Genomic DNA, 54,297 nt, shown 5'->3' with positions numbered 1-54,297 from the left:
TCACCGGAGGCCTGTCGGGATTGGGGCGCGCCACGGCGCACATGCTGGCCGCCCGGGCCAAGCACGTGGTGGTGCTCGACCTGCCGCGCGAGGACGGCGATGAAATCGCGGCTGAGATCGGGACGAATGTCCGTTTCGTGCCGGCCGATGTCACCGACGCGCAGCAGGTGGCCGCCGGCATCGAACGTGCCAAGGAACTGGGCACCCTGCGCGTGCTGGTCAATTGCGCCGGTGTTGCCACCCCGGGAAAGGTGCTGGGCCGTGACGGGGTGCTGCCGCTGGAACGCTTCGCCAAGGTGCTGGACATCAATGTCAACGGCACCTTCAACGTGATCCGCCTGGCCGCAGAAGCCATGGCGCATAGCGAAGCGCTGAACGACGAGCAGGGAACCACCGAACGCGGCGTCATCATCAACACCGCGTCGGTGGCCGCGTTTGACGGGCAGATCGGACAGCCCGCCTACGCGGCGTCCAAGGGAGCCGTAGCCGCGATGACCCTTCCCCTGGCTCGCGAGCTGGCAAGCCACCAGATCCGCGTCATGACAATCGCGCCGGGCATTTTCCATACGCCGATGATGGCAGGATTGCCGCAGGCAGCCCAGGACTCGCTCGGTGCCCAGGTGCCGCATCCATCGCGCCTGGGACGTCCGGAAGAATACGCGGCCTTGGTGGAGCATATCGTGGCCAATCCGATGCTCAACGGCGAAACAATTCGCCTTGATGGCGCCATCCGCATGGCACCGCGTTAAGCATTTGTGGCGGGCGTGGCAGAACCTAGAATTCTACGGTTTTGCCGCGCTGTGCACGGTGCTCGGCATGGCTGATTTGGAACCGGCGGTTCTCGGCCATCAGGAACACCAGCAGGGCCATGAAGATCCAGACCGCGCAGACCCACAGCGGCGCTGAATCTTTCAGCCAGCCCTGGATGGCGGCAGCAATCATGCAGATTCCGTAGCCGCTGGCCAGCGCATGGCGGCCGCGCTCTGAATGGGCGAAAGCGCCGGCGGCCACCGAGATTCCGGCCGTTATCAGGGCGGCCTGGATTCCGTGCTCGCCGTCATGCCATCCGGCGGCGGCAAACCACAGCTGCAGGGCGTAAACCATGCTGGCACCTGCAAAGAAGCTGATCGGGGCGTCGGTGGCCCAACGCTCCAAGCGGTTGCGCGCAGTATTCTTGTTCAGCTGCAGTACGCCGTACAGGGAGAGCAGCGAAGCGATGGTCGCCAGGATGGCAGCGCCGACGGGCATGAAGCCGGACGCCAGGGTGATGGCGCACGCCATCAACGCTGTTGCCGGGATCGAGTAGATGGAAATGATCCGCTGGCGCCGGGCCGACAGCTGGTCGCTGCGCAGCGAGAACGCTGCGCTGAGGACCAGCGCGATGGCAAGTGCCGGCCACAGCACCGAGTGCACCAGGCTGGTATCCAGCAAGCTGGCTTGGGCTCGTCCATGCAAACCGGAAGACAACGCCAACGTGGTCAGCAACAGCAGCAGGCCCGAAGCGCCCAGCAGATATCCGCGTATCTTGTCGAAGGGCTCCACCACAGGGTTGGGGCGATGATCCGGCGGTGCATAGGGCAACTCGAAGGAGGTCCGTTCGCTGGCCGATGCCATGGCGGAACGGGCCGAGGCCACGAGGGAATCAAGTTGCGGGGTCGACTCGTGTTCGGCCATCTTGCCTTCATCCTTATGTGTCACGGGATATTGGGCACCAGCTTAGGCCAGTTCCTCCCACATGAGAAGGGGTTATTGAGCTGAAGGGGCTTCCGCCAGCCGTTGCTCACTGCTGAAGCTGCGTTCGGCGCCGGTCAACGGATCGGTGAAGGAAATGGTGTGCGCCAGCAGCTGCAGCGGGCGCCGGTAGTCATCAGGAGCCAGATCCCACAGCCGGGGATAGAACGCATCATTGATGATGCCCAGGCCCAGGGAAGCCAAGTGGATCCGCAGCTGATGGGTCTTGCCCGAATGCGGTTCCAGATCCATCAAGGCAACCTCGGTCCCGGAATGGAAACCATGGCTGGTTCCAATGGTCTCGACCTTGATCAGGGTCTGGGCATTCGGCTCGCCTTCTTCCACAATTGAACGCAGCTGGCCCTTGACCTTGGACATCCGGTTTTCGAAAACGAGCGGCGTGCGCTGCAGCAGATCGCGCAGTTCGGATTCAGTCTTGACCTGGGAATGCCCGCCGTTGGGCTGCAGCACGCGTCCGGTTTCCAGTCCTTCACCGGGCTGCAGGGCGACGACCGCCTTGTAGCGCTTGGCAATCTCCCGGCGCTCGAAAAGCATCTGGTAGGCGCCCCGAGTCTGCGGATTCACCGCGAAAAGAATGACGCCGGCGGTGGCGCGGTCCAGCCGGTGCATCGGCACCAGGTCGTCGATGCCGGTCTGGTTGCGCAAGCGCACCAGCGCGGATTCCTGGATGAAGCGTCCACCGGGTGTGGTGGGGAGGAAGTGCGGCTTGTCCACGACCAGCAGGTGCTCGTCCTGGTGCAGGATTCTGGCCTCGAAGGGGATCGGGGTTTCTTCCGGCAAGGAGCGGTAGTACCAAATGAATTCATGCTCGCCCAGGGGAGTCTGGCGGGTGAGCGGAGTGCCGCCCAGGCCAACGATTTGCTGCTCATCGAAGCGGCGCAGAATGCCCTCGGGATCGACATGGCCAAAGCGTTCGAGCAGATAATCGGCGACAGTTGCCCATGAACCGGTCCGCGGGAGTCGAAGCCGAGTTGCATTGACGCCGTTGCGAACGGGAAGCGGGGATTCCATAGCCATATGGGATATTCTCCCATCTTTGCCGGGAGCACGCTGATCCGCGGCCTCAGCTGCGCGGTGCCGGCTGGCAGGACGGGCAGAGGTAGCAGTCGCGTTCCAGCCCCGAGTCCTCGGCGGCGATCTTCAAGACCTGGATGGTGGTGCCGCAGCGCAAGCAGGGCTTGCCGGCGCGTCCATACACCCAATAGGGCTCGCGGGTGCGCGCCAGGCCGGTGGTGACCCGGCGCGGCCGGTCCTTGTTGACCTCCAGCAGGCGCCGGGACATCTCGATGGCTTTCTCCAGGCCCACCACCTGCCCCACCAGAGTGAGCGGATGCAGCCGGGTGAGGAACAGGACCTCGCTGCGGTAGATGTTGCCGACCCCGGCCATCAGCCGTTGGTCCAGCAGCGCCTCGCCGATGCCGCGCTGCGGCTGCGCGCGGAAGTTCGCGGCCGCCTGCTGCGCATCCCAATCCGTGCCGAGCAGGTCCGGGCCCAGATGGCCAACAAGTTCCTGCTCGTCGGCGGTGGGCACGAGCTTGACCTGGGCGATGTCGAATCCGACCGCGGTGATCCCGGTGAATTGCAGCACCACACGGGCAGTGTGGGCGGGGCGCTTGAAACGGTCGCCGGAGCCGTAGAGGTCCCAGCGGCCCTCCATCAGCAGGTGCGAATGCAGGGTCAGGGGAGGATGGTTGAAGGCAGGGTCTGGGTCCGTGGGCGGATGCAGGCGCACCAGCAGGTGCTTGCCGCGCGGGACGACTTCGGACACCATGTACCCGGCCAGGTCCACGGTGGACAGCGACGGAACCCGGAAGTCCGAGCGAACGATGGTTTTTCCGGCCAGCGCGCGGTGCAGCCGGGCGGTGGCCCGATAGACGGAATCTCCTTCTGGCATGCGTCCTCCCTAGAATCAATCCAGGAACCCATCGTAAGGTGCAGCCGTGACGAAGCGCAGTTCGTCGCGGCCGTGGCCTACGCTGGGCGCATGGGCATTGCAGCAACAGAACAGATCGAGCCGACCGAACCGACCATCTATGCCGAGGACTTGGCAGTCGGGGACATAGTTGGTTTGGGCTCGTACAAGATGACCGACGAGGATCTGCACGCGTTCGCCATGCAGTGGGATCCGCAGCGGTTCCACATCGACGAGGAGTTTGCGCAGCAGGGTCACTTCGGCGGCATTATCGCCAGCGGCATCCACTCGTTGGCGATTTTCCAGCGCCTGGCAGTGCTGGGAGCCTACCGGCACTGGTGGGTGGTGGCCGGAAGGGCGATGGAGAATATCCAGTTCCATGCTCCGGTGCGTCCCGGCATGGAACTGCACGGGCAACTGGAAATCACCGATATCCAGTTCAAGCGCGAGGACCGGGCCCTGGTGACTCTGCATGGCTCGCTCGGCTGCGATGGGCAGGTTCTCTTCGAGGTCACCAATGCTGCCTGGATCTGGGGCAGGGCGCGCAAGTAGCGCCGGTGCTTGCCTGCGCTGCGGCTTAGCGCCGGAAGCGGATCCCCTGCGGGGTGGAATAGAATCCGGCCGCCAGCAGCGCGTGGGCGAGGGGGTGCTCAAGGACCGGCTCGCCGTTGACCGTGGCAATGGCCAGCTTGTCCACTGTCGCGGTGCGCAGCACGGCCACCAGATTTCCTGCCAGCAGCCGCCATGACTCTTCGCTTGGCTCGCCGAAAGCGAGCACGGTGCGCCCGCCGCGCTCCAGGTAGAGCGCCAATTCTCCGTCCAGCAGACCCACGATCGCCCCGGCCTTGCGCCCCGGGCGGTGCCCGGTCTGCGTGGCCGGCCACGGCAGGGCCGCGCCGTAGGGGTTGGCCGGGTCCGTGGAGGCGAGCACCACAGCCTGCGGCTGGCGCTGCGGGTCATCGGGCAGGGTGAAGGTGCGCAGCCGGTCGATGGTGTTGGCGGTGGAGAACTGCGCGGCGCCGAGCTTTTCGATGAAGTAGCCGCGGCGGGCATGGCCCGCCTCTTCCAGCTTGGACAGCACCCGGTAGAGCTGGCCGAAGCCGCCGGGCACGGATTCGGCGGCCACCGAACCGCGGGTGAGCACCCCGTAGCGTTCAAGCATGATTTCCGCGGTTGCATGCGCTGCGATGGTCGGGTCCAGCGCAGGGGCGGGCAGCAGCGACCAGCGGGCCGAGCCGCGGGTGTTGCGTGCCAGCTGTCCGGCCGCCTGTTCCCGGGCTAGCCGGGTAAGCCCGGAGAGCCGATTCAGCCGGGCGGCACGGGCACGCGGCGCCGGCTTGGCGATCTTGTGCGCGGTGGTGCCGCCAGCCAGGTAGCCGCGCACCGGAGCGAGGGTGTCGGGGGAGATGAACCCCGCCCAGAACAGCTGCCAGCAGGCCTCGGTGATCTCCTGCTCGGTGGGCGGCAGCCCCTCTTCCGAGTGCAGCCGGGCGGCGAGTTCCTGCACGAAGTAGGCCCCGGTAGCGTCGAAGGAATCAAGCACCCGGCGGGCCAGCGAATCCAGCTGGGACATGTCAGGGGCTGGCAGGCTCAGGGAGGCGAACTCTGCGGTGTGCAACGAAAGCCAGCCGTCCTTGCCGCCGGCGGCCCCGGCCCCGCAGATCAGCACGTCCCCGCTGCTGGTCAGCTCATCGAGCCACGATGCCTGGTAGCCGTGCAACCTGGCGGGCAGGATGAATGATTCCAGCGCCGAGGCAGGAACTTCAACCCCTGCCAGCTGGGTCAGCACCTCGTAGAGCCCGTCGCTGCCTTCCAGCCGGGAGCCCACCTGCTGCCAGGCGGGCAGGAAACGTCCGAACGTTGGCTGGTCCACCGGCTCCACCTCGGCGCGCAACGCGGCCAGCGAACGGGTGCGGATGGTGCGCAGCACCGAAACATCGCAGTATTCATCCCCGCTGATTCCAGGCGGGATCAGCTCCACCGGACGGAACGCGCCCAGCGACAGGCGGCCGGCCGCCACCAGCTGGTCGAGCACCGGGCGCAGCACCGCGACGCCCAGGCCGAGTGCGGCGGACAGCTCGGAGAGCGTGAACGGGGCGTGGGTGCGGGCGAAGCGGGACACCAGGTCCTCAATTGGCTGGGCCGCCGGTTCGAGGAAGGCGGTGGGGATGCCGGTGGGCAGCGGGGTGCCCAGGGCATCGCGCAGCTTGCCCGCGTCCTCGATGGCCGCATAGGCCAGCTGCCCGGCGACCCGCAGGGTGAAGGCGCGGCGGGTGGCCACGAGGGATTCGGCATGGGCCCGGGCGGTCTCGGCATTCAGGGCTTCCTGCTCATCCTCCGTTGAGCGCAGGCGCTGAGCCAGTTGCTCTGCACTCAGCGGGCCGAGCAGGCGCAGCAGGTCCGCGGCGCCCTCCATCCCGGATAGCCGGCGGTTCGGCGCCAGGTGCTGCAGCTGCTGTTCAAGGGTGGAAATGACCTGCGGGTCGAGGATCTCGCGCACATCGTTGCGGCCCAGCAGTTCGCCGAGCAGGACCGGGTCCAGGCTCAGCGCGGTGGCGCGGCGTTCGGCCAGCGGGGCGTCGGTCTCATAGAGGAACTGGGCCACGTAGCCGAAGAGCAACGATTGGGCGAAGGGCGAGGGAAGCTCGGTGGTGACTTCCACCAGCCGGATGGCGCGGGAGGAGACCTGGCCCAGGATCTCGGTCAGGGCCGGCAGGTCGTAGACGTCGTTCAGGCACTCACGTACGGTCTCCAGGATGATCGGGAAATCCGGGTAGTTGCGGGCCACGTCCAGCAGCTGGCTGGCCCGCTGGCGCTGCTGCCACAGCGGGGTGCGCTTGGTCGGGTTGATCCTCGGCAGCAGCAGGGCGCGGGCCGCGCATTCGCGGAATCGCGCGGCGAACAGCGCCGAGTTGGCCACCTGCGAGGTGACCACGTCCACGATCTCATCGGCCTCGAAGGCGAAGAGGTCGGCACCCGGCGGCTCATCATCCATGGCCGGGATGCGCAGCACGATACCGTCATCCGCGGCCATCGCAGAGGCGTCCAGGCCCCAGCGTTCGCGCACGCGCGCCCCGATGGCCAGCGCCCATGGGGCGTGCACCGCCAGGCCGAAGGGCGAATGCAGGATGACCCGCCAGTCGCCCAGCTCATCGTGGAAGCGTTCCACTACGAAGTTCTGGTGGTTGGGCACCTGCCCGGTGGCCTGGCGCTGCTCGCCCAGGTAGTTCAGCAGGTTCTCGGCCGCGAAGGGATCCAGCCCGTGCTCGCGCAGCGCGGCGGCGGAGGCGCTGCGCTCGCCGGCCAGCAGCCCGGTAGTGAATTCGCCCAACGCCGCTCCGAGTTCCACCGGGCGGCCCAGCCCGTCGCCGTGCCAGAAGGGCAGCTTGCCGGGCTGGCCGAAGGCCGGGGTGACCAGCACCCTGTCGTGGGTGATGTCCTCGATGCGCCAGCTGGTGGCGCCCAGCGCGAACACGTCGCCCACGCGGGACTCGTAGACCATTTCCTCGTCGAGCTCGCCCACCCGCTTGGGGGCCTTGTCATCCTCGGATCCCGCAAGGAAGACGCCGAACAGCCCGCGGTCCGGGATGGTGCCACCGGAAATCACCGCGAGGCGCTGGGCGCCGGGGCGGGCGCTGAGCACTCCGGCATCGCGGTCCCAGATCAGCCGCGGCTTGAGGGTGGCGAACTCGTCCGACGGGTATTTGCCCGCCATCATGTCCAGGGTCGCCAGGTACACGCTGCGCGGCAGCTGCTGGTAGGGCGCGGCCCTGCGCACGGTGTCGTACCAGGCTTCGACCTCAAGGTCCTCCATGGCCACCGCGGCCAGGGTCTGCTGGGCCAGGACATCGAGCGGGTTGGCCGGGATGACCATTTTCTCGATATTGCCTTCACGCATGCGGGTGACCACCAGTGCGGTAGAGAGCAGGTCCGCGCGGTGCTTGGGGAAGAAGATGCCCTGGGAGACCGAGCCGACCTGGTGACCGGCACGGCCCACGCGCTGCAGCCCGGAAGAGACCGAATTGGGTGATTCGACCTGGATCACCAGGTCCACCAGGCCCATGTCGATGCCCAGTTCCAGCGAGCTGGTGGCCACCACGGCGCGCAGCTTGCCCAGCTTCAGGTCTTCTTCAATTTGGGCGCGGGCATCCTTGGAGACAGAGCCGTGGTGGGCCCGGGCCAGCAGCGGCGCCTCTAGGTTAGAAGCGGCGGTGGACCCGGCCTGGGCCATCAGCACTGCCGGGGTGGATGTGGAAGTATCCTCGGCACTGAACCCCTCGCGTTCGGCATAGATATCGTTCAGCCGCCCGGTCAGGCGTTCGGCCAAGCGACGGGAGTTGGCGAAGATGATCGTGGAGCGGTTCTCCAGCACCAGATCCACCAGCTGGTTTTCCACGTGCGGCCAGATGCTGGCCGAGGCCGCCGGGGAGGAACCGGGTCCCAGGTCGTGGGCGCCGGCCGCCGACGGCAAGTCGGTCATGTCCTCGACCGGGACCCGCACCGCGAGCTCCCACTTCTTGGTGGATTTCGGGCGCACGATATTCACCGGTGCCGAGCCTGCAAGGAACCGGGCGACTTCTTCGGGCGGTTCCACCGTGGCCGAGAGCCCGATGCGCTGGGCCGGGGCAGCAAGCATCGCGTCGAGCCGCTCCAGGGACAGGGCCAGGTGGGTGCCGCGCTTGGTATTGGCGATGGCGTGGACCTCGTCGATGATGACGGTATGCACCTGGTCCAAGGTTTTGCGGGCCTGGCTGGTGAGCATCAGGTACAGCGACTCGGGCGTGGTGATCAGGATGTCGGGTGGGTCCTTGAGCAGTTTGCGCCGGTCATTGGCCGGGGTGTCTCCGGAACGTACGCCCACGGTGACCGATGGCTGGGAGAGCCCCATTTCGTGTGCGGTGGAGCGGATGCCGGTCAGCGGGGAGCGCAGGTTGCGCTCCACGTCCACGCCCAGGGCTTTCAGCGGGGAGATATAGAGGACTTTGGTTCCGGTGCCTGCCGGGTGGTCCGCATCGGATTCCATTCCGGGCAGCGCTGGCGCGTCGAGTTCCGCATGATGCAGCCGGTCCAGGGCCCAGAGGAACGCGGCCAGGGTCTTGCCAGAACCGGTGGGAGCGATGACCAGGGTGTGCTTCCCGTCGGAGATGGATTCCCAGGCGCCGCTCTGCGCCACCGTGGGCGCTGAAAAGACGTCGGTGAACCACTTGCGGGTGGCCGCACCAAACCGGGAAAGCACATCACTCATGGAATCGATACTACGTTCTGGACTCGACAGTTCGGGGACTTCACTAGTTCAAACGAATACGGTGCAAATTCGCGTCGTGGTTCCTGCAAGTCTCGGGGAAGCGAAAACTGCCGCTTGATGCCGCCAGTAGCCCTGAAATCGATGAAACTGAACTGCCGGCGTGGATGCTCAATCTCTTCCTCTACCGGCGCCTTTTAGCTCTGGCCACGAATTCGTCTAGTCCCCTCACAACATCCTTGGTTACCCAAATGCGATTGCGTTTCCTGTTCGTGATTTGCACGAGGATCCCGGCATCAACCAGGTGGTTGATAGCAATCTGCACATTGACGGTCGTGATCCCAAGTTCTGCGGCAGCGGATGAGCTGTCGATGACTGGTTGGCGAAGCAGGATGCTCACTCTCCGATTCGCTGCCGAATCCCGTCGTTCTTTGACCTGTTCTCGCCATTGCTTCTGGGCAGTGTCAAGATCGTTTACCAGAAGCCGGCGATTGCTGATCGCCGCGAAAGAAGCGTTGGCTGCTGCTGCTGCTATCGGCGCGATGTCTCCGGAACGGTAAGAATCCAGTGCGTTGAAGTAGCTGGTGGTGTCGTGGAGCAAGCCGGCAGAGACCGGCTCGGTGACACTGCGCGTCAATTGCGTACCGCGCAGTATTGCCTGGATCAGCGCCCGGCCAACCCTGCCGTTGCCGTCAGGAAACGAGTGAATCGTCTCGAACTGGGCATGAGCGATTGCTGTCTGCACGAGGATTGGAAGATCGACACGATTGGCGAACTTAACCAAGTCGTCCATGAGTTCGGCAACTCGCTCATGATGCGGGGGAATGAACTGGGCTGCATGAGGGCTTGGTGTCCCTCCGCCAATCCAGACTTGCTGGTCGCCCTATTGCCCCATGATGCTGAGATTGATTTCTTCCAGCAGAGCACGGTGCGTCGCCAAGATGTCATGTTGAACAATAGCCTTCGACGGTGCAAGTGCCGCTTGCATGGCCCTGACATTTTTCATTGCTATGACCAATGCCATAGGTGTGGAAGCCCGGTCTCTTCGCATAAAGGAGTACCTCATATTTCTATTGCCAAGTGCGGTGGCCACATCTTGCCGCAAGCTATATCTGCTACATCCGGCCTTCCACGAGCTAATCTAGCTCGGGCCGAGATTTGAGGGCGCCGGAAGCGGTGTCGGTGAAAATGCGATAACAACCGGCTTTGGTGAGTGCGCCGAGCTGAAGTTGCGCGTCTTGGTTACCTGTGGAGACTCTGGCGTATCCGAGGAGGTATCCCATGGTTTGAAATGTATCAATACTCGTCTCGCGGTCATAGTTTCGATGCATAGTTTGTGAGACTGAGTTTTGCGACGAAGTGGCACTAGAAATCCGTTGAGTTTTCAACTCTCGAAGATTTTCCGCCCAGATGACAGGATGGTGTGTCACAAACGGACGATTTTGCGACCCCTGTGCCTTTTACACGCTTTGGATTGCAAGTCATAAAAAGATGTATGCGCTGTTCGCTGAAGACTCGGGGCCCAATGACGGAATGGTTTAACACCATGTGTTAGATTTCTGTAATGGCCAAGCTGGCAATCAATCCCCAAATACTATCTTGGGCAATAGACAACGCTGATGTCTCTCTCGAACGAGTCTGCATAGCAACGGGACGCGAACTAGAAATAGTCCAATCCTGGATTTCTGGCGACACTGAACCGACTAAAGGCGATGTCCAGAAAATCGGAAGATTGCTGGGCCGGTCTCTACAGTTTTTTTTCCTGAGTAAACCTCCTGAGGAGTCTCCGGCTGTAGCTCGGTTTAGGTCCGCAATTGACGGATCTAGCCTGGATCCAACTCAAGAGCTTAACGCAATACGCCGAGCATCTCGGCTACAACGCATTGCTCGTGCAGGGTTAGAGACCCACAACGAAGATGCCGTGTCGCTACCGCGGATCACTTCGAACCCCAATAACTATGCCGCCATCATGCGAGAGTTTTTGGGTTGGGATACCCGACGAGATCAAATCGCTACAACTTCTAAAAGTGCTACATTCAAATCGCTTCGGCGTCGAATTGAGTCACTAGATATTGTTGTTGTTTATCTTGATATGGGTGAAGGGAACTGTCGCGGCTTCTCGCTTACTGACAAAGTCGCGCCTCTGATCGCAATTAATTCTGCATACAGCAACGCTGCCCTCAAGTCTTTCACTCTTCTCCACGAGCTCGGGCACCTAGCTAAGGGGTCCGGCTCAGTCTGTCATTTTGAAGACACGGCAGAAGAAAGATGGTGTGATCGGTTTGCATCGGCGTTTCTGCTTCCCGAACAGGAGGTTCTAGAGTATTTCAGTTATAAGCAATGGAATAGAGTCACTACCGATAATTATCGAGATCGCGTCCGCCTTACATCTGGCCGATTCAAAGCTAGTTGGAAATCCGTTGCTTTACGCTTAAAAGAACTAGGCCTGGCAGATCAAAATGTAGTTGATGTCGTCTTCAGTGGCACTGACGATATGCAAGAACGTGCAGGATTCAATCCGAACGGGGGCCGCCGGACGCCTGAAATACGGCTAGATTACTTTGGAAGAACTTTCACACGGTCCGTTCTAAATTTGTACGATCATGATTCACTCAGTGAATTCGATACACGCCGGTATTTGAATGTAAATTCCAGCGAGTTGCAAGCGGTGCGATCTCTATTAGCGGGTGATCAGTAGCTATGCCGCTTTTCATTATTGACGCCTCAGCCATGGTCGTCGTAGAAAATTGCTGTAACGATGAGCAAGAATTCAGACAAGTCTTAGCGTCTATGACTACCCTTGTAGGTTCAGGGGATCTACTGTGCTCAAACCTGAGCGTTAAACAGATTGTGGCATATGAAGACGACGCTATCGTAGTGAGCTGGATCAAGATGGCTGCCGCCAACTTCGTTTTTACTTCTCCTGATTATCACTACCTTGACGAAGTTTTGGAAAAATGTGTGGAAATTTTTGATCCTACGGACACAGAAGAAAATCCACAAGCAGAAACATTGGCACTTGCTCTGCATGCACGTGACAAATTCGGAATGAAAAATGTTGTGGTGGTGACGGATCAATGGGTCGATTCGCCGCTGGTTTCAGCGCAAGGCCCGGCGGCTTCGAATCTACTGTTAGAGGCGATGCGTGTGGAAGATTTTATCAGTGAACTACTGGGAGTCCAGATTCCTTAGGAATGAAGGTTTCCCGAGCAATATCTGTCAAATAAGCACTTAACCAACTGTTTGGATACCCTAGCCGCGTCGCAACGACTGAAGAAAGCGATTCTGCAAAAAGTAATAATGCACGTCCCGGCTCGAACAGGTACTTTTCACCTCGTAATTCGAAACGTGAGACTGGATGAACGTTCCCCGCATGAACGACCGTCTTTTCTCCGCTGTCTGTGCTTACCCAGGCACCTGAGATGCGGGCGCCAGTATCGTCATGCTCATGAAGTGGGACCAAGCCTACAGGGGAGTTGGGCCCCGCGGACGGCGCTATTCCCGGATTGAGAATACATGCAAGCGACGGCCTTCCGCTGTCCCCTAAACCGTTGATTTGACGGACTGATGAAACTGGCGACCCAGTCGCGATGTACCCAAAGAAGGCTGAAGCTGGAACCTCAAATCCGTTAATAGGCTGAAGCGCTTGTAAACTTGAGAATTTCTCATAGGCATCATCGATGTCTCGCTCCGAAACCGAAGATTTTACTTCAACCACCACGTGTACAGTTTCGACCGGAAACAAGAGTTGTGTCGATTGCGCAAGAATTTGAGGCTGAGTAGTTCGATCGTAAACAACCAAGTCCATCTGCTTAGAACGACCACCGTGGCTATCAATGACGATCCCTGTTCCGACTCGAACATGCGATGGAAGGAGGCTTTCCACCAATGCGCCTAATGCTAATTCGTTTGCTCTTCCACTTTCGGCATTGTGAGCGACCAAACGGCTGAAAGTATCTGCTTCGACTTGTAACTGACGAGCGACACCGGACCAGTACTCTTCAACTATAGTTGGACTCATGGTTTAGATCCTTTCACAATTTTTTCTCTAGTTACGAAGCCGGGACAAATACGCAGCGAGTGACCATCACGAGCATAGGATGCGAACGGGTCCCAAGGCGACCAAATTAAATTTTTTAGATCCTGCAGCTTTTTCGTATCATCCGGTGATTATTAAATTTTTTAGGCTGATTTAAGATATTTGTTTTGTATCTTGACTTAGGCTTTGGAATAGAAGTATCAACTATAGTTTCGCAGCCTTTGGAGATTCGCCAAAAGGAGCCTCATGGAAATTGCATTTCTCATTCTCGAGTATATGAAGGTATTGGTTTGGCCAGTTACGGCTATAACCATAGTTTTCTTATTTCGCGTTAATTTGAAAGGAATTCTCAGTCGCCTTAGCAACGGCGAATTAGATGCTCTCGGAGTAAAGGTTCGTGTAGACCTAAATAAAGCGCAAGAGGAAGTGCAAAGAGCTGAGGAGCATGCCTCTGGCCTCCAGTTAGATGCCATACAAGATGCAGAACTACGAGAAGCGCAAGCTCATCTCGTTTCAGATTTTGAAGAGCATTTTAAATCCGTCGAAAAAATACATTCATCTCCGGAATCGGCGACCGAACGTATAATTAGCTGGACCTTCATCGCTTACCTCCAGACAGTCATTGATTGCGCTACGGCATTAGGGCACAACCCCATTAATAGTAGATTTCCCGGTAAAGATCTTTACAGCAAAGCTGTACTTGAATTAGAAGCTCTTGGAGTTTTCAACGAAGATATGGCCAACGCAGCTCAACGGCTAATGCGGATCTACAATTCGCAGTTCCGAAATAGCACTCCTCCCGAACGCGAGTTTGCAGATCTATATTTTTCTACAGCCTACGAATTAGCTGAACTCGTCGTTTCGTCAACCAAGAATGCGATGCATCAAAGGAACTCAACATCTGGGTAACCAGCGCATTCTCTCGCGTAGTGAGTTCGCATGTTCTGACAATACAACAGCCTTAACTTTACATAACGGAGGTTATCGGCGAACGAATTCCGTCCAAAGAAGCGGTTGCAGAGGTAGATAAGATCAGCAAAATAGCAAGGACAGTCTGTTAGCTGTTTTTTCTGGCACGAACGCGACTCTGATATTTCTGCTGATACATTAAAGCATCAGCCGCGGCAATGCACTGATCAATGTTGGTACTGCCTGGCTGAGCTGAATAGAATCCTATGGCTGCAGGAATCCCTGCCTCTTCCAAGGACTCTTTGAATACTGAGAAATAAGCCTCTGTCTGGGATGGAGCTACTCCGTTGGCCAAAATCATGAACTCATCACCCCCATATCGAGCGACGCGGCAGGACTCAGTGCTTTTACCTCTCAGGATCTCACCAGTGCGCTGCAACAATAAATCTCCAGCTGCATGACCTTGGCTGTCATTGACCTGCTTAAGCCCATTGAGGTCTATCACAGCAACCGAGACGGAATCGCCAAAAGCGTCGAGACGTTCTTGCGCATCCCTGGTGATCTTATCCCAGCCGCGTCGATTTAACAGACCAGTCAAAGCATCTGTTTGCGCCAAGGCATCGGATAGCTCACTATTTCTCCGTTCTCTATCAGCTACTCTTGCTAACTTCAATTGGGCAGATAGAAGTGAACTGATGAGGGCAACGAGTTCTTCATCAATTTTCTCCCCCTCAGTGAGCGGATCGGTGCGCACCCCGCACAGGACACCAAACATCTCACCCCGGTCATCATTGATGGTGTACCCGGCATAGGCTCCCACCTCGGCTGATAATCGCATACACGAATAGTCAGGATCTTCCTGCGTATTTTCCACAATATGAGCAGCACCATTGGCCATTCGACTGCATAAAGATTCCTCCCACTCAACACGTTGACCAGTTTTGAGCAACTGATCCGGCTGCACGTGCAAGTGGATCTGCTCTCCATCGATTACGCGAGAAACTGACCAATCTGTCAGCGGAGTATGCATTTTAAGGTAAGAAATAGCCCGTTCAGCCGAATCGGTGAATATCTGAGCACCGTTAAATACCTGTGTATCTTTCGCAATGCGTGTCATCTTAGGCTTTAACCTCCATGCAGCTCAGGCGATAATACCCTCAGAGCACCATTCGAAATTAATCGAACTTAAATTCTCAACGAGAACAGCGATCCTGTGTGAAATCATTTCCTACTAAACAGAATAACAACCATCAGATGCTGAATTGATGCATGTCCTCTCTAAAACCCACCAGGACCGTTTGGGTATTTAACGAATGATCGAGCATTCATTGAGACAAGCACCGGCATAGTTTCAAAAACTTTGGTAAGTGTCGCTAGCCTGCATTCGCTTTTAGCGGTGGTTACGGCACCTACTAGAACCGGTGCCCCTATAGGATACAAGCACGCCGGGACCGGCATGCGAAAGCCTGGACTACAATACCCCACCAAATCCCAAGAATCCGTCCTCAGTGCTCGTCGCGTAGGGTATCTTAAGGCCATGACCAGCTGGAACATCTCAAGGCACCCCGAATGGGACCAGCTGCTGCTCGCCGGAATCACGGTGCGGGAAATCGCCGAACTTTGCCACCGCGGTCCTGCCGCCATCCATTACCACCTGCGACGACGCGAACACTATGAACCCGGTTTCCGTGCCAAGCACGAAGCGGCAGTGGCCACACGTAACAACAACAGGCCCTCCAGCACATGGCGGCGTCAGGCTACCGAATTAGCAGCCTTCCATGCTGAGCACGAAAGGCTTCCGCGCAGCACAGGCGACCGGGGTGAACGTTCCTTGCACCATTGGGTTGCAGTTCAGCGCAAGGAGTTCCAGTCCGGTCAATTGCCTGCAGCTAAAATCCTGCTTCTGCAAGACGTTCCCGATTGGCATATCGACCTCGGCAACGCGAACTCGACGAACGGTGGAGCGAGCGTTTCGAGGCGCTCCGCCAATTCGTTGCAGAAAGCGGCCAGTTCCCGCGATACCGGACCTACACATCTGAAACGGAACATTCCTTGGGTATCTGGCTGCATAACCAGCATCAGCGCCGTACCGAAGGGAAACTTGCAGCATGGCGACGCGATGCGCTGGATCACGAGTTTGCCGGATGGCGAGGTTACTCCTGATCATGCCGCGGACTGCCGGAAGTCGATTCCACGGCACCACATCCAGTCAATTCTGGTTTGCCCCCCCAAGGCATGCAGATCTAGCGAATATCCTGCTGCCCACAGTGGTCGTTTTGGCTGCTTAGCTCCGGCAAGACATCGGGCAGGTGTGAGAAAACCCAATCATTTAATCCAAGCTATGGCTATACTACTGCTGTTAGTACTGTCACGTCCTGGAGGTGGAGCCATGATCAGAAAAACCCTTACGCGGATCGCTATGTCAGCCTCGGCGTTGGCGCTTGCTGCTGGAGGTCTAACCGTTGCAGCAATGCCGGCCCAGGCTGGATATTCCTATCTCTATCCCACTGACTACAAGACGTTCGATGCTTGCAACGCCAAGCGTCTGACGATGAACTCTTCGTGGACGCGAGCGAGCCAGTGCTTTATCTACTACGACACCGATCGCAACGGGAATCGCGTTGGCCCGAACATCTGGAAGTTCTCAGTGACGATCAAGAGCTACTAAATAGGGCTCCCCACCGATCGTCCTGCAGGGCAAGGTTGTCATGGGAACGTTTATCCGCATCGTCATCCCTATTTCTTTGAGGTCTTTTAGCTGCGGCGCCCCGATTTCGGTGTGAGGCTAGAGGACAGAGGAAACGTAGTCGCGGATCTTGTACGGTTCGGTGTCGGTGTCGGTGTCGGTGTCGGTGTCGGTGTCGGTGTCGGTGTCGGTGAAGGTGAAGAAGAACGTCTGCTTCCCTTCGCCGGCCCAGGATTCTCCGTCCTTGGTGACCCATTGCCAGGTGGCGGTGACCGCAAACGTGTCTTGCTCGTGGTGCTCGGTCATGAGTTTCACCGTGGGCTTGCTGGTTGCTTTCTTCTCTGCGGCGGTCAGCCATTCAACGCCGGTCGCGGGCCGTTCCGGCGCGATGACTTGCTTGGCTCGTTTGCTGGTCATGAGCTTTCTGGCGCGCATTTCGGCGGCGGTGCGGTTGAAGTCCTTGTTCGGGTCCCAGGTGGTCATGATCGTTGCCGCTTGCTTGGCCAGCTCGATTTTGGCTGGATCATCTACAGGATCCCCGTGCTCATGGCTGGCGCTAGGTGCAGGCGTGGTAGGACTGGCTGTGGTTGGGGCAACGCTCGGGATGCCGCTCGCTTCGGTCTCGGTGCTGACGGGGGTGCATCCGGCTAGGCCCGTTACGAGTCCTACCGCCAGGGCCAGGGCGAAGATTTTGGGGTGTTTCATTGGATGTTCACCTTTTGCTGTCGCAGGATCGGTACCGGGTCATAAGTTGTGCCGTTGTTGATCGCTGGGCGGTCAAACACACTGGTTTTCGGGTTGTTGATCTGGAAGTGGACATGGATGCCACTGGAATTGCCGGTAGCTCCTGGCTTGCCCAGTGGGGTGCCTTTCTTCACTACGTCTCCGGTTTTCACCAGTAGAGAGTTGTCTTGGGCTTCGTGGAACTCGAACACCAGGTAAGGGGCTTCGGTCATCTGGGCGAAAATATAGTTGCCGTAGGAGCCGTAGAGCTTGTCGATGTTCCCGATGCTGGCATAGGTGATCTTCATGTCCGTGGGAGCGTAAAAGTAGGGGTCTGATCCGGCCAGGTCGATGCCTTCGTGCTTCAAGAGGAACGGCATGCCAGCGCAGCTGGCCAGCGGGCAGGCGCGTGGCCCGAACGGCGAGGTCATGCGTGAATTGGGCATGGGGTGTGCCCATTCATCGGCTTGCAGCTCCCCGAAATCGAAGCCACCGGGCGCTTCGCAGTTTGAGGAATAGTCCATCTGGGCGTTGCCCATGATGACTTCCACGTAGCGGCGCGTTTCCTCGAAGGGCGGGATGCCGCCATATTTTTGGACGTTGGCTGCTCCGGCGTTGTAGGCGGCCAGGGTGAATTGGATTATTTCTTTCTCGTTGCTGGACAGATCCGCGATTTGTCCGGCGAGATATTTCATGTAGCGGCCTTGGGCATCGAGGCCAGCGAACGGATCGAACGGGTCTTTACCGTTGCCCCATTCCTCCCAGGTGCCGGGCATGAACTGGGCAATGCCTTGTGCTCCCACTGGGGAGACTGCTTTGGGGTTCCAGCCGGATTCTTGGTTGATTTGCGCGGCAATGATGCCTATGGGCAGCCCCGCAGTATCGGCGGACTTCTCCACGGCTTCCCGGTATTGTGCGGGAATTTTCACCGTCGATTTCCCGTCCTGCCCTCGCCGATGGGGGTTCCTTCAATGACACTGGGGAGTATTGGGATCAAGTTCTTCGCTGCCCTCGGCACCTGGAGGCAGGAAGATCAGGGTGATGACCGGAAGCAGCAAGATCCCCGAGGCAACCGGGATGATTTTGACTCCGCCACATTGTTCTTCCATGACCAGGCCTCCCTACTGGCGTATGCTGTGGATGGTCTTGTTGAATCGGTAAAAAGTGGTGCTGCTGTGGTGCCGTTTCACATGCTCAGCTCGCGAGAATTCTTATCCTGCGGTAATTTCACGAAGGGCTGCGACGTGGCCAACGTATGCTCTGCGGCCTGCCTTCGTCAGCGAAACGCGCACATGGCTGCGGCCCAGCTTGGTGAATCGCTCGATGCCGACATAACCGGCATCGGCGAGCTGCTTGAGGTGCTTGCTCAGAACCGAGTCGGCGATATCGAGGAGACCGCGAAGGTGTGCGAATTCAGCCCACTGAACCGGAGCCAGGCTGGCGCAGATGCGCAGCCGCAATGGAGCGTGGATTAATTCGTCGAACCGGGCGTCGCTAGACGACTTGGTCATTGCCGTCCTCCAGGCGCGCCATGTTGTAGGCAGCTTGCATCTTGGCCACCAAGAACATGCAGGATATGAAGGTGACAAGAATCTTCGCCACTACTTCCTCTACCTGTGCCGCTTCCCAAAACCTCAGGCAATTGACCAGCAGGATGCCGAGGAAGAAATATCCTGCATAGGCGCCCGCCAGCAGGCTCGGGGTATCGGCCAATGTCCGTGGCTTTGCGCGACGGCGCCGGGCCAGCACGTACCAAAGGATCAACGGTATATACAACAGTGCTGTCCAAAAAGCCTGGGGTGGGTAAGCCTGGAACAACGTGAGGACTACGGCCGAGACTGCGACCAAGGTGGTGGTGAAGCCGCGAGGACTCCCGGAAGTCTGGACCATCTGCTGTGAGTCCTGCTCGGCAGATTGCAGCAGCTTGGCCGCGTGCTGTCCGTCCATGAAATCGCCTGATGAAGCCATGAATTACTCACTTTCCGTCACGGAAAGTCTCGTCTTTCCATGTCAGAAAGTCAAGGGATTGGCTTAAATGTGGTGGTACTTGCCGCCGGCCAGGATGTCCTGCGCCCGGTAGAGCTGCTCGGTGAGGATCAAGCGCACCAGCTGGTGCGGAAAGACCAGCTTGGACAGTGACCAGGTGAAGTTGGCGCGGGCATGCACCGTGGGGTCCACGCCGTAGGCGCCGCCGATGATGATCACCACATTGCGCGAGGAATCGATCGGCGTGCGCAGGGTGTTGGCCAGCGCGGGGGAGTCCACGTTCTTCCCTCGTTCATCGAGCAGCACCACGAAGTCGCGGTCATCGATCTTGGCCAGGATGCGTCCGGATTCCTCGCTGCGGGCCGCGTCGTTCTCGCGCGAGGAGTGGCTCAGCAGCTGCCAGGAAAGGTCGAAGGGCTTCTTCAGCCGCTTCTCGTAGCGGGAAATTCCTTCGTCCACCCAGGACTCGTGTTTCTTGCCTACAGCCAGCACCTTGATCGTCATGCTTCCATTGTTCCGCATCCAGCGGGTTCAGCGCTTCGCTTCCACCCCGATACGATGGAAGCCATGAGATCCTCTTGGTATTTCCGGCACGGCCAGCGTCCTGGCGGCGCACAGGTGCTGTGGATCATTTTCGGGCTGGTCGTCGCCATGTTCTACTTCACCCGCAGGGTGCTGGTGTCCCTGCATGCGGGCGGATGGGCCAAGGACCTGGACGCCCCGGCATACCAATGGGCACTGGAGCACCAGTCGCCGTTCCTGTTCGCGGTCTCCGACTTCCTGTACTTCTGGGGATCCACCCCGGGAATGACCATGATCATGCTGGTGATCACCGGGCTGCTGTGCTGGAAAACGCGCAGCGCGTGGCCGCTGGCGGCCGTCGCGTTCACGGCATTGGTCTCGGTGCTGCTGACCGTCATCCTCAAGGCCAACCTCCAGGTGCCGCGTCCCCAGGGCATCCCCGGGGGACCTGCGCCGCCTGAATCCTATTCATTCCCCAGTGGGCACACGCTGAACTCGGCGGCGCTGATCGGCATCGCCAGCTACCTGGCAATCATCTACGGGCTGCGCCGCTACGCGTACCTGATCGCCATCATCGCGGCGCTATTCGTGCTGGCGATGGGCGCCTCGCGCATCTACATCGGGCACCATTGGGTTTCGGATGTGCTGGTGGGCCTGCTGATCGGAGCCGCCTGGGCCGCCGTGGTGGCAATCCTGCACTACTTCTTCGTGCCGCGGCCCGCAGCTTCTAGGCCAGCACGCGGATCGGCGCGCCGCTAGCCCACGCGCGGAGATCTTCCACCGCATCGCGGTAGAACATCTCGAACTGCTCGATGGTCACGTAGCCGATATGCGGGGTGGCAATCACGCCCCTGGTGTTCGCCAGCCGGTCCTGGGCCGGCAGCGGTTCCACATCGAAGACATCCACCGCGGCCAGGTGCAGCCGCCGGCTTTCCAGCGCGTCGATGAGCGCGTCGGTCTGCACGATCCGGCTGCGCGAGGTGTTGACCAGGATGGAATCAGGTCGCATCCAGACCAGCTGCTTGGGCCCGATGACCCCGGTGCTGCGTTCGGAGAGCTTCAGGTGCACGGTCACGATGTCGCTGGTGGAAAACAGCTCGGCCTCGGAGACCAGCTCCACGCCCACTTCGGCGGCTCGCTCTTCGGTGAGGTTCTGGCTGTAGGCAATGACCCGCATGCCGAAGGCCAAGCCGACCTTGGCCACCCTCGACCCCAGATTCCCCAGGCCGTAGACGCCTAGGGTCTTGCCGGACAGGCCCATCCCGAACGTGGTCTGCCAGCCGGAGTCGGCCGCCAGCGGGCGGTTCGCGGAAAACAGTTCCACATCCAGTCGGCGCGCGGCGGAAAGAATCAGCGCCCAGGTGTGCTCAGCGGCATCGGTGGCCACATAGCCGGTGTGGCTGACCACGATGCCCCGGTCCCGTGCTGCCTGCAGGTCGATGGATCCGTTGCGGCGACCGGTGGTGACCAGCAGCTTCAGGTTGGGCAAGGCATTTAGCCGGGCGGCAGGAAAGGGCGTGCGTTCGCGCATGGCCACAATGGCATCGAAGGGCAGCAATGCCTCGACGACAGTGTGGTCCTCATGGCCCAGGTGCTCGGTGAAGACGGTGATCTCGGCGTCCAGCTCGGCGGCGAGGCCATCGAAATCGGCCAGCGAGCGGGCCACGTTGTGGTAATCATCAAGGATTGCAATGCGCATGGCTTCATCCTAGGCATCTGCGGCCGCTGCTGTCCTGTCGCTGGCGTAACAAAAAGCTGGCGCCTGCATCATGCAGGCACCAGCTCAAAGCATCGATGCTACTGGACGACGGTGAATTCCAGCTGCTCGGTGTAGGAGCGACCATGCACGTCGGTGGCGGTCGCCGTCGCGGTGTGCTCACCAACCGAGAGGTCATCGGGCAGTTCTAGGCGCCACAGGTGGCTGGTCTTCTCGGCGAGGCCGCCGCCGTGGACGAACTGCTCGGCGATGGCGGACGGGTCCGAGTACTCGGCTCCGGTCAGCGGGCGCTCGCCGGCCATCTGCTGGGTCCGCTCGGCGGATACAGGGTCCTGGCCGTCAATGGATACCTCGACGGTGGAACCGGTGCTGCCCATCCAGAAGTTCGTGGTCAGCCAGGTGTCCTGGGCCAATCCCTGCCGGCTCACTGCCAGCGGGTCGACCAGGGGCTGAACAGTGCCGCGTTCCTTGTCCAGATTCTCCTCGTACCACTGCCGGTACTGAGGGGTGTTCAGGCCCAGCGACATCTGCTTGCTGGGATCCTGGCCGGTGGCGGTGAAGCGCTCCACGATGTCGGTGTTCTTGATGTCCAAGGTGAGCACGCCCGGCGGGGTGCCGTCGCGCTGGATGGAGGTCGGGTAGCCGTTCTCGGTGACCCGGCCGTCATACCATTGCCCGGAAATTGCCGGGACCGTCAGGTGGGTGAAGGGCAAGCCTGCTTCGCCGACCTCATCGCGCCAGCCGTCCATCAGGTCCCCGGCGCGCAGGTTCTCCGACATGTGGGTGTGCCCGCCCAGGGAAACGGCCTCGCGTCCCTCAAGCAGCTCGTAGATCTCCTTGACCTGCTTGGTGGAATGCTCGTCGCTGTAGAAGAACTCGAGCAGCGGGCTGTGCCCGGCCAGGACGATGGCCTTGTTCTTTGGAACCTTGGCCAGATCTTCGCGCAGCCACTGCAGCTGGCGCTGGCCCAGATCGTAGGTGTAGTCGCTCTTCTTGGCCGGTACCGCCGTCGGGTAATCGATAGTGCTCAGGGCGATGACGTGCGCCTTGCCCGCATCATAGGAATAGTATTCGGGGCCGAACTGGGCGCGGAAGGAATCGAATTCATGCTGTCTGTCCAGCGAATCGTAGTCGATGTCGTGGTTGCCTGGCAGGAAGCGGGCCGGGCCATTGAGCATGGAGGTGAGCTCGCGGGTCTGGTGGAAGAACGTCAGGTCATCGCCCACGAGGTCGCCGATGAACAACGCTCCGCACCCGGTGTAGTCGGTGCGGGCCGCCAGATCGGCGAAGGCGCCCTCCCTGGCGTATTCGACTTCCTGCTGGGTGTAGGTCTGCACGTCCGCGCCGATGACGCAGCTCTGCTCGGGCGATTGCGTGGCGTTGCTGCGCACCAGCGGGAAGTTGACGGCTTCGGGCAGCGGGCCGGTCGGCGCGATGCCGTCGTACTTCAGTTCCGGGGAGCCTCCGGGCAGGTGGTTGTAGAAGAACTGGGCGACGTTGTCCTCGTCAACCGGTACCTGGAAGCCGCGCGGCTGGGTGACGAATGCGGTCATGTTGTTGTAGGCCGGCAGTTCGTAGCGGCCCTGTCCGTCGGTGGACACAACGTCGCGGCCGTTGGACACCGTGACGTTCGGCAGGCCGGGTTCACCGGCATCCTGCTTGGAGTTCTTGTTGCGGTCCTCGAAGACCACGCCGTCCAGCGTCTGTTGATCGGCGGCGTTGCCGCTATTTTTAGCAGGGATGACCTCGACGGACCCGCGGTAGGCCGAGGAGCTCCAATCCGCGGTGGTCTTGGCGGCAGGCGCCGCTTCGACTTCTGGGCTGGCGCTGATCAAAGCGGTGGAAGCGGCAATGGCAACCAGGCTTCCGGCGGTCAGATGCAGTGGGGTGAGATGATTGGTTTTGCCGGGTCGAGCGAAGAATTTCACGTACGTTCCTCCGGGTGGGGGCAATCTGCCGGCCCGTTGGCCAGCCGTATCCCACGGTGCCAAGGACAGGTGAATTGCAACCCATGCCCAGGTAATGTCGATTCATCGATCCCGTAAATAGTTATCGACTGTCTTGGCAGGATTTAGGTATCTCCAGCTAATGAAATGAAGTGGTGGCGATGGAACTGGTGCAGGCGCTGATGGCAGGCGCGCGGGGACGCAGGCTGCTGTGGGAATTCGCAATTGCCAGCGAAGAGCAGCTGCAACCGGAATTCGCGGAGCATCCACTGCGGGCGGCGATGTTCTATGCCGCGCATCGGGTCGCGGTCGAACGTGGCGAGAGCGTTGGCCTGTTTGGCATGGACGAGCGAGGCGTGCCCGATATCAGTGTCGAGGAGATTGCACGGCTCCTTGATGTCGCCAGCCTGGTGACGCCCACTGCGGCGCTCCTGCAACACGCGCTAGTTCGTTCGGTGGACTACGCGCGCTATTGGCAGGAACCGGATGGGGAAGACACCCTGCTGGCGTTGCCGGCTTTCGCCGCGCCTCTTGAGCGGGTCGCCCGGCATCTGGCGGACAGCGGGCTCGCGGACTGGTGGATGGATCCCGTGGATCTGCGTAACCAGTTCAAGGTGGAGTTCGACCAGCATGATCCCGTGGGCAAGTCGCAAGCTCCCGATGACGATGCCCTTGGCATTTTGCAGGACTGGAGGGGCGCGGTTCTGGCGACGGAAGCCCGCGATGCCGCGGAACTGCATAACAGCCAGCTGGGCAGCTTCAGTGGCGAATGGTGGTCCAAGCCCAGCAGCCGCCTGCCCGCCAGCACCGGTATCTTCCCTGGCGGCGAGCCTGTGGGCCTGAGCTGCGTGGAAGACGGTTTCGGGTGGGAACAGGCTAGCGTCAGGCACGCTAGTGTGCCTCCCGCAGCGAACATGCTGGAGATCGCCACGGCGGAGGACTGGATCCGTCTCTGCCGCGAACACGGCCTCGAGGTGTCCGCGCAGAAACGCCACGACTGGTATTTGGCTACTGGGCGCGACGGCGCATGGATGATCCCTGATTGGCTGGCAGTGGCGCGCGACTATGACGGGGTGCATCTGGGCATTGGTGCTTATCTGGCGCTCGCCGGCCAGTGCCTCGACATCGATGAGAAGTACGCCAGCGTGATTGCCGGGTGGGATCCGGACCAGACGTTCTGGTTCACCGATGAGCTGCGGTGCTATGGGCCGGCAACGGAATGGTTCTGCTTGGATGCCAACAACGAGGATGCGCGGTGGGTGCCTGCTGGCAATGTTCCAAGTTCATGAGCTGTCACGGGCGCAGTGGCCAGCCCCGGTTTCTGGTGCAATGGGTTTCATGAATGACGCGAAAAACGATGAACTGGCCGCCGCAACCGAGGTCATTTTGCAATTGCGCTGGTCGGATCAGGATGCCCTGGGCCACGTGAACAATGCGCGCATCGTGACATTGATGGAAGAAGCGCGCATCCGCTGGACGCGCGAAGACGGAACTACTGGCCGATTCGAATTCGGCACAGTAGTGGCATCCATCCAGATCGACTACCTGCGCCCGCTGTACTACCAGCCCGAGATGCTCATCCGCATGGGCATCAGCCGGCTCGGCAACAAATCCTTCACCGTGCGCGGTATCGGCTACCAGGATGGGCAGCCGGTATTCGACTCGACCACGGTCATGGTGCCACTGGCCGCCGATGGCGTTTCGTCCCGGCCGCTGAACGAGCTGGAGCGCAGCTGGCTCAGCGAATCGCTGATCCCGGCACGCGGCTAGCCTCTCGGCGCCGCACCCGGGCTGTTGAGCCGCGCTGCTAGATCGCGCAGCTTCGCTTCGGACTCAGAGCCCGGCTCGGTGGTGTAGATGAACAGGGTCTGGTCAGTTGCCCCGGTCACGTCCAGCGCCTCGTAGTTGACCTCCAGATAACCCACGTCGGGGTGGTTGAACCTCTTGATCCCATCCCGCCGCTCCACCACCCGGTGGTCTGCCCACCAGGTGCGGAATTCTTCGCTGTTCATGGACAGCTCTCCGACCAGCTGCGCGAGCAGCGGATCGTGCGGATGGCGCCCGGTATCCAGGCGCAAGGTGCCGACCATCGACGCGGCGACCTGTTCCCAGTCGGCATAGCGCTGCCTGGCTTCGGGATCGAGGAAGGCCCAGCGGATCAGGCTGCGGTGGCGCACCGGCTTGGCGAGGAAATCGGTGAGCAGGCTGGCGGCCAGCGGATTCATGCCCAGCACCTCGGTGCGCCGGCCGCGGATGAAGGCCGGATGGGCGGTGAAGGAATCCAGCAGCTTATGCAGGGATGGGCGCACCCGCTGGACGCTGCTCGACGGGCTGTTGCGCCCGGAGCCGGAGACCGAGCGGGCCAGATTGAACAAATGCCCGGTCGCCGCCTCATCCAGTTGCAGGGCCCTGGCCAACGCTCCGAGCACGGATTCGGAGGGACGCTTGTGCCGCCCCTGTTCCAGCCGGGTGTAGTAGTCGGTGCTCACGCCGGCCAGGACCGCAACCTCTTCGCGGCGCAGGCCAGGAACGCGGCGCCGGGGACCACCATCGCCTGCCGGGCTGACCAGCGCCCGGCGCGCCTTGAGGAACTCGCCGAGCTCTGTATTGGAATTCATCGGAGCAGTCCTTTCATCCGCGGGCCGCATCGCCCCGGTCTCATCCTAGCCCTGCCTGCGGTGCTGGTCCGAGGCCAGAACTATCCTAGGACTGGCATACCCCGGATCAATGTGCCACTTCCCACGGCCCCCGGAGCGGTGCATTAGTGATGGACTATTAATGCCACTGCCACCGTCATCCAGGAGAGCGCATGCCCAAGCCAGCGAATTTCTTGCCCACCGACGAATCGGCTCCAGCACCCGCGCGGTCACCGCGCGAACCGCTGCTAGAGCGGCCCGCGAGCAGGCCTGCCGGGATCCGCGCCCTGCTGCGCGATCTGGGCGCGGTCTATGCCAGCAATGGGGTGATCGGCCTGGTCTTCTCAGCCTCTGGCCCCATCGCGGTCACCCTTGCCGTGGGTGCCGCGGGCGGACTATCCCAGGCTGAGATGGCTTCCTGGGTCTGCGGGATCTTCCTCTCCGCCGGGTTGGCGACCATCGTGATGTCCCTGCTCTACCGCCAGCCGCTCGGATTCGCCTGGTCCATCCCCGGCACGGTGCTGCTGGGTCCTTCGCTGCAGCACCTGTCCTTCGCCGAAGTGGTCGGGGCGTTCTTCGTCTCGGGGGTGCTGGTCCTGGCACTGGGAGCCACCGGGGTAGTGCGCCGGATCATGGCGGCCATCCCGATGCCGATTGTGATGGCCATGGTGGCGGCGGTCTTCCTGCGCTTTGGCACCGACATCGTCTCATCCACCCAAGCCAACCCGGTGGTGGCCGCTCCCATGGTGCTGGTCTTCGTGCTGCTCAGTGCGGTGCCGGCGCTGGGCCGAAAACTGCCACCGGTGCTGGGCACGCTGATCGCCGGCATCATTGCCGTGGCCGCCAGCGGGCAGTTCGCATTGGATGCCGCGGGCGGTCCGGTACTTGCCACCCCGGTGTTCACCGCTCCGGAATTCACCTGGGCCGCGCAACTTGAACTGGTGGTACCGTTGGCCATCACCGTGCTGATCGTGCAGAACGGCCAGGGCGTTGCGGTGCTGCGTGCCGCCGGGCACCAGCCGCCGGTCAATGCCTTCGCCCTGGCCTCCGGCGGTTTCTCAATCCTCAACGCCTGCTTCGGCGCGGTATCCGCCTGCGTCACCGGGCCCACCAACGCGCTGCTCACCTCATCGGGCGAAAAGCACCGCCACTACACAGCAGCGGTGGTCTATGGATTCCTGTCCCTGGTCTTCGCCCTGCTGGCTCCGACGCTGACCCGCTTCATGCTGGCCACCCCTGAGGCATTCGTGCTGGCCTTGGGAGGCATCGCCATGCTCAAGGCCCTGCAGCAGGCGTTCGTGACGGCCTTCGCCACGAAGTTCTCCCTTGGCGCGCTGGTGACATTTGTCGTGACAATTTCCGGCCTGGACCTGTTCAACATCCACGCGGCCTTCTGGGGCATCCTCTTCGGCTATGCCGCCTCCCGGCTCATGGAGCGCGGCGACCATGCCTCCGCGGCCGGGCAATAGCGCGGAGCTCCTGTTGTTCCGGGACCACGCCGGTTCGTGATGGTCGCGCCGGCTGGCTAAGCTGGCGATAGCTGGCATCAAAGAATTCGGACAGGACGGTCATGGCCGCGGGCAGCATGTATCGGGTGGGAGTAATGGGCTATGGCGCCATCGGCTCCGTGGTGGCGGATCAATTGGCTGCCGGGAGCGTGGCGGGCGCCCAGCTTGAAGGGGTGATCCTGCGCCGGCATCAGCCGGGGCTGGAACATGAACAGTTGAATCTCCAGCAGGCGCTGGAGCGCTGCGACCTGGTGGTCGAATGTGCGGGCCAGCACGCTGTGCGGGAGCATGCGGTGCGCATCCTGGAGGCAGGGGTCGACCTGCTGGCCAGTTCCATGGGAGCGCTGGCCGACCCGGATCTTGCCGCATCAGTGCAAGCTGCCGGGCCAGGCCGGCTGATCAGCACCGCCGGGGCCATTGGCGGATTGGACCTGTTTGGTGCGGCGGCACGAATGGGCGGCATCGAGCAGGTGCTGGTTACGACGCGCAAGCTGCCGGCCACCTTGGTGCAGCCGTGGATGGATGCGCGGCGGCGCCGCGAACTGGAGCAGGCCAGCGGCCCGGTAGAGGTATTCAACGGTCCGGCTGCGGTGGCGGCCCGCGACTTCCAGAAGTCGCTGAATGTCGCCGCGGCAGTGGCCTTAACAGTGGGGGATTGGGACGCGGTGCAGGTCAGGCTGCTCGCCGATCCGGCGGCAGAGCTGACCGAGCACCTCATCGAAGCGCACGGGCCAGCCGGCGAGTACAGCTTCTCGGTCAAGAATTACCCATCGCCGCGCAACCCGCGCACCAGCGGCATCGTCCCGTGGGCCTTGCTGCACTCGATCCAGCAGGCCGCGGATGCGCGGCGCTAGCGGCTAGTTGCCTTCGGCCGCCGAGTACTCGTCCAGCACCTTCTTGCCGATCTTGAACGCCACATTCGCTGCCGGAACGGAGCAGTAGATGGCGCACTGCAAGAAGACTTCCTTGATCTCTTCCGGGGTCATGCCGTTGCGCAGGGCGGCGTGCACATGCATTTCCAGCTCTTCCCAGTATCCGCCGGCAATCATTGCAGTCAGCGTGATGGCGCTGCGGGTGGTGCGTGGCAGGCCTTCGCGGGTCCAGATGGTGCCCCAGGCGTAGCGGGTGATCATCTCCTGGAATTCGTCGGTGAACTCGTTCGAGTTCTTGGTGGAACGATCCACGTGCTCATTGCCCAGGACCTGGCGGCGCACCGCCATGCCGGCATCGTAGGTGTCGCCGGGAAGGCGTGATGATTCAGTCATTGCCTGCTAGTCCTCGCTGCTAGTTGGACAGGAAGAAGTCGACCAGCAAGGCCGCAGTCTCTTCCGGAGCTTCGGCCGGGGCCAGATGGGCTGCCGAATCAATGACCGCCATGGTTCCGCGCGGTGCATTCTCGGCAATGAATTCCGCGTCGGCCGGAGGGCAGACCTGGTCCTGCGCGCCGTTGATCGCGATGATCGGGTCGCTGGTGGAGGCCAGCTGCTCGCGCACGTCGAAGCCTGCCAAGGCGCCGCAGACGTGGGCGTAGGCGAATCGGTCGGCGTCCTGCAGGCTGTGCAGCAGCTCGGTGCTGATCACCGGCTGCTTCTCGATGAACCCCGGTGCGAACCAGCGTTCGGCGGAACCGGCGACCATGGTCGGGGTACCCGCCTTGGCGACCAGCTCGGCACGGTCGGTCCACGCTTCCGGGGTGCCGATTTTCGCGGCCGAGCAGATGGAGGATAGCCCGTTGAAGAAGCCCGGGTGGTCTACCGCCAGCTGCAGGGCGGTGGCCCCGCCCACCGAGACGCCCGCGTAGTACAGCTTGGAGCCCTCGGCGATGACGCCGTCGGCACGCAGCGCCGCGACAACTTCGGTGACCCCGGTGGCCAGTTCGGCCAGCGTGAATTCCTCGGTGGATGGCTTGCTTTCGCCATGCCCCGGGAGATCCCAGGCGATGACCTGGAAGTGCTCCTTGAGGTACGGCAAGGCCGGTGCCCACAGCGGCAGGGCGGCGGTGCCCAGCGAAGGGCCGGCAATGAGGGTGGGAAGTTCCTTGCTGGTATGCAGCAAGGACGGGGTTAGTTGCGGGACTGCCATAGTTCCTTCCGTGCCGAGTAATCGGCGAGTACGGTATCGGTGAAGCGATCCGCGGCACCGAGGTAGCCGGCTGGATCAAGTAATTCGTCGAGGTCCTGGTCGCTTAGATCATGGGTGGGGATTTCCAGGCGCAGCAGCTCGCGCAGGGAAACATCCTCGTCCAGGCTGCGGCGCACCAACGACTGGATGGCCGGTTTTCCGCCAACCACCAGCGGTGCCAGGACGGCCGCGAGGCGCTCGGAGAGCACGGCATCTCCGCCCAGGGCGAGGTTGCGCTCAATGGCGGGAAGATTCACGCCCAGGCCGTTGGCCAGGAACGAAGCGTGGAAGGCGGCCCCGGAAGCCAGCCGGGCCAGTTCGCGCAGGGCGCTCCATTCGGCATGCCAGCCGCCATCCGGGCGTTCATCCACTGCGGTACCGGCAGCGGTGAACAGGGTGGAGAGCAGGCCGGGGGCGCTGAATGCCGCATTGCGCAGCAGCACCGAGCGCACCGGGTTTTGCTTCTGCGGCATGGCCGAGGAACCGCCCTTGCCAGCCTCGCGCGGTTCGGACAGCTCGCCGATTTCCGGGCGGGAGGCGGTGAGCACATCCGCGCCGAAGGTCCCCAGCGCGGCAATGGCCGAACCCAGCGCGGAGCCGAGCTGCAGAATCGGCATGCGGTTGGTGTGCCAAGGCGTTCCCGTATCCGCCAGGCCCAGCAGGCCTGCCAGCTGCGAGGCCAGCGACTTGCTCGTGGCTGTTGTTTCCGTGTGTCTGGAGAGCAGCTGCTCCAAGGATGCGAGCGTTCCCACCGCTCCGCCCCACTGCAGGCGCAGCTGCCCGGTGGCGGCGTCCAGCTGCCGTTCGGCATCCAGCACGGCCGATAGCCAGCTGGCGGCCTTCCACCCCAGGGTGGTGGGCAGCGCATGCTGGGTCAGCGAGCGGGCAATGCACACGGTGGACCGGTGCTCGCGTGCCAGGGCGGCCAACCCGCTGGCGGTGCTGCGCAGATCGGCCAGCGTGAGCGTGATCGCCTTGGACAGGATCAGCATCAGCGCGGTGTCGATGATGTCCTGGCTGGTCGCCCCGCGGTGCAAGGCGGTACTGGCGGTTTTCGCCGCGCCATCGTGCGTGAGCAGCTCGCGCATCATGCCCAGCAGCGGGATGAGCGCATTGGCTCCATCCGGCGTTCTCGAAGCCAGCAGGGCCAGGTCGTAGCGTTCGACGCTGGCCACCTCGCGCACCGCCTGCGCATCCTCGATGCTGCACAGGCCAGCGTCCGCCTGGACCTGCACCCATGCGGCTTCTGCATCCAGCATCCCCTGGACGAAAGCCGCGTCGCTGGCCAGCGCTGAGGCCGCGGTACCAGCCCAGGCAGGGGCCAGTACGCCGTAGTCTGCGCCTTCCATTCGATCCCTCGTTTCTTAGCTGTTTAGCGTGCACGCCGTTCTTCTAGAACTCTAGTGCCCGGCAACTGGCGAAACCCCGCCGAGCGCTTCAACGCCCGTAACAGTACGGGCGCCGGGGCAGCCTGGCGGGGTGGTGCGATGGGTTCTAGCTTTCGCGCGGGTAGGACAGGAACACCGTCTCGTTCTCGCCCTGCAACCGGATGTCGAAGCGCAGCGAGCCGTCCTGTTCGCGGGTGGCGATCAGCGTGGAGCGTTCTGCTTCGCTCAGCGATGCCAGCAGCGGGTCATTGGCCAGCGCTTTCGTGTCCTCCGGCAGGTAGATGCGGGTGAACAGCCGGTTGAGCAGGCCGCGGGCGAAGACCGTGAGCATGATGAACGGCGCCTTGCCTTCTTCGGTGGGGCCAGGGTTCACCGTGGTGAAGGTGTAGTGCCCGACGTTGTCCACGGCCACGCGGCCCCACCCGGTGAAGGTGTAGCCGTCGCGGACCAGCGAGCCGTCGCGCGAGACGACCTTGCCGTGCTCGTCGGCCTGCCAGATTTCCAGCAGCGCGTCCGGGATGACCTCGCCGTTGCCATCGGTGATGACCCCGTGCAGGCGCACCGAGTTCGGGTTGGCCTGGCTGGCCAGCTCGTTGTCCTTCTCGAAGGGCAATGCATAGCCGTAGAACGGGCCGATGGTCTGTCCCGGGGTCGGGACGAGTTTCAGTTCAGGTGCCTGTGCCATTTAGTGCTCTCCCTCTTCGTCTTCCATCCAGGTGCGGTTGCTGCCGGTGAGCACGATGTCCCAGTTGTAGCCGGTGGCCCATTCGTGGCTGGTCAGCGAATGGTCGTAGGTGGCGACCAGGCGGTCGCGGGCCTTCGCATCTGTGATCGACTGGTAGATCGGATCCAGCGCGAACAGCGGATCGCCGGGGAAGTACATCTGGGTGATCATGCGCTGGGTGAAATCGGTGCCGAACAGCGAGAAGTGGATGTGCGCCGGGCGCCAGGCGTTGTGGTGGTTCTTCCACGGGTACGGCGCCGGCTTGATGGTGGTGAACGAGTATTCGCCGTTCGGGCCGGTGATCGCCCGGCCTACGCCGGTGAAGTTCGGGTCGATCGGGGCCGGGTGCTGGTCGCGCTTGTGGATGTAGCGGCCGGCGGCGTTGGCCTGCCAGATTTCCACCAGCTGCCCGGCCACCGGGCGGCCGTCGCCATCCAGCACGCGGCCTGCCACCACAATGCGCTCGCCGATCGGCTCGCCGTTGTGCTGGATGGTCAGATCCGATTCCAGTGCGTGCACGTCGCGCTGGCCGAAGGCCGGGGAGTGCAGCTCGATGGTTTCCGGATCCGCGTGATGCAGGTTCTTGGTCGGGTGGCGCAGCAGCGAGGAGCGGTAGGGTGCGAAATCGATGCGCGGCTGGGTTTCGGCCTTCTTGCCGGCCAGGACTTCCTGGCGGTAGGCCTCGTGGATGTCTGCGATTTCGCCGCTGATCTCATCCTGGCTGGCGGTGGTTGCCGCCGGGTCCAGCAGATGCGAGTTGGCGAAGGATTCGGCTTCGGTGCCGTCCTGGTGCGTGGTGCCGGTGCTCAATGCGGGCTCCTTTCAAGGATGCGGTGGTAAGTCAGGGAGTTCAGGCGTGGGGCCAGCCGGTGTAGGACTCGGCCAGGTACTGCTGGCCGAACCGCGAGGAGGTGACGGTTTCCAGCTCGCCCAGGGCGCGCTTGGCCATGAACGGGTCGCCGCCTACCGGGGTGTGGAGCATGGAGGTCATCCAGTAGGAGAAGTTCTGCGCCTTCCACACCCGCTTCAGCGCGAGGTCGGAGTAGCCTTCCAGCAGCTGGTCGCTGCCGGTGGAGAAGTAGGAATCCAGCGCTTCGAAGAGCACCTTCACATCGGCGAAGGCGAGGTTCAGGCCCTTGGCGCCGGTGGGCGGGACGGTGTTCCCGGCGTCGCCGATCAGGAACAGGCGCCCGTGGGAGAGCGGTTCGCGCACGAAGGAGCGGAAGCCCAGCACGGTCTTGTCGAAGATCGGCCCGGTCTTCAGCTGGAAGTTATCCGGCCCGTCCACGCGCTTTTGCAGTTCGGCCCAGATGCGGTCATCGCTCCAGGCGTTCACGTCTTCGTTCGGGTCGCACTGGAAGTACATGCGTTGCACGGTTTCGCTGCGCTGGGAGATCAGCGCAAAGCCATGCGGGGAGTTGGCGTAGATCAGCTCGGGTGCGGACTTCGGCGCTTCGGTGAGGATGCCGAACCAGGCGAAGGGGTAGGTGACCTTGAAGTCCTGCTTGACGGTCTCGGGTATCTGGCGGCGGGCGAAGGAGCGCGAGCCGTCGGCACCGACGATCACATCAGCGTGCACTTCGAACTCGGTGCCCTCGGCGTCGGTGAAGCGGAACTTCGGGGTGGTGGTCTCCATGTCCAGGATCTCGGTGACCTCGCAGGAGTAGCGCACGTCGCCCTGGTCGCGGTGGCGGGCCGCGGACAGATCCACGAACACCTCGTTCTGCGCGTAGAGGGTGACGGTGGCGTCCACCAGGTCGCGGAAGTCCAGCGGGTGGGATTCGCCATTGAAGCGCAGGTCGATGCCGGCGTGCTCGTCGCCGTGGGTGAGCACGCGGCCGTCGACGCCCGACTCGGTGAGCATCTGCACCGCTTGGGCTTCGAGGATTCCGGCGCGATGCGTATTGCGGATGGTTTCGTGGTCGCGCATTTCCACGACGATGTTATCGATGCCGGTCTTGGCCAGCAGATGCGAAAGCATGAGCCCGGCCGGACCGCCGCCGATGATGCCGACCTTGGTCTTGAGGATGCGTGGATTCTGGACCATGGGACCTTGCCTTGCTGTCGTCTGGGCCATGTCCCGCGCGGCCGGCTGCGTTGCCGGACGGGGTCATATGGCCGAGGGAAGTATTGGGGAACTTCCACAAGCATGCGATGCAGGTGACCTGGCCGACAGCCACGTTCTCAATGAATGAGAATAATTGGATGCGTATCCATGCAGCGGCGGTATCGCACGGCGGGCAGCTGTCCGTCCTGGCCTCGCCGCTAGCTGTCCCTGATATGCAGTGCGCGGGCAATGCCACGGGCCGCGGTGCGCAAGGCCAAAGCCGCTGGTTGCAAGGCTCCCGAGTCCCGGGGGACCACCACCGAAATGACAGCAACCTGGTATCCGGCTTCGTCGAGGATCGGGGCAGCCACACCAGTGGTTTCCGAGTCGATGAATCCGTCCAATGAAGCGAACCCGATGCGCCGGATTTCTGCTATTTCCGCGTGGAAATCAGGATGTGCCGCGGTCATCAGCTCGCGGTGGCGTTCAAGGAAACCGCGAATGATCTCGGGCCGGGAAAAAGCCAGGAGGGCCATGCCCATCGAAGTGCGGTGCACCGGCATGCGCCCTGCGACATTCGCCTGGTTCACCACGGAGCCGGGCCGGGAGAGCCGTTCGATGATCAGCACTTCGTCCTGGTGGAGAACGGATAACTGGGTGTTCTGCCCCAGCAGCTGGTTGATGTCCTCCATGAAGGGCAGCGCTGCGGTACGGAGATCGTAGGTGGCAGCACTTCGATTGGCCAGTTCCCACAGGCGCAACCCGAGGCGCACCTGGCCGGTATTGTCACGGGCCAGCAAGTCGTGGGAGACCAATTCATCCAGCAAGCGGTACATGGTGGCTTTGGGAATATCGGCCCGGCGGGACAGTGCGCTGACGGTCAGCTGCGGGTTGTGCGCGTCGAAGGCGTCAAGGATCCGCACCAGGCGGTCCAGCATCGAATCCCCGCTGGGCGAATTGGCCATGGCACTACTCTAGACCAGCAGGCCAGCGACCTGAGGCCAGGCGAAAGAGAGCGATTCAACTCCCGGGATGCTAGACCCGCGAACCGCAACGTGCCTAGGCTGAGCACAGGTACACCGATGACCACGGCCTTGCGGAGGGGGCCACGCGCCCGCCGGGCGAGTGGCGCAGTATAGGCGGGCGAGGGGAGCCGGAGCCGTGATTGGACCTGGACTTCAGGGAGATCCTGGTGGCAGAGCGCAGCGGTACGTCGCCGGATCCAGATGAGAAGCCGAATCTCACCGTTGGACGCAGCAAGTTCGGCGTCAGCAAGAAGCCGAGGAATTCAGGGCGCCGATCACCAGTACTGAACTGAGCAAGGGGCCCGGCGAACTCATCGAGCACCCCGGTCCCAAGGTCAACTGGCGGGTATTCGTCGTTGCCGCGCGTCCCGGAGCCGGGAACGGAGCCCGACCCGGGTGCCGGCAATCCGCCCGATGAGCAGCCTCCAACGCCTCCCACTCCAGGCCGCGGCCAGTAGGCCGAAGCAGCGGAGAATGAATTAGCCTCTCGGCATCCTATTTTCCAACCGATTGATGTATTGTCGGTTGCAGGTGGGGGCGTACCTATTGAGGAGCGGGTGGACATGGTTCGAATTCATAAAATGGAACTGGTTGCGCTGTCGGCTGCCGTGGCGCTGGCCGCCAGCGGTTGCGTCGGAGTGTCCGAGGAGGGTGCCGGCAATCAGCCGGACGCCACGGCGGCATCCGGCTCGGATTCTGCGCAGCAGGCTGCCAAGGCGCCGCAACCGCCTGCGGGCTTGGAGGAGGAAACCGAGGAGGGCCTTGAAGCCGCTGCCGACTACTGGGTAGCCCTGCTGAACCATGCGGTGGCCACCGGAGACACTGCGTCGCTCAAGGAATTCTCCGCTCCGGACTGCTCGCTGTGCCAGGAGCAGATCGCCGCAATCGACCGGGTGTACGCCGAGGGCGGGAGCATTGCCGACGGGCAGTTCAGCATCGTCGAGATCTCCAGCAGCCTGGACCAGTTCCAGGAAGAAGATGGCGATGACAAGGTGGCCTTTGCCAACTTCGGGATGGAACGCGCCGCCGGCGAGGTGCTCGATTCCGGGGGTAAGGCGAGCGGCCAGATTGAGCCGGTGTCCTGCCAGGGCATCGACAGCACCTGGGACGAGGTCGCCTACGACAAGGATGGGAACTTCATCGGATCGATCTGCCGGCTGGCTGTGCAGGAGCCGGAGTTCGACGAAACCACCGGGTGGCAGCCGCTGGATGTCGCTTTCAACGCCCAATAGCAGTGCACAGGTGAAAGGCGCCTCAATCGCAGCATGAAGAACGCCGGGCCCCTTGGGAAGGGGCCCGGCGTTGCTTGCAGGGAACAGCTGCTGCGCGCGGCTACGCGCTCTTCGGCTTCGGGATCTGCGCGATGACCAGGACTGCGATCAGAGCCGCGCCGCCATAGAGGAAGAACGCGCCCGGGTAGGCGGTACCCGCGGCAACCATCAGGCCGGTGACGTAGGGGCCGATGATGGCGCCGAAGCGGCCGATGCCCGAGGCCAGGCCGATGCCGGTAGCCACCATGTCGCGCGGGTACACGTGCCCGGCATAGACATACATCAGGCACTGGGCGCTGAACACGAAGATGCCGGTGACGAACAGGATCGCGGTGAGCAGCACCTGGCTGCCGAATGGCACGGCCAGCAGCAGCAGGAACACCGCGGACGCGGCGAACCAGAGCAGCGAGATGAGCTTGATGCCCTTGGCATCCGCCGCGTAGGCGCTGATGATCAGGCCGGCAATCGCGCCGAGGTTCAGCACGAAGAGCATGGTCAGCGAATCGGCCACCGGGTAGCCGGCAGCGCCCATGATCTTCGGCAGCCAGGCATTCAGGCCGTAGACCAGCACCAGGCCCATGAAGGCGGCAATCCACAAGCCGATGGAGCTGCGCAGGTACTTGGGCTTGAGCACATCCATTGCCGAGGTCCGCTCATCCGCGGCAGCCACTTCGCTATCCGGCAGCTTGAACCACAGCAGCGCCAGCAGCGCCAGGCCCAGGCCGCCGCCCAGGTAGTAGAGCAGCGACCAGTGCACGCCGGCGGCCTTGCCAGCCAGCGAGGCCAGTACCGCGCCGAGGTGGTAGCCGACCATCGGCAAGTTGTTGGCCAGCGCGCGGCGTCCCACCGGCGCGTTCTCCTGCATCAGCGCCAGCGCTACCGGCATGCAGCCGCCCAGCCCGAGGCCCGCGATGAAGCGCACCAGGCCCATCAGGAACGCCGAGGGCATGAGCGGGAAGACCAGCGTGAAGATCGAGAAGACGAGCACTGCGAGAAGCAGTGGGCGGCGCCGACCGAAACGGTCGGCCAAGCGGCCCATGAATGCGGCGCCCACGCCCACGCCGATCAGCGAGAAGGTGTTGACCCAGTTCATGGCTCCGACGCTGAAGCCGCCGACATCCGGGTCGGTGAGCATTGGGATTGTGGCGCCCAGTGCGACGATGTCGTAGCCCTCGAAGACCACGATGAAAAAGCAGAGGGCGGCGATCCAGCCACCGAGTCGTTGTGGGGAGGTGCTAGTGGTGGGCGCGGACAATCTTGATCCTTTCGAAGACGCGACGCCATGGCAGTGATGCAGCTCATGACCAAGTGAGACTAGCACCTCATTCGAATAGTGACCAAAAGTTCGCACAGCGAACAGGTGGGGCTGGCCAAACCCTTGTGCCCGATGGATGGAAACTGGTAAAGTTCAACATACGAACATAAGTTCACGATGTGAACATCTTATAGCGATGGAGCAGTGAGACGATGCAGCAGGCCTACCTATACGACGCAATCCGCACGCCATTCGGCAAAATCGGCGGCTCCCTGTCCAGCCACCGTCCCGACGACCTGGCCGCCCACGTGGTGCGCGAACTGGTAGCCCGCGCTCCGCAGCTGGACAGTGCGCAAATCGACGAGTCGATCTTCGGCAACGCCAACGGCGCCGGCGAGGAAAACCGCAATGTGGCCCGCATGGCCACCCTGCTCGCTGGCCTGCCCACCTCGCTGCCGGGCACCACGATGAACCGCCTGTGCGGCTCCTCGCTGGATGCCTCCATCGCCGCCTCCCGGCAGATCGCCACCGGCGACGCGGACCTGGTCCTGGTCGGCGGCGTCGAATCCATGTCCCGCGCCCCCTGGGTGCTGCCCAAGACCGAGCGCCCGTTCCCGATGAGCAACCTGGAACTGGCCAACACCACCCTGGGCTGGCGCCTGGTCAACCCGGCCATGCCGGGTCAGTGGACGGTGTCACTGGGCGAGGCCACCGAACAGCTGCGCGAGAAGCACAACATCTCCCGCGAGGACCAGGACGAGTTCTCGGCCCGCTCGCACCAGCAGGCGGCCGCCGCCTGGGAGGCCGGCAAGTACGAGAACCTGGTGGTTCCGGTGCCGCCGGCAACCAAGCGGGGGGTGGAAGTCACCCGCGACGAGACCATCCGCGCCGATTCCACCACCGAAACCCTCTCCAAGCTGCGCACCGTCTTCCGCACCGGGGAGAACGCCACGGTCACCGCCGGCAACGCCTCGCCGATGAGCGACGGCGCCTCGGCCGCCTTCCTCGGCTCCGAGCGCGGCGGGCAACTGCTGGGCGCAGACCCGATTGCCCGCATTGTCTCCAACGGCGCTGCCGCCCTGGACCCGCAGTTCTTCGGCTTCGCACCGGTCGAGGCGGCCAACAAGGCGCTGGCCAAGGCCGGCCTGAAGTGGTCGGACATCGCCGCGGTGGAACTGAACGAGGCTTTCGCCGCCCAGTCGCTGGCCTGCATCCGTGCCTGGGATATCGACCCGGCGATCGTCAACGCCTGGGGCGGGGCCATCGCCATCGGCCACCCGCTGGGCGCCTCGGGCCTGCGCATCCTGGGCACCGTCGCCCGCCGGCTGCAGGAATCCGGCGAACGATACGGCATCGCCGCGATCTGCATCGGCGTGGGCCAGGGGCTGGCAGTCGTCGTCGAGAACGTGAACGCAACCAAGTAGCTTGTAGAAAGGCAGCATCATGGCACCACGTATTGCCACCTCGGCCGCGGACGCCGTCGCCGAGATCACCGACGGATCCACCGTGCTGATCGGCGGCTTCGGCAACGCCGGGCAGCCGATGGAACTGATCGACGCGCTCATGGAGTGCGGCGCCACCGACCTGACGGTGGTCAACAACAACGCCGGGCAGGCCGATGCCGGCCTGGCCCTGCTGATCAAGGAGCGCCGGGTGAAGAAGATCATCTGCTCCTTCCCGCGCCAGTCCGACTCCTGGCACTTCGATACGGCCTACCGGGCCGGGGAAATCGAGCTGGAACTGGTGCCGCAGGGCAACCTGGCCGAGCGCATCCGCGCCGCCGGGGCCGGCATTGGCTGGTTCTTCACTCCCACCGGCTACGGCACGCTGCTGGCCGAGGGCAAGGAAACCCGCATCATCGATGGCAAGGGCTATGTGCTGGAAACCCCGATCCATGCGGACTTCGCGCTGATCAAGGCGCTGAAGGCCGACACGCTGGGCAACTTGGTCTACCGCAAGACCGCACGCAACTTCGGCCCGATCATGGCCACCGCGGCCAAGGCGGCCATCGTCCAGGTGGACGAGGTCGTCCAGGCTGGTTCCATCGATCCGGAAAACGTCATCACCCCGGGCATCTTCGTGGATACCGTGGTGGAACTGGGAGGGGAAAAGTAATGAGCGCATTCAGCACCACCGAGGCGAAGCTCACCCGCGATGAAATGGCGCAGCTGGTGGCCGCCGACATCCCGGCCGGCGCCTTCGTGAACCTGGGCATCGGCCAGCCGACCAACGTCTCGAACTACCTCACCAAGGAGCAGGGGGTTACCCTGCACACCGAGAACGGCATGCTGGGCATGGGCCCGGTCGCCACCGGCGAGGACATCGACGAGGACCTGATCAATGCAGGCAAGATCCCGGTCACCGAGCTGCCCGGCGCCTCCTTCTTCCACCACGCTGATTCCTTCGCGATGATGCGCGGCGGGCACCTGGATATGTGCGTGCTCGGCGCCTTCCAGGTCTCCAAGGACGGCGACCTGGCCAACTGGCACACCGGTGCCGAAGGCGCCATCCCCGCAGTGGGCGGCGCCATGGACCTGGCCATCGGCGCCAAGGCGACCTGGGTAATGATGAGCCTGTTCACCAAGGCCGGTGAATCCAAGCTCGTCGAGGCGCTGAGCTACCCGGTCACCGGCCTGGGCTGCGTCTCGCGGATCTACACCGAAGTCGCGGTCTTCGAGCTGCGCGATTCGAAGGTCTTCGTGCGCTCCACCCATGGCATCAGCTTCGATCAGCTGGCGGCCAAGGTTCCGGTGGAACTGACCAAGGCATAGCAGACACAGTAGATTAGTGGGGTGCGCATCGGGGAACCCGGACGCGCACCCCGCAATCATTTGAGCACGCGCAAGGAGCACGGTGAGCGAGCAGGCAGCACCAACCGCATCGGTCCAGTCACTGGCCCGGGGCTTGGCGGTCATCAGCAGTTTCGACGCAGAACACGCGTCGATGACCCTCTCCGAGGTCGCCGCCCGGACAAACCTGTCCCGGGCCACCGCCCGGCGGTTCCTGCTGACCCTGGTGGATCTGGGCTATGTGCGCACCGACGGCAAGCACTTCGAGCTGACTTCCAAGGTCCTGCAGCTGGGCTATGCCTACCTGTCCAGCGCCACCTTGCCGCAGTTGATCGAACCGGTGCTCGAGGAACTCTCGGCCGCCGTGCACGAATCGGCTTCCGCCTCCATCCTTGACGGTTCGGATATCGTCTACATCGCCCGCGTGCATACCCGTTCGATCATGCGGGTAGGCATTTCGGTGGGCACCCGCTTCCCTGCGGCCAATACCTCCATGGGCCGGGTGCTGCTGGCCCACCAGCCGGCGGAAATCCAGCAGGAGGTGCTGTCCGCCGGGGTGCAGTCGATGACCGGATTGGGCATTGGAGATGCGGCTGCGCTGCGCGAGGAACTGGAGAAGATCCGCGCCCAGGGCTATGCGGTGGTGGACCAGGAACTGGAAATCGGGTTGCGCTCGGTGGCGGTGCCGGTGTTCAGCGCCGATGGCACCGTGGTGGCCGCGATGAACGTGTCGATGAGCGTGCATCCGAATACCGCTGGCACCGCGCAGGATGCCGCCCAGGCGGTGCTGCCGCGGCTTCTCGAAGCCGCGCAGCAGGTGCGCGAGGCGCTGGCCGCCAGCCGCTAGCGGCCGCAGTGGATCAGCCAGCGGCCGGATCCCATTGGATGTCGGCGCAGCCGGTGATCGTGGCGAGCAGCCCGAGCGATTCGATGCTCGCCGCATGGGCGGCCTCGGCGGCCGCCGAGCAGGCATCTTCCACGATCACTACCCGGCAGCCGTGGTCCACAGCCGCCCGGGCGGTGCTTTCCACCGAGATATTCGTCGCCACCCCGGCAATCAGCAGGGTGTCGATGCCACCGGATTCGAGCAGCCCAGCTAGTTCGGTGCCGAAGCCGCCGACCTGCTGGTTGGTGATCACCGCGTCGCCGGGGCCAGGCAGCAGCGGCTGGATGATGGCCGCCGATCCGGTGCCGTCCACCAGGGCGCCTGCCTGCTGCACCAGCTGCAGCAGCGGGGAATTGGGCACCAGGTCGCTGTAGTCCGGGGCGAAGGCGATGCGGGTGTAGATGATGGTGGCGCCGGCCGTGCGGGCCTGGTCCAGCAGCCCGGACAGTTTGCCCACCACGTTCCGGGCGGTGATCTGCTCGTGGAACAGGTGCGCGAAGGCGCCATCGGGCCCGATGATGTCCCATTGATTGTGGATGGACACCACTGCAGTCCTGGACGGGTCGAAACGCATGGCATGCCCCTTTTCCACGGGCCGCCGACCTCCTCAGCGGCGCTCGGTTTCAGCTTGCCACGGGCACGGCACGCACGCCAGCTTTTATTTTCGCGGCCCGCGCACGTCCCGGCGCAGCGGATGATCTGCCGGCACCTGCACCAGCACGATCCTGGTTCCGTCGGGATCCTCGATCCATGCCTCGACCAGGCCCCAGTCCTCCTGGCATGCCTCGCGGAGCACCTTCGCGCCGCGGGCGGACAGTTGTTCCAGTTCCGCGCGCACATCCCGCACCTGCATCCAGAGCACCAAGGTGGAGGGCGTGCCAGGCGCCCTGCGCCCGGAGACTTCCAGCTGGCCATTGCCCAAGAAGAACACCACGCCTGGTTGCTCGGCCGGACCGAATTCCCGGGCCACGGCCAGCTGCAGCACTTCGCGGTAGAACCGCTGGGTTGCGGCCAGATCCACCGGCCGCAGCAGCACCCTGCTGGAAAGTACGTCCATGGCCACCAATCTAGTAGCTGGCTGGCGCACTGCCTAGGGGTGCTCCGGGTGCGTCCCGGCACCGGGAGGCGATGCCGGGACGCGTACTGGCCTGCTTACAGGTAGCAGGATGGGCGGTAGCCGGGGTCTGCCGGGCCATCGGTGGCCAGGGCGTTGAGCACCCAGCGATGGACCACCGGATCAACGTTCACGCCGAGGTGTCCCGAGATATTCAATGGGCATTTGTCCTGCAGCAGGACGTTGGTCACCTGTTCGCTCTCTCCCTTCAGGAACTGCGATTTGTAGGGCATGACGATCTCGTCGTACTTGGTGGCAATTACCGTATAGTCCGGGCCGGCAACGGTGTCGCCGATGGCATTCAGCTCGGTCATGAAGTCGCTGCCGGACACCTGGTCGGCGCAGGAATCGCAGATCCAAGTGTCAATGCTGTTGGCAATTGCCACACCAGTGGCGGTCGGGACCAGGATGCCCTGGGTGCCGTGGCTGGATGGAGCGATCGACACCAGGTCGTTGACGTACTTCGCACCGCCCATGTGGCCCATGTACCAGCGCGGCATCATTCCGCCTTGGCTGTGCCCGACGATGTCCACCTTCTTGGCACCGGTGGACTGGCGGATGCGGTCAATGAAATCGCCCAGTTCGGCCGCCGAGTCGGGGACATGCGCGGCCCCGGAAAGCCCGTTTTCAAAGCCGTAGTTCAGTGCGAAAACGCAATAGCCGTTGCGCTTGAGCTTGGGAGACAGGGAGATCCAGTTGAGGTCCATCGTTTCAAAGGTGCCGTGAACCAGGACTACGGGGTAGGGGTGTTCTGCATCGGGCGTGCAGTCCCAGTCGTTGGCTCCCACTGGGCTGATGCCAAGAGTGGAAACCGTGCCGGCTTGCGCGGTGCTTGCCGGGCTTGGCGCGACGGCCGGAGCGGCGAGTGCTGCGGCGGCCAGGCACAGTGCGCCCAGACCGGAGAGTATGCGTCGTTGCATGGTGGTCCTTCGGGTAAAAGTTGGAAGAAACTTGCTACCGGCCAGTAGTAAAAGGAAATGATCACAGCAATTTTGATCGCTGTCCAGAGTTTTCTGCCGCCGAATTCTTGCGTGAAGTGGGCTGGGACACCTCCGGTTTCAATGATTCCGCCAAGGGGAATCCCCGAGTTTTCGCATTCGCTTCGGGCCGATTCCGGGCCGGGATTAACTTTGTTGACCAGCAGGTTCGTGCTGCAGCCTCGCGACTCTTGGCAGGGGGTGAACTGGATCGCAGTGTAGCTCGCTTCAGAGATTCCGAATGGGCCTGGTCGGGTGCATGTGACGAGTTGGATTGAAAAAATTTACTTGTATCTTCAATCAATTCCAGTATGCTTGGACTATGAACTCTGCCGGGAGGGTTGCTGCGAAAGCTGCACTTCCGCCTCCGGCAACTGATGAGGAGCTGACCTGCCATGAGCAACCTGTTGAGCGATGTACGTTCTTCCAACTGGGATGACGCCGCGGAATCCGGCGCCGTGCTGGTCTTCCTGCATGGCTTCGGCTCCAATGAGCACGACCTGGCCTCGCTGGCCGAACCGCTGGGCCTGGAAATGCCGTGGGTTTCACTGCGCGCACCACTGGAATTGGGCCACGGCGGGGCCGCCTGGTTCCAGATCGCCACACCGGGCGTCCCCGTCGCGGCACCGGTGGAAGCTGCCACCGCAGCCATCTGGGCCTGGATCGACGCAAATGCGGACGCCTCCACCAAGATCATTCCGGTCGGTTTCTCCCAGGGCGGGCTGATGGCCAGCCAGCTGCTGCGCACCCGTCCCGAGCGCGTCCTGGCCACCACGATCCTCGGCGGCTTCGTGCTTGGCGGCACCCAGCCAGCCGATGAAATCATCGCCGCCCAGCGCCCCGCCGTCTTCTGGGGCCGCGGCACCGAAGACCGGGTCATCGCCCCGGTCGCCATCGAACGGACCGCCGGGTTCCTGCCCGAGCACTCGACCCTGAATGAACGCACCTACCCGGGGCTGGCCCACAGCATCAACATGGATGAGCTGAACGACGTGCGCAGCCACATTTCCGCGCAGCTGGATGCGAAGGCGGCAGGCAACGCATGAGCCAGGGCGCGCCCTTTGAAATCGGCATCTTCACCTTCGGGGAACTGACCAGGGATGCCGACGGCAAGCCCATCGATGCGGCCACCAGGGTGCGCGACATCCTGGAATGGGCCCGGGTCGCAGACCAAGCCGGACTGGACGTCTTTGGCGTGGGCGAGCATCACCGCGAGGACTTCGCAGTCTCCGCCCCGCCGGTAGTGCTCGCTGCCGCCGCGGTGCAAACCCAGAGCATCAAGCTGACCAGTACCGTCACGGTGCTTTCATCCGCCGACCCGGTGCGCGTGTTCGAGGACTTCTCCACCGTGGATCTGGTCAGCGGCGGCCGCGCCGAAATCACTGCCGGCCGCGGGGCGTACCTGGAATCCTTCCCGCTCTTCGGCCAGTCGCTGGAACGCTATGACGAGTACTTCGAGGAAAAGCTGGATCTGCTGCTGAAGATCCGCGACGAAAACCCCGTGACCTGGAGCGGGAACACCCGCGCGCCGTTGGACGAGGCGGGGGTCTGGCCTCGTCCGGATCAGGAGCAACTGCCCATCTGGGCGGCCGTGGGCGGCACGCCGGCCTCGGCGGTGCGTGCCGGCCGGCTAGGATTGCCGCTGTATCTGGCGATCCTCGGCGCACCTGAACGCTTCGGGCCGCTGGCCCAGCTCTATCGCCGTGCCGCGCACGAAGCCGGGCGCGAGCCAGGACGCATCGGGGTAACCTCGCACTTCTATGCCGAGGAAACCTCGCAGGGCGCCCGGAACAGCTTCTACCCGCATTACAGCTCCTACATCGGGCAGAACATGCCGCGTGCAGGATTTCTGGATCGGGAGTCCTTCGAGGCATGGGCCTCCCCGCGCGGGGCGCTCTTTGCCGGCAGTCCGGCAGAAATCGTGGACAAGATCCTGTGGGAGCACGAGATGCTGGGCCACACCCGCTTCCTGGCGCAGGTGGGGCTTGGCGGCCTTTCGCAGGCGCAGACCTTGCGCTCCATCGAGCTGCTGGCCACCGAGGTGCTGCCGCAAGTGCGCGCCGCGTTGGGCAAATAGCGCCGGCAGCAAGGAGGCGGCTAGCCTAGAACCATGCACACGGTAGAGAAGCGCCTGCGCGAGATCCGGCAAGCCATCTCGAAACTGCGCGAGGCGGCGGCAATGGACGGCGATGCGCAGCGGGCGGGCGTGGCACAGTCGCTCGATGAGCTGTTTGGTCAGGTATCGACCCGCAAGGAGTTGCGTGCCGCCACCGCTCAGGCGATGCGGCTATATCGGGGTGGCATGGGATCATTCCAGGATGCCGGCACCCCGGCGATGGGTGATGCGGTCGACGGACTGCGGCGCGCGCTGGCCAAAGCACGATCAAGACTGCCTGCCGGCTAGGCCGCGACAGCCTCTTCGACGTCCTGGATCGCGGCATGCTCGTTCGCGATGCGGGTTCTGTGCACGCTCCAGGCGTGGGTCAGGATCACCAGCAGGATCCCGGGAATGAGCCACAACAGCAGCCGCAGGATATCAATGCTAATGGACTGCTCGGGAAAGTAGACCAGGGTCTGCACAGCATGCAGCCACCCTGCGCCATTCCAGAACGAGTTCAGTGCACCATAGAAGCCGGGCTGCATCTGGGGCTGGAAGATGCCGCCGGAGCTCGTGAAGTTCAACGCGACGAAGCATAGCGTCAGCACTGGGGTGGTCCAGTGGCGCAGCAGCGGATGCAGGCCCAGGCCCAGCAAGGTGATGCCGGCGGCATAAACCCAGGAAGTCAACCAGATGCCCGTGAACCGGGACTCGATGATCCCGTAGACCGGGCCTGCGATGATCACTGCGATCGTGGCAACCACTGCGGCGGCGACCGCCGCCAGGAACAGGCGCACCGGCAACTTGACCTTGCCCATGAACCCGGCCAGCGGAACGGCGCTGGCATAGCCGCCAATGCTCAATGCAACCAGCAGGAAGAACAGGCCCTGCCCGGTGGTGTCCTGCGCTCCCGTGGGCACGACATCCTCGATGCGCAAGGGCAGGTCCTGCTCATAGGCCACGTCCATGAAGATCTTCTGGGCGATATTCGCCGACGTTTCCGATGCTGCGCTGGAAATGTACAGCGTTGCGGTGCCGTTGCCTGTTTCGTAGGCGGCCGCGAGCTCGCGCTGTCCGACCAGTTTCCGAGCCTGCGCGGCATCAGCGACGGTGCGCACTCCCAAGGCGCCGTCGGATTCATCCTGCAAGGTTTGGGCGAAGACCTTGGACTGCGCGGAACCGCCGACGACTGCTACCTGCACGTTGTGCGGACTGGGTGCATGGAATGCGCCCAGATAGAACAAGCCCATGATTGCGCACAGGAAGAACGGGATCAGCATGGTCAAGGCCAGCTTTCCCCAGCCCAGCGGTGCCCGCTTGGGCGCAGGGGACGGCTTTGCGTCCACGGAGACGGTCTGCGTGGAGTCGGAGGATGGGCGCGGGGCGGTGTCGGTGAGAGTCATCAGCACCCAAGAATACTCTTAATGTTGCATGATGCAACTTTAAGATTCCGATGAAGCCCTGGGTACTAGACTCGGTACATGGGCAAGGAACAGCGCGAAGCCGACATCCAATCGATTTTCCACCACATGCAACTGATTACCCGGCGGGCAAATTCGCGCTCCCGCCAGCTGGCCGAGCCGTTGACGCTCGTGGAGCATTCCCTGCTGCGCTTCATTGCCGATACTCCCGGAACTCGGGCCACCGACATTGCCGAGGCGTTCTCGCTGAACCGGTCGACAGTTTCCCGGCAGGTCGGTACGTTGCTGGACTTGGGGTATGCCGCCTATGACGCTACCGAATCAGGGCGCGGGCGCGTACTGGAACTGACTGAGCTGGGAAGCGATCGGCTCCAGGCATCCGCCGCAGTGCACCGCGCCGCGGTAGCCGACCGCCTGGATGGCTGGAGCGAAGAGCAGATCTCCACCTTTGCCGAAGCCTTGGCACGCTATAACGAGGCCGACTCGCAGTAGAGCCAGGGAATTCCGCGACCGGACCTATGCGATCCTGGCGAACCGCGGTCCGCTGTAGCCGTCGCGTTCAACGTGTTCCGCGAACATTTGAAGCGGCCGGGCCCAGAAGCTGTAGTCATCGTAGAGCTTGCGGTAGAAGACCAGCGGCTCTTCGGTCTCGCTGTGCTTTCCCACGGCCAGCACCTCATAGCGCTGTCCCTTGAAATGCTGGTAGATGCCGGGTTCGATGCTCAACGTGGCGGCCTTTCTGGTCAATTGAGATGCAGGAAAACTTTAGCGCGGGCCGTGCCCGGCACCGCCGCCGCGCTGGGCCAGCAGGTGCTCCAGGATCAGATCCAGGACGTCCAGCCCGTCCTTCACCCCGCCGGTGGATCCGGGCAACGTGATCACGAAGCTGCTGCCGGCGAATCCTGCCACCCCGCGGGTAATGATGGACATCGGGGTTGAGGCCTCTCCGCGCCGGCGGATGGCCTCGATGATACCGGGCAACTGGACATCCAGCAGCGGGGCAACCATTTCGGGGGATTGGTCATCCGGCGAGACCCCGGTCCCGCCGGTGACGATCACTACCTGGCTGCCATTGGCCAGCAGCTCATCCACGGCGAAACGCACCGGCTGCCCGTCGGCTACCACCGTCGGCTGCCCGGTGGCGAAACCGCGCTCGGACAGCCACCGGGTGATCAGCGGGCCGGTCTTGTCTTCTGCTTTGCCGGCCGCGGCGCTGGTCGAGGCGACCACCACGGCCGCTGTGCGGCTACTCTCCACGAACCCAGTCCCCGCTCTTGCCACCGGACTTGGACAGCACCTTCACCGAGCGGACCTCGGCGTGCTTGTCCACGGCCTTGACCATGTCGTAGAGGGTCAGCGCGGCGACACTGGCGGCGGTCAATGCTTCCATCTCCACTCCGGTGACACCCTTGGTGGTCACCTGGGCGGTGACTCGCACGGCCGATTCCTCGGCGGTGAAATCAATGGACACCTTGGAAATCGGCAGCGGATGGCACAGCGGGACCAGTTCCCAGGTGCGCTTGGCCGCCATGATGCCAGCGATGCGTGCGGTACCCAGCGCCTCGCCCTTGGGCAGGTCTCCGGTCATCAGCATCGGGACGACATCCGGGCGGGTGGCAAAGATGGCCTCGGCGGTAGCCACCCGCTTGGTGACCGCCTTGTCGCTGACGTCGACCATATGAGCGCTGCCATCTTCGCGCAGGTGGGTGAGTTTCTCAGACATTCATGCTCCAAGTTTCAATGCTTTGGCCGGCCGCCAGCTGGCTGACGCCTACCGGGATGTGCACCAGCGCATCGGCGCGGGCCAGGTCGTGGACCAGATGGGACCCCGGATCCAGGATGGCGACCTGGCCATCGCGGATCACTGCCCTGCGCACCTGGTGCTTGTGCTCGGGGGAGTTGGCATCGGCTGCCAGCGGGTAGTGCTGCGGCACCGGATCGGGCAAGGCGTTGAGCTTGCGCAGCAGCGGGGCCAAAAATAGTTCAGCCGATAGCAGCGCACTGACCGGGTTGCCGGGGAAGCACAGCACCGCTGCCTGGGGCAGCTGGGCGAAGCCTTGCGGACCACCAGGCTGGATTGCCACGTGGTGGAACGCACCGCCCAGCGGCGCAAGAGCCTGGCGGACCACTTCATAAGCTCCGGCGCTGATTCCGCCTACGGTCAGAATCAGGTCAACCTGTTCCTGCAAGGCATCAATAGTCAGCGCGAAGCGCTTTGGATCATCTGGCAATTGCAGGGTGCGCACCTTCACCTGGTATTGGCGCAGCCAGGCGGTGAGCATGGGGGAGTTCGAGTCCGGGATCTGGCCCTGGGAAGGCTGATCATCACTGAGCTCGTCACCGGTAGTGCACACGGCCACCTTCAATGCGCGGCGTACCGGTACTTCACGCAGTCCACTGGAAACCAATGCAGCAATCATGGTCGGGGTCAGCCGGGTTCCGGCCTGGGCCACCAAGGCGCCGGCTTCAAGGTCGACGCCGGCGGGGCGGATGAAACGGCCTGGTTCGCTGGGAGCAGTGAACTCCGCGTTTCCGCTCGGGGTGCCACGGCCTGCCCGAACCAAGTCCGGGAAAGCCCCGGAGCTGCTTTCCTCGATGGGGATCACGGTATCGGCCCCCAGCGGGATCATGGCCCCGGTCATCACCGGGCTGGCAGTTCCTTCAGCCAAGGTGATTTGCCGGTCGCCGGCGGCCGCCGTGAAACCCAATGGCAAGGTGACAGGGGACTGCGGCGTTGCCGTCGCCAAGTCCGCGCTGCGTGCAGCGTAGCCGTCCATTTGCGAATTGGTGAATGCGGGGATGGGCAAAAGGGCGTACAGATCCTCGCTGAGGATGCGGCCGTTTGCCTCGGGGCTATCAGCCAACAGCTTTTCGCTGTCCAGGGAAGCGAAGACCGGGGACAACAGCGTTTCAAGTTCTGCGCGATGATTCTCCAGGGTGCAGGTCATCGGCTATCCTCCAGCAAACGGTGGCAGTACGTCCACTGTGAGATCTTCGGCCGAGCCCAGTTCTCCGGCATCTCGGCGCACCACGCCGTTGACCAGGAAACTTCCGGCACGCAAAACCTGTGCCATTTCTGGCCCGTAGGAATCGATCAGTTCGCTACGCAGCCCGGCGAGCGTTTGCGGGCGTTCCCAGCTCTCCTGCTCGCAGCCAGCTGCTGCCGCCGCGGCAGCGAAGTAGCGTATTGTAATCTTCGACATGACTTCATGCTACCGCGCCAACGCGATAAGGAGCACGATGAAAAGTGAACGCGACTTTCCCGCGCTGGTGGCCCCCGGGCCGCCACTGAGCGAGGAACAGGCTGCTCGCGCCGCACGCCAACTGACCCTGCCCGGATTTGATGACACCGCGCAGCGCAGGCTGGCTGCCGCCCGCGTACTGGTAATCGGCGCCGGAGGGCTAGGCAGCGCCAGCGTTCCGTATCTTGTCGGAGCGGGGGTAGGCACCATCGGCATCGTTGATGATGACGTGGTGGAACTATCCAATCTGCACCGCCAGGTCACGCACACCACGGCAAATATCGGCCTGGCCAAGACCTCTTCCCTGGCGCAGGCTGCCAAGTCGCTGGACCCCAATGTGACGATCATCGAGCATAATCTGCGCCTGGATTCTTCCAACGCACTAGAGATCTTTGCGAATTATGACCTGGTCATCGATGGCAGCGACAACTTCCCGACCCGCTACCTTTCCAACGACGCAGCGCAGCTTTCGGGCATTCCGCTGATCTGGGGATCCATCCTGCAGCACCACGGACAAGTCTCCGTGGCCTGGCATGAGCATGGCCCGGGCTACCGCGACCTGTTCCCGGTTCCTCCTGCCCCTGGCACCGTGCCGGACTGCGCCGCCGGGGGAGTGCTGCCCGGATTGTGCGGCACTGTCGGTTCGCTGCTGGCCACCGAAGCGCTGAAGCTGATCGCCGGAATCGGCACCCCGCTGGTGGGTAAGGTTCTGATCTACGATGCGCTGGCAGCCAGCACGCGCACCCTCGAATTCTCCCGGGATCCCGAAGGTGCTGAAGTCACCGAGCTGATCGACTACGTGCTCTTCTGTTCCGGTTCTCTGCCAGAGGTCCAGGGCATTGATGCCAAGGCGCTCGCAGAAGAACTATCTGGCGATAAAGCGCCAGCCTTGTTGGATGTGCGCAATGATGACGAACGCGCACAACAGCACATCGCCGGTTCCTTGCATCTGCCCCTGCCTGCGCTGGAAGCAGCTATCGAATCCGGCGCAGGGCTGGAGCAGACCCCGGCTCAAGTAACGGTTTACTGCGCACGCGGTCCGCGCTCGCAACGCGCGGCCGCCTTGCTCGCTGGCCGGGGCATCAAAACAAACTACCTTGAAGGCGGGCTTCCCGCACTGGCTGAAGTGGCCCCGCAGCTGCTGGCCGAACACGCACACACTGAAGGAGCCCACTCATGAGCTACGCGTTGATCACCGAAGAACCTATCGACGAGGCCGCAGTGCGCGATGCTGTGCAATCCGATACTGCAGGCGCGGTGGTGCTCTTCCACGGCATCATTCGCAACCATGACGGCGGCCAGTCGGTGAATTCCCTTGACTACTCGCATCACCCGCAGGCTCAGGATTTCCTGGAGAAAATCATTGCCGAGGAAGAAGAACACACCGGGCTCAAGCTTTCCGCAGTGCACCGCGTGGGTCCACTGAAGATCGGCGACGCCGCGCTGGTCGCTGCCTCGGCAGCGGCACACCGCAAGGAAGCATTCGACGCCATCGAGAACCTGGTGGAACGCATCAAGGCCGAGGTCCCCATCTGGAAGAAACAGCATTTCACTTCAGGCAGTTCAGAATGGGTAGGGCTTTAGCCTTGGGGACTCGGTCTGGGCCTGTTGTGTTGTTCACGATTTATCGATTTGAAGGACGTGGCCACTAGCTGTAGTTCCCCGGGACGTTGTGAACACTAGCGAATGAAGAAGACCTCCGGCAGGATGTGGGTTACCACACTCACCATCGTGCACGGAGGTCTTCATGTCCCACGCTAACGCACCACTGACGCCCGAAGGAAGACGACGCCTAGCGTCCTTGATCATCGATGAGCACTGGCCCATCCGCCGCGCCGCCGAACGATTCCAGGTCTCGCCCGCAACAGCCAAAAAAATGGGCAACGAGATACCATGCCAACGAATCCCTCGACGACCGCTCCTCACGCCCTAGTTGCTCTCCGACACGACTGTGCCGCAAGAACGAACGCCGCATCATCGCCCTACGCTTCAACCGGCAATGGGGACCACACCGGATCAGCTACCACCTCGGCATTCCCCGTAGCACCGTCGGACGCGTCCTGGACCGCTACCGGATGCCCAAACTGGCGCATCTGGACCAGGCCACCGGGCTACCGGTACGCAAGCCCCGCCCTGTGCGCTACGAGAAGCAGACACCGGGCGAGCTGGTGCATGTGGACATCAAGAAACTTGGCTGCATCCCAAAGGGCGGAGGCTGGCGCGCGCATGGTCGCGGTTCAGCCCAAGACCGCCAGGCCGGTGCCGCGCGGGACCGTGCGGCACGCCAGGGCGCCAAGGGGTCACGGGGCTATCTTTTCCTGCATCACGCGGTCGATGACCATTCGAAGCTGGCCTATTTTCGAAATCCTCAATGACGAGAAGAAGGAAACCGCAGCCGGTTCTGGGAGCGAGCCCGTGGATTCTTCGCCGCGGCCGGCATTGCCGTCACCGCGGTGATGACCGATAACGGTTCCTGCTACCGTTCCAAGGTGTTCGCCCAGGCGTTGGGGCCGGGCGTGAAGCACCGGCGCACCCGACCGTATCGACCTCAGACCAATGGGAAAGTCGAACGGTTCAACCGGACGTTGTCGCAGGAATGGGCGTACGTGAGGGCTTATGACAGCGAAGAAGCCAGGGCCGCAGCCTACGGCGCCTGGCTTCATCACTATAATTATCATCGACCCCATACCGGGATCGGTGGTCTTACTCCGTCAGATCGTGTTCACAACCTCGCGGGGAACTACAACTAGCGGCCGCTGACGACATTAGCCATTCGGGCGGTCCAGTGAGTACGAGGTTGTGCATTTGCGTATTCCCTGTTGTCTGCATAACGGTATACACCGTAGAGCGCGGTGGCGCCGATCCAGCGAATCGGTTCAACTTCCCAGTTGCGGGCCTGACGCCCTATCCAAGGCAGAGTGGTTAGTGTGGTGGTTTCGCCAAGAATCAGATCCCGCAGCGTGCGCCCTGCTAGGTTTGTGCCGGAAAGACCGTGCCCAACGTATCCTCCGGCGCTGAGGATGTTCGAGGACTTGTCAAAATTCACCGAGGCGCACCAGTCCCGAGGTACACCTAGAACTCCGGACCAAGACTGTTCAAGGTTCACATTGGCCAGGCTCGGGAAGAGCTCACCTAGTCGTTGCTTGAGCAGTATGACAGCCGATTCTGCAGTCTTTCCATTGCGGTCGAAGCTGGAGCGGAAATTGTATGGTACGCCGCGTCCACCGATCGCGATTCGACCGTCTTGTGTTCGGTGCATATAGGTGAAGGAATGTGCGGCGTCGCCTACAAGTTCGCCGCCGTGCCACCCCACGGTCTTGAGCTGAGCGTCGGTGAGTTGTTCGGTGATGACCATGCTGCTGTTCATTGGCAGTAGCTTGCGGGCTTTACCCTTGAGTGAGGAGGTATAACCTTCGAGCGCTTCAACGATGAAGTTCGCCGAAACATTGCCTCGGTCGGTTTTCACCAGATGCTGCTCAACGCTCAGCGCGGTGGTTGACTCATAGATCTTAACACCAAGATCCTCAACCACCTTTGCCAGACCACGGGTGTATTTTGCTGGATGAACTCGAGCGCAGTGGGGAGTCCAATAACCACCTTGGGCGCCTTCAACATGGACACGTTGTGCTAGCTCATGGGGACTCAATTGAAAGACATCGTTCTGTCCCCATCCCTGCTCTTTCATTTCCGCTACGTGGTGGCTGAGGCGTGAGAGCTGCGCAGCGTTGGTAGCAACGTGAATTAGCCCATCGTGAGCTAGGTCCTCATCAAATCCTTCGGCACGAGCGACCTCGACAGACTGACGTACCGCGCCGAACATTTCGCGTTGTAAATCGCGTGCGCCTTGGAGACCTCCAGACTTGGCGTAGCGTTTGAACTGACCGGCAGGCTCGGCGCTCATCCAACCGCCGTTGCGCCCTGATGCACCGAAACCGGCGTACTCGCGTTCAATTATGGCGATATCCAGGTTCGGCCGAGCCTTTTTAAGGTAATAGGCAGTCCAGAGGCCAGTGAGGCCGGCACCGATAATTGCGACATCTGCTGTGGTGTGGCCATCAAGGGCAGGGCGCCTCACTGGTGTTTCGGTGCTGCGCATCCAAAAAGATACATCGCCGTTAACGAACTTTGGGGCGGATCCAGTTTCTGTGGACATGGGGCTCTGTGTCTCATTTCTAGGAGTAAAAGGCTGTGATTCCACTGTAGATTCGTGGAGTTAATGTTGCTCTCGTACGAGAGTATGAAAAAACCTAAGAGAATCGTTCGCAAGTACGGCTGGGAAATGTTGGACGACTAGCGGGAACTGATAGTCACGAAATTCATGACTCGATCTAATGTCAATCTATACGGTGGAGGGATTTAGA

General features: G+C 62.4%; 57 protein-coding genes and 1 pseudogene (1 of these 58 only partly in view). 23 read left to right on the top strand and 35 right to left on the bottom strand.

All coding sequences use genetic code 11. From position 1 onward, the window contains the following. Nucleotides 1–749 carry the 3' portion of a 3-hydroxyacyl-CoA dehydrogenase gene (locus tag ANI01nite_RS06500; RefSeq protein WP_141356836.1) on the top strand. The gene continues 28 nt to the left of window position 1, outside the view, so only the last 749 of its 777 coding nucleotides appear in the window; its start codon lies off the left edge, out of view; the stop codon is at nt 747–749. Between the two features lie 25 nt (nt 750–774). Here the strand turns inward: ANI01nite_RS06500 and ANI01nite_RS06495 are convergent, their stop codons facing one another. The 3 genes from ANI01nite_RS06495 to ANI01nite_RS06485 form a co-directional block, all read right to left on the bottom strand. Continuing rightward, nucleotides 775–1,674, bottom strand: coding sequence for a hypothetical protein (locus tag ANI01nite_RS06495; protein WP_141356834.1), 900 nt, complete (start codon nt 1,672–1,674; stop codon nt 775–777). A 72-nt stretch (nt 1,675–1,746) separates the two neighbouring features. Beyond that, complete coding sequence (locus ANI01nite_RS06490; RefSeq protein WP_170214598.1) at nt 1,747–2,763, bottom strand: pseudouridine synthase; 1,017 nt, start codon at nt 2,761–2,763, stop codon at nt 1,747–1,749. Nucleotides 2,764–2,815: 52 nt separating this feature from the next. Continuing rightward, nucleotides 2,816–3,646, bottom strand: a complete 831-nt coding sequence (locus ANI01nite_RS06485; protein WP_141356830.1) for a DNA-formamidopyrimidine glycosylase family protein — start codon at nt 3,644–3,646, stop codon at nt 2,816–2,818. Nucleotides 3,647–3,736: 90 nt separating this feature from the next. Between ANI01nite_RS06485 and ANI01nite_RS06480 the strand changes: the two genes are divergently transcribed. Then, entirely contained in the window at nt 3,737–4,216 is a 480-nt protein-coding gene (locus ANI01nite_RS06480; protein WP_141356827.1) for a MaoC/PaaZ C-terminal domain-containing protein, read from the top strand. A gap of 25 nt (nt 4,217–4,241) precedes the next feature. Here the strand turns inward: ANI01nite_RS06480 and ANI01nite_RS06475 are convergent, their stop codons facing one another. The 3 genes from ANI01nite_RS06475 to ANI01nite_RS06465 form a co-directional block, all read right to left on the bottom strand. Then, nucleotides 4,242–8,909, bottom strand: a complete 4,668-nt coding sequence (locus ANI01nite_RS06475; protein ID WP_141356825.1) for an ATP-dependent helicase — start codon at nt 8,907–8,909, stop codon at nt 4,242–4,244. Nucleotides 8,910–9,090: 181 nt separating this feature from the next. Next, nucleotides 9,091–9,732: a Fic family protein gene (locus ANI01nite_RS06470; RefSeq protein ID WP_344696439.1), complete on the bottom strand. Its 642-nt coding sequence runs from the start codon at nt 9,730–9,732 to the stop codon at nt 9,091–9,093. A gap of 310 nt (nt 9,733–10,042) precedes the next feature. Beyond that, complete coding sequence (locus ANI01nite_RS06465; RefSeq protein WP_255209584.1) at nt 10,043–10,189, bottom strand: recombinase family protein; 147 nt, start codon at nt 10,187–10,189, stop codon at nt 10,043–10,045. A gap of 281 nt (nt 10,190–10,470) precedes the next feature. On the opposite strand from ANI01nite_RS06465, the gene ANI01nite_RS06460 reads away from it, so the two are divergent. Further along, nucleotides 10,471–11,604 (top strand): ImmA/IrrE family metallo-endopeptidase, encoded by a 1,134-nt coding sequence (locus ANI01nite_RS06460; RefSeq protein ID WP_141356823.1) that lies wholly within the window; start codon nt 10,471–10,473, stop codon nt 11,602–11,604. Between the two features lie 92 nt (nt 11,605–11,696). After that, complete coding sequence (locus ANI01nite_RS06455) at nt 11,697–12,098, top strand: hypothetical protein (RefSeq protein WP_141356821.1); 402 nt, start codon at nt 11,697–11,699, stop codon at nt 12,096–12,098. Here ANI01nite_RS06455 and ANI01nite_RS06450 read toward each other — a convergent pair. After that, on the bottom strand, nt 12,067–12,927 hold the full coding sequence (locus tag ANI01nite_RS06450; protein WP_141356819.1) for a DUF6602 domain-containing protein: 861 nt from the start codon (nt 12,925–12,927) through the stop codon (nt 12,067–12,069). The two genes, ANI01nite_RS06455 and ANI01nite_RS06450, sit on opposite strands and share 32 nt — an antisense overlap. A gap of 264 nt (nt 12,928–13,191) precedes the next feature. Here ANI01nite_RS06450 and ANI01nite_RS06445 point away from each other — a divergent pair, with 264 nt between their 5' ends. Then, nucleotides 13,192–13,854 carry a hypothetical protein gene (locus ANI01nite_RS06445; protein WP_141356817.1) on the top strand — a complete coding sequence of 221 codons (663 nt, stop codon included), beginning with the start codon at nt 13,192–13,194 and terminating at the stop codon, nt 13,852–13,854. Nucleotides 13,855–14,002: 148 nt separating this feature from the next. On the opposite strand, the gene ANI01nite_RS06440 is transcribed toward ANI01nite_RS06445, so the two are convergent. Then, nucleotides 14,003–14,971, bottom strand: a complete 969-nt coding sequence (locus tag ANI01nite_RS06440; RefSeq protein ID WP_141356815.1) for a GGDEF domain-containing protein — start codon at nt 14,969–14,971, stop codon at nt 14,003–14,005. A gap of 420 nt (nt 14,972–15,391) precedes the next feature. Between ANI01nite_RS06440 and ANI01nite_RS17245 the strand changes: the two genes are divergently transcribed. After that, complete coding sequence (locus tag ANI01nite_RS17245; protein WP_170214588.1) at nt 15,392–16,522, top strand: helicase associated domain-containing protein; 1,131 nt, start codon at nt 15,392–15,394, stop codon at nt 16,520–16,522. Nucleotides 16,523–16,639: 117 nt separating this feature from the next. On the opposite strand, the gene ANI01nite_RS16665 is transcribed toward ANI01nite_RS17245, so the two are convergent. The 6 genes from ANI01nite_RS16665 to ANI01nite_RS06410 form a co-directional block, all read right to left on the bottom strand. Then, nucleotides 16,640–17,245 carry a hypothetical protein gene (locus tag ANI01nite_RS16665; protein WP_170214587.1) on the bottom strand — a complete coding sequence of 202 codons (606 nt, stop codon included), beginning with the start codon at nt 17,243–17,245 and terminating at the stop codon, nt 16,640–16,642. Beyond that, nucleotides 17,242–18,162, bottom strand: coding sequence for a transglycosylase SLT domain-containing protein (locus tag ANI01nite_RS06425; RefSeq protein ID WP_170214586.1), 921 nt, complete (start codon nt 18,160–18,162; stop codon nt 17,242–17,244). The genes ANI01nite_RS16665 and ANI01nite_RS06425 overlap by 4 nt, the downstream gene beginning before the upstream one ends. A 69-nt stretch (nt 18,163–18,231) precedes the next feature. Then, nucleotides 18,232–18,372 (bottom strand): hypothetical protein, encoded by a 141-nt coding sequence (locus tag ANI01nite_RS16660; protein ID WP_170214585.1) that lies wholly within the window; start codon nt 18,370–18,372, stop codon nt 18,232–18,234. Nucleotides 18,373–18,474: 102 nt separating this feature from the next. Then, nucleotides 18,475–18,774 (bottom strand): transcriptional regulator, encoded by a 300-nt coding sequence (locus ANI01nite_RS06420; RefSeq protein WP_084083922.1) that lies wholly within the window; start codon nt 18,772–18,774, stop codon nt 18,475–18,477. Next, entirely contained in the window at nt 18,758–19,231 is a 474-nt protein-coding gene (locus tag ANI01nite_RS06415; RefSeq protein ID WP_141356808.1) for a hypothetical protein, read from the bottom strand. Before ANI01nite_RS06415 ends, ANI01nite_RS06420 begins: the two co-directional genes overlap by 17 nt. 63 nt (nt 19,232–19,294) lie before the next feature. Further along, entirely contained in the window at nt 19,295–19,753 is a 459-nt protein-coding gene (locus ANI01nite_RS06410; RefSeq protein ID WP_174787672.1) for a 23S rRNA (pseudouridine(1915)-N(3))-methyltransferase RlmH, read from the bottom strand. 63 nt (nt 19,754–19,816) lie between these two features. On the opposite strand from ANI01nite_RS06410, the gene ANI01nite_RS06405 reads away from it, so the two are divergent. Beyond that, on the top strand, nt 19,817–20,530 hold the full coding sequence (locus ANI01nite_RS06405; RefSeq protein ID WP_170214584.1) for a phosphatase PAP2 family protein: 714 nt from the start codon (nt 19,817–19,819) through the stop codon (nt 20,528–20,530). Here ANI01nite_RS06405 and ANI01nite_RS06400 read toward each other — a convergent pair. Both ANI01nite_RS06400 and ANI01nite_RS06395 read right to left on the bottom strand, forming a co-directional pair. Beyond that, nucleotides 20,499–21,470: a D-2-hydroxyacid dehydrogenase family protein gene (locus tag ANI01nite_RS06400; protein WP_141356804.1), complete on the bottom strand. Its 972-nt coding sequence runs from the start codon at nt 21,468–21,470 to the stop codon at nt 20,499–20,501. The genes ANI01nite_RS06405 and ANI01nite_RS06400 overlap by 32 nt on opposite strands. A 98-nt stretch (nt 21,471–21,568) precedes the next feature. After that, nucleotides 21,569–23,416 (bottom strand): calcineurin-like phosphoesterase C-terminal domain-containing protein, encoded by a 1,848-nt coding sequence (locus ANI01nite_RS06395; RefSeq protein WP_141356802.1) that lies wholly within the window; start codon nt 23,414–23,416, stop codon nt 21,569–21,571. Nucleotides 23,417–23,595: 179 nt separating this feature from the next. Between ANI01nite_RS06395 and ANI01nite_RS06390 the strand changes: the two genes are divergently transcribed. Both ANI01nite_RS06390 and ANI01nite_RS06385 read left to right on the top strand, forming a co-directional pair. Beyond that, nucleotides 23,596–24,723 carry a hypothetical protein gene (locus tag ANI01nite_RS06390; protein ID WP_141356800.1) on the top strand — a complete coding sequence of 376 codons (1,128 nt, stop codon included), beginning with the start codon at nt 23,596–23,598 and terminating at the stop codon, nt 24,721–24,723. Between the two features lie 49 nt (nt 24,724–24,772). Then, nucleotides 24,773–25,204, top strand: coding sequence for an acyl-CoA thioesterase (locus ANI01nite_RS06385; RefSeq protein ID WP_121866074.1), 432 nt, complete (start codon nt 24,773–24,775; stop codon nt 25,202–25,204). On the opposite strand, the gene ANI01nite_RS06380 is transcribed toward ANI01nite_RS06385, so the two are convergent. Then, nucleotides 25,201–26,052, bottom strand: a complete 852-nt coding sequence (locus ANI01nite_RS06380; RefSeq protein ID WP_141356798.1) for a helix-turn-helix transcriptional regulator — start codon at nt 26,050–26,052, stop codon at nt 25,201–25,203. The genes ANI01nite_RS06385 and ANI01nite_RS06380 overlap by 4 nt on opposite strands. Nucleotides 26,053–26,243: 191 nt before the next feature. On the opposite strand from ANI01nite_RS06380, the gene ANI01nite_RS06375 reads away from it, so the two are divergent. Continuing rightward, nucleotides 26,244–27,539: a benzoate/H(+) symporter BenE family transporter gene (locus tag ANI01nite_RS06375; protein WP_218024308.1), complete on the top strand. Its 1,296-nt coding sequence runs from the start codon at nt 26,244–26,246 to the stop codon at nt 27,537–27,539. 101 nt (nt 27,540–27,640) lie between these two features. Then, nucleotides 27,641–28,432, top strand: a complete 792-nt coding sequence (locus ANI01nite_RS06370) for an aspartate dehydrogenase domain-containing protein (protein WP_073707413.1) — start codon at nt 27,641–27,643, stop codon at nt 28,430–28,432. 3 nt (nt 28,433–28,435) lie between these two features. Here ANI01nite_RS06370 and pcaC read toward each other — a convergent pair whose 3' ends face one another. The 7 genes from pcaC to ANI01nite_RS06335 form a co-directional block, all read right to left on the bottom strand. Then, nucleotides 28,436–28,843 carry a 4-carboxymuconolactone decarboxylase gene (pcaC, locus tag ANI01nite_RS06365; RefSeq protein WP_141356796.1) on the bottom strand — a complete coding sequence of 136 codons (408 nt, stop codon included), beginning with the start codon at nt 28,841–28,843 and terminating at the stop codon, nt 28,436–28,438. Nucleotides 28,844–28,862: 19 nt separating this feature from the next. Further along, nucleotides 28,863–29,660 (bottom strand): alpha/beta fold hydrolase, encoded by a 798-nt coding sequence (locus tag ANI01nite_RS06360; protein ID WP_170214583.1) that lies wholly within the window; start codon nt 29,658–29,660, stop codon nt 28,863–28,865. Further along, a complete protein-coding gene (locus ANI01nite_RS06355) occupies nt 29,642–31,048 on the bottom strand; it encodes a lyase family protein (RefSeq protein WP_141356794.1) in 1,407 nt (468 codons plus the stop codon). Before ANI01nite_RS06355 ends, ANI01nite_RS06360 begins: the two co-directional genes overlap by 19 nt. Nucleotides 31,049–31,193: 145 nt before the next feature. After that, the gene (gene pcaG / locus ANI01nite_RS06350) at nt 31,194–31,772 is read right to left on the bottom strand and encodes a protocatechuate 3,4-dioxygenase subunit alpha (protein WP_141356792.1); all 579 of its coding nucleotides are present in this window, start codon (nt 31,770–31,772) and stop codon (nt 31,194–31,196) included. Further along, nucleotides 31,773–32,621, bottom strand: a complete 849-nt coding sequence (gene pcaH, locus ANI01nite_RS06345; RefSeq protein WP_038992451.1) for a protocatechuate 3,4-dioxygenase subunit beta — start codon at nt 32,619–32,621, stop codon at nt 31,773–31,775. Nucleotides 32,622–32,661: 40 nt separating this feature from the next. After that, complete coding sequence (locus ANI01nite_RS06340) at nt 32,662–33,858, bottom strand: 4-hydroxybenzoate 3-monooxygenase (protein WP_141356790.1); 1,197 nt, start codon at nt 33,856–33,858, stop codon at nt 32,662–32,664. A gap of 218 nt (nt 33,859–34,076) precedes the next feature. After that, nucleotides 34,077–34,823, bottom strand: coding sequence for an IclR family transcriptional regulator (locus ANI01nite_RS06335; RefSeq protein ID WP_128471341.1), 747 nt, complete (start codon nt 34,821–34,823; stop codon nt 34,077–34,079). 641 nt (nt 34,824–35,464) lie between these two features. On the opposite strand from ANI01nite_RS06335, the gene ANI01nite_RS06330 reads away from it, so the two are divergent. Continuing rightward, on the top strand, nt 35,465–36,115 hold the full coding sequence (locus tag ANI01nite_RS06330) for a DUF6318 family protein (protein ID WP_141356788.1): 651 nt from the start codon (nt 35,465–35,467) through the stop codon (nt 36,113–36,115). Between the two features lie 100 nt (nt 36,116–36,215). On the opposite strand, the gene ANI01nite_RS06325 is transcribed toward ANI01nite_RS06330, so the two are convergent. Further along, complete coding sequence (locus ANI01nite_RS06325; protein ID WP_073707433.1) at nt 36,216–37,409, bottom strand: MFS transporter; 1,194 nt, start codon at nt 37,407–37,409, stop codon at nt 36,216–36,218. 212 nt (nt 37,410–37,621) lie between these two features. Here ANI01nite_RS06325 and ANI01nite_RS06320 point away from each other — a divergent pair, with 212 nt between their 5' ends. From ANI01nite_RS06320 to ANI01nite_RS06305, 4 genes are all read left to right on the top strand, one after another. Then, entirely contained in the window at nt 37,622–38,833 is a 1,212-nt protein-coding gene (locus ANI01nite_RS06320; protein WP_141356786.1) for a thiolase family protein, read from the top strand. A 19-nt stretch (nt 38,834–38,852) separates the two neighbouring features. Then, a complete protein-coding gene (locus tag ANI01nite_RS06315) occupies nt 38,853–39,524 on the top strand; it encodes a 3-oxoacid CoA-transferase subunit A (protein WP_141356784.1) in 672 nt (223 codons plus the stop codon). Further along, a complete protein-coding gene (locus ANI01nite_RS06310) occupies nt 39,524–40,180 on the top strand; it encodes a 3-oxoacid CoA-transferase subunit B (protein ID WP_141356782.1) in 657 nt (218 codons plus the stop codon). The genes ANI01nite_RS06315 and ANI01nite_RS06310 overlap by 1 nt, the downstream gene beginning before the upstream one ends. Nucleotides 40,181–40,262: 82 nt before the next feature. After that, a complete protein-coding gene (locus ANI01nite_RS06305) occupies nt 40,263–41,045 on the top strand; it encodes an IclR family transcriptional regulator domain-containing protein (RefSeq protein WP_066143936.1) in 783 nt (260 codons plus the stop codon). Between the two features lie 13 nt (nt 41,046–41,058). On the opposite strand, the gene ANI01nite_RS06300 is transcribed toward ANI01nite_RS06305, so the two are convergent. The 3 genes from ANI01nite_RS06300 to ANI01nite_RS06290 all read right to left on the bottom strand — a co-directional run bounded on the left by ANI01nite_RS06300 (nt 41,059) and on the right by ANI01nite_RS06290 (nt 43,118). After that, nucleotides 41,059–41,658, bottom strand: a complete 600-nt coding sequence (locus ANI01nite_RS06300; protein WP_141356780.1) for a cysteine hydrolase family protein — start codon at nt 41,656–41,658, stop codon at nt 41,059–41,061. A gap of 84 nt (nt 41,659–41,742) precedes the next feature. Beyond that, a complete protein-coding gene (locus ANI01nite_RS06295; RefSeq protein ID WP_141356778.1) occupies nt 41,743–42,141 on the bottom strand; it encodes a VOC family protein in 399 nt (132 codons plus the stop codon). Between the two features lie 95 nt (nt 42,142–42,236). Then, on the bottom strand, nt 42,237–43,118 hold the full coding sequence (locus ANI01nite_RS06290; protein ID WP_141356776.1) for a lipase family alpha/beta hydrolase: 882 nt from the start codon (nt 43,116–43,118) through the stop codon (nt 42,237–42,239). A 452-nt stretch (nt 43,119–43,570) separates the two neighbouring features. Between ANI01nite_RS06290 and ANI01nite_RS06285 the strand changes: the two genes are divergently transcribed. From ANI01nite_RS06285 to ANI01nite_RS06275, 3 genes are read left to right on the top strand one after another with little or no spacing between them, the layout of a single operon-like run. Further along, a complete protein-coding gene (locus tag ANI01nite_RS06285) occupies nt 43,571–44,221 on the top strand; it encodes an alpha/beta hydrolase (protein ID WP_141356774.1) in 651 nt (216 codons plus the stop codon). After that, the gene (locus ANI01nite_RS06280; RefSeq protein ID WP_141356772.1) at nt 44,218–45,252 is read left to right on the top strand and encodes an LLM class flavin-dependent oxidoreductase; all 1,035 of its coding nucleotides are present in this window, start codon (nt 44,218–44,220) and stop codon (nt 45,250–45,252) included. The genes ANI01nite_RS06285 and ANI01nite_RS06280 overlap by 4 nt, the downstream gene beginning before the upstream one ends. A gap of 33 nt (nt 45,253–45,285) precedes the next feature. Next, nucleotides 45,286–45,579 (top strand): hypothetical protein, encoded by a 294-nt coding sequence (locus ANI01nite_RS06275; RefSeq protein WP_141356770.1) that lies wholly within the window; start codon nt 45,286–45,288, stop codon nt 45,577–45,579. Here the strand turns inward: ANI01nite_RS06275 and ANI01nite_RS06270 are convergent. Next, on the bottom strand, nt 45,576–46,676 hold the full coding sequence (locus ANI01nite_RS06270; protein ID WP_141356768.1) for a hypothetical protein: 1,101 nt from the start codon (nt 46,674–46,676) through the stop codon (nt 45,576–45,578). The two genes, ANI01nite_RS06275 and ANI01nite_RS06270, sit on opposite strands and share 4 nt — an antisense overlap. Nucleotides 46,677–46,754: 78 nt before the next feature. Here ANI01nite_RS06270 and ANI01nite_RS06265 point away from each other — a divergent pair, with 78 nt between their 5' ends. Beyond that, nucleotides 46,755–47,186, top strand: a complete 432-nt coding sequence (locus tag ANI01nite_RS06265) for a MarR family winged helix-turn-helix transcriptional regulator (RefSeq protein WP_141356766.1) — start codon at nt 46,755–46,757, stop codon at nt 47,184–47,186. A gap of 24 nt (nt 47,187–47,210) precedes the next feature. On the opposite strand, the gene ANI01nite_RS06260 is transcribed toward ANI01nite_RS06265, so the two are convergent. Genes ANI01nite_RS06260 through ANI01nite_RS06240 form a run of 5 tightly spaced genes read right to left on the bottom strand, consistent with a single transcriptional unit; the run spans nt 47,211 to nt 49,897 of the window. Then, entirely contained in the window at nt 47,211–47,420 is a 210-nt protein-coding gene (locus tag ANI01nite_RS06260; protein ID WP_038992430.1) for a DUF1653 domain-containing protein, read from the bottom strand. A 39-nt stretch (nt 47,421–47,459) separates the two neighbouring features. After that, nucleotides 47,460–47,951, bottom strand: coding sequence for a MogA/MoaB family molybdenum cofactor biosynthesis protein (locus ANI01nite_RS06255; RefSeq protein WP_141356763.1), 492 nt, complete (start codon nt 47,949–47,951; stop codon nt 47,460–47,462). Continuing rightward, nucleotides 47,941–48,417 carry a cyclic pyranopterin monophosphate synthase MoaC gene (gene moaC / locus ANI01nite_RS06250; protein WP_141356761.1) on the bottom strand — a complete coding sequence of 159 codons (477 nt, stop codon included), beginning with the start codon at nt 48,415–48,417 and terminating at the stop codon, nt 47,941–47,943. The genes ANI01nite_RS06255 and moaC overlap by 11 nt, the downstream gene beginning before the upstream one ends. Then, the gene (locus ANI01nite_RS06245; RefSeq protein ID WP_141356759.1) at nt 48,410–49,642 is read right to left on the bottom strand and encodes a molybdopterin molybdotransferase MoeA; all 1,233 of its coding nucleotides are present in this window, start codon (nt 49,640–49,642) and stop codon (nt 48,410–48,412) included. The genes moaC and ANI01nite_RS06245 overlap by 8 nt, the downstream gene beginning before the upstream one ends. Nucleotides 49,643–49,645: 3 nt before the next feature. Continuing rightward, the gene (locus ANI01nite_RS06240) at nt 49,646–49,897 is read right to left on the bottom strand and encodes a MoaD/ThiS family protein (RefSeq protein WP_141356757.1); all 252 of its coding nucleotides are present in this window, start codon (nt 49,895–49,897) and stop codon (nt 49,646–49,648) included. Nucleotides 49,898–49,934: 37 nt separating this feature from the next. Between ANI01nite_RS06240 and ANI01nite_RS06235 the strand changes: the two genes are divergently transcribed. The 3 genes and pseudogenes from ANI01nite_RS06235 (at nt 49,935) to ANI01nite_RS06225 (ending at nt 52,686) form a co-directional block, all read left to right on the top strand. Then, on the top strand, nt 49,935–51,116 hold the full coding sequence (locus ANI01nite_RS06235; protein ID WP_141356755.1) for a ThiF family adenylyltransferase: 1,182 nt from the start codon (nt 49,935–49,937) through the stop codon (nt 51,114–51,116). Beyond that, the gene (locus ANI01nite_RS06230) at nt 51,113–51,520 is read left to right on the top strand and encodes a molybdenum cofactor biosynthesis protein MoaE (protein ID WP_141356753.1); all 408 of its coding nucleotides are present in this window, start codon (nt 51,113–51,115) and stop codon (nt 51,518–51,520) included. The genes ANI01nite_RS06235 and ANI01nite_RS06230 overlap by 4 nt, the downstream gene beginning before the upstream one ends. Before the next feature lie 163 nt (nt 51,521–51,683). After that, nucleotides 51,684–52,686: pseudogene (locus ANI01nite_RS06225) on the top strand (IS481 family transposase). Here the strand turns inward: ANI01nite_RS06225 and ANI01nite_RS06220 are convergent. Then, nucleotides 52,683–54,089, bottom strand: coding sequence for an NAD(P)/FAD-dependent oxidoreductase (locus tag ANI01nite_RS06220; protein ID WP_141356751.1), 1,407 nt, complete (start codon nt 54,087–54,089; stop codon nt 52,683–52,685). The pseudogene ANI01nite_RS06225 and the gene ANI01nite_RS06220 overlap by 4 nt on opposite strands. Nucleotides 54,090–54,297: the final 208 nt, after the last annotated feature.

The sequence above is a fragment of the Glutamicibacter nicotianae genome (assembly GCF_006539525.1).
GTDB lineage: Bacteria > Actinomycetota > Actinomycetes > Actinomycetales > Micrococcaceae > Glutamicibacter > Glutamicibacter nicotianae.
The sequence above is the reverse complement of the archived record's forward strand: the minus strand, read 5'-3'. Positions and strand labels throughout refer to the sequence as shown.

Bases quoted from the DNA above. Each gene is read 5' to 3' on its own strand.
- ANI01nite_RS06265 (WP_141356766.1), top strand. From the start codon at position 46,755: ATGGGCAAGGAACAGCGCGAAGCCGACATCCAATCGATTTTCCACCAC.
- ANI01nite_RS06400 (WP_141356804.1), bottom strand. From the start codon at position 21,470: ATGCGCATTGCAATCCTTGATGATTACCACAACGTGGCCCGCTCGCTG.
- ANI01nite_RS06480 (WP_141356827.1), top strand. From the start codon at position 3,737: ATGGGCATTGCAGCAACAGAACAGATCGAGCCGACCGAACCGACCATC.
- ANI01nite_RS06220 (WP_141356751.1), bottom strand. From the start codon at position 54,089: ATGTCCACAGAAACTGGATCCGCCCCAAAGTTCGTTAACGGCGATGTA.
- ANI01nite_RS06420 (WP_084083922.1), bottom strand. From the start codon at position 18,774: ATGACCAAGTCGTCTAGCGACGCCCGGTTCGACGAATTAATCCACGCT.
- ANI01nite_RS06465 (WP_255209584.1), bottom strand. From the start codon at position 10,189: ATGGGATACCTCCTCGGATACGCCAGAGTCTCCACAGGTAACCAAGAC.
- ANI01nite_RS06230 (WP_141356753.1), top strand. From the start codon at position 51,113: ATGAGCTACGCGTTGATCACCGAAGAACCTATCGACGAGGCCGCAGTG.
- ANI01nite_RS06270 (WP_141356768.1), bottom strand. From the start codon at position 46,676: ATGACTCTCACCGACACCGCCCCGCGCCCATCCTCCGACTCCACGCAG.
- ANI01nite_RS06485 (WP_141356830.1), bottom strand. From the start codon at position 3,646: ATGCCAGAAGGAGATTCCGTCTATCGGGCCACCGCCCGGCTGCACCGC.
- ANI01nite_RS06380 (WP_141356798.1), bottom strand. From the start codon at position 26,052: ATGAATTCCAATACAGAGCTCGGCGAGTTCCTCAAGGCGCGCCGGGCG.
- ANI01nite_RS06245 (WP_141356759.1), bottom strand. From the start codon at position 49,642: ATGACCTGCACCCTGGAGAATCATCGCGCAGAACTTGAAACGCTGTTG.
- ANI01nite_RS06330 (WP_141356788.1), top strand. From the start codon at position 35,465: ATGGAACTGGTTGCGCTGTCGGCTGCCGTGGCGCTGGCCGCCAGCGGT.
- ANI01nite_RS06285 (WP_141356774.1), top strand. From the start codon at position 43,571: ATGAGCAACCTGTTGAGCGATGTACGTTCTTCCAACTGGGATGACGCC.
- ANI01nite_RS06275 (WP_141356770.1), top strand. From the start codon at position 45,286: ATGCACACGGTAGAGAAGCGCCTGCGCGAGATCCGGCAAGCCATCTCG.
- ANI01nite_RS06475 (WP_141356825.1), bottom strand. From the start codon at position 8,909: ATGAGTGATGTGCTTTCCCGGTTTGGTGCGGCCACCCGCAAGTGGTTC.
- ANI01nite_RS06460 (WP_141356823.1), top strand. From the start codon at position 10,471: ATGGCCAAGCTGGCAATCAATCCCCAAATACTATCTTGGGCAATAGAC.
- ANI01nite_RS06320 (WP_141356786.1), top strand. From the start codon at position 37,622: ATGCAGCAGGCCTACCTATACGACGCAATCCGCACGCCATTCGGCAAA.
- ANI01nite_RS06240 (WP_141356757.1), bottom strand. From the start codon at position 49,897: ATGTCGAAGATTACAATACGCTACTTCGCTGCCGCGGCGGCAGCAGCT.
- ANI01nite_RS06310 (WP_141356782.1), top strand. From the start codon at position 39,524: ATGAGCGCATTCAGCACCACCGAGGCGAAGCTCACCCGCGATGAAATG.
- ANI01nite_RS06490 (WP_170214598.1), bottom strand. From the start codon at position 2,763: ATGGAATCCCCGCTTCCCGTTCGCAACGGCGTCAATGCAACTCGGCTT.
- pcaG (WP_141356792.1), bottom strand. From the start codon at position 31,772: ATGGCACAGGCACCTGAACTGAAACTCGTCCCGACCCCGGGACAGACC.
- ANI01nite_RS06335 (WP_128471341.1), bottom strand. From the start codon at position 34,823: ATGGCCAATTCGCCCAGCGGGGATTCGATGCTGGACCGCCTGGTGCGG.
- ANI01nite_RS06415 (WP_141356808.1), bottom strand. From the start codon at position 19,231: ATGGCTTCATCAGGCGATTTCATGGACGGACAGCACGCGGCCAAGCTG.
- moaC (WP_141356761.1), bottom strand. From the start codon at position 48,417: ATGTCTGAGAAACTCACCCACCTGCGCGAAGATGGCAGCGCTCATATG.
- ANI01nite_RS17245 (WP_170214588.1), top strand. From the start codon at position 15,392: ATGACCAGCTGGAACATCTCAAGGCACCCCGAATGGGACCAGCTGCTG.
- ANI01nite_RS06440 (WP_141356815.1), bottom strand. From the start codon at position 14,971: ATGACACGCATTGCGAAAGATACACAGGTATTTAACGGTGCTCAGATA.
- ANI01nite_RS06385 (WP_121866074.1), top strand. From the start codon at position 24,773: ATGAATGACGCGAAAAACGATGAACTGGCCGCCGCAACCGAGGTCATT.
- ANI01nite_RS06390 (WP_141356800.1), top strand. From the start codon at position 23,596: ATGGAACTGGTGCAGGCGCTGATGGCAGGCGCGCGGGGACGCAGGCTG.
- ANI01nite_RS06360 (WP_170214583.1), bottom strand. From the start codon at position 29,660: ATGGCAGTCCCGCAACTAACCCCGTCCTTGCTGCATACCAGCAAGGAA.
- ANI01nite_RS06280 (WP_141356772.1), top strand. From the start codon at position 44,218: ATGAGCCAGGGCGCGCCCTTTGAAATCGGCATCTTCACCTTCGGGGAA.
- ANI01nite_RS06495 (WP_141356834.1), bottom strand. From the start codon at position 1,674: ATGGCCGAACACGAGTCGACCCCGCAACTTGATTCCCTCGTGGCCTCG.
- ANI01nite_RS06455 (WP_141356821.1), top strand. From the start codon at position 11,697: ATGACTACCCTTGTAGGTTCAGGGGATCTACTGTGCTCAAACCTGAGC.
- ANI01nite_RS06450 (WP_141356819.1), bottom strand. From the start codon at position 12,927: ATGAGTCCAACTATAGTTGAAGAGTACTGGTCCGGTGTCGCTCGTCAG.
- ANI01nite_RS06410 (WP_174787672.1), bottom strand. From the start codon at position 19,753: ATGACGATCAAGGTGCTGGCTGTAGGCAAGAAACACGAGTCCTGGGTG.
- ANI01nite_RS06445 (WP_141356817.1), top strand. From the start codon at position 13,192: ATGGAAATTGCATTTCTCATTCTCGAGTATATGAAGGTATTGGTTTGG.
- ANI01nite_RS06370 (WP_073707413.1), top strand. From the start codon at position 27,641: ATGGCCGCGGGCAGCATGTATCGGGTGGGAGTAATGGGCTATGGCGCC.
- ANI01nite_RS06355 (WP_141356794.1), bottom strand. From the start codon at position 31,048: ATGGAAGGCGCAGACTACGGCGTACTGGCCCCTGCCTGGGCTGGTACC.
- pcaC (WP_141356796.1), bottom strand. From the start codon at position 28,843: ATGACTGAATCATCACGCCTTCCCGGCGACACCTACGATGCCGGCATG.
- ANI01nite_RS06235 (WP_141356755.1), top strand. From the start codon at position 49,935: ATGAAAAGTGAACGCGACTTTCCCGCGCTGGTGGCCCCCGGGCCGCCA.
- ANI01nite_RS06375 (WP_218024308.1), top strand. From the start codon at position 26,244: ATGCCCAAGCCAGCGAATTTCTTGCCCACCGACGAATCGGCTCCAGCA.
- ANI01nite_RS06300 (WP_141356780.1), bottom strand. From the start codon at position 41,658: ATGCGTTTCGACCCGTCCAGGACTGCAGTGGTGTCCATCCACAATCAA.
- ANI01nite_RS06295 (WP_141356778.1), bottom strand. From the start codon at position 42,141: ATGGACGTACTTTCCAGCAGGGTGCTGCTGCGGCCGGTGGATCTGGCC.
- ANI01nite_RS16660 (WP_170214585.1), bottom strand. From the start codon at position 18,372: ATGGAAGAACAATGTGGCGGAGTCAAAATCATCCCGGTTGCCTCGGGG.
- ANI01nite_RS06290 (WP_141356776.1), bottom strand. From the start codon at position 43,118: ATGCAACGACGCATACTCTCCGGTCTGGGCGCACTGTGCCTGGCCGCC.
- ANI01nite_RS06405 (WP_170214584.1), top strand. From the start codon at position 19,817: ATGAGATCCTCTTGGTATTTCCGGCACGGCCAGCGTCCTGGCGGCGCA.
- ANI01nite_RS06315 (WP_141356784.1), top strand. From the start codon at position 38,853: ATGGCACCACGTATTGCCACCTCGGCCGCGGACGCCGTCGCCGAGATC.
- ANI01nite_RS06340 (WP_141356790.1), bottom strand. From the start codon at position 33,858: ATGGTCCAGAATCCACGCATCCTCAAGACCAAGGTCGGCATCATCGGC.
- ANI01nite_RS16665 (WP_170214587.1), bottom strand. From the start codon at position 17,245: ATGAAACACCCCAAAATCTTCGCCCTGGCCCTGGCGGTAGGACTCGTA.